At 60.2% G+C, this 57,671-nt stretch carries 36 protein-coding genes (2 of these 36 running past the window's edge); 19 read left to right on the forward strand and 17 right to left on the reverse strand.

Features of this window, described 5'->3' with window-relative positions; genetic code table 11:
* Together ACLK1G_RS09880 and ACLK1G_RS09885 are read left to right on the forward strand one after the other, a co-directional pair.
* On the forward strand, nt 1-25 hold the end of the coding sequence (locus ACLK1G_RS09880) for a sensor histidine kinase (protein ID WP_420765265.1). It extends 2,012 nt beyond the left edge of the window; 25 of the gene's 2,037 nt are visible here — the last part of the coding sequence; the start codon falls outside the window, past its left edge; its stop codon occupies nt 23-25.
* A gap of 3 nt (nt 26-28) precedes the next feature.
* Nucleotides 29-610 (forward strand): cob(I)yrinic acid a,c-diamide adenosyltransferase, encoded by a 582-nt coding sequence (locus ACLK1G_RS09885; protein ID WP_420765266.1) that lies wholly within the window; start codon nt 29-31, stop codon nt 608-610.
* 113 nt (nt 611-723) lie between these two features.
* Here ACLK1G_RS09885 and ACLK1G_RS09890 read toward each other — a convergent pair whose 3' ends face one another.
* From ACLK1G_RS09890 to secA, 3 genes are all read right to left on the reverse strand, one after another.
* Complete coding sequence (locus tag ACLK1G_RS09890; RefSeq protein WP_420765267.1) at nt 724-1,668, reverse strand: Nudix family hydrolase; 945 nt, start codon at nt 1,666-1,668, stop codon at nt 724-726.
* 120 nt (nt 1,669-1,788) lie between these two features.
* On the reverse strand, nt 1,789-3,006 hold the full coding sequence (argJ, locus tag ACLK1G_RS09895; protein ID WP_420765268.1) for a bifunctional glutamate N-acetyltransferase/amino-acid acetyltransferase ArgJ: 1,218 nt from the start codon (nt 3,004-3,006) through the stop codon (nt 1,789-1,791).
* Nucleotides 3,007-3,124: 118 nt separating this feature from the next.
* Nucleotides 3,125-5,866 carry a preprotein translocase subunit SecA gene (gene secA / locus ACLK1G_RS09900; RefSeq protein WP_420765269.1) on the reverse strand — a complete coding sequence of 914 codons (2,742 nt, stop codon included), beginning with the start codon at nt 5,864-5,866 and terminating at the stop codon, nt 3,125-3,127.
* Nucleotides 5,867-6,174: 308 nt separating this feature from the next.
* Between secA and ACLK1G_RS09905 the strand changes: the two genes are divergently transcribed.
* On the forward strand, nt 6,175-6,630 hold the full coding sequence (locus ACLK1G_RS09905; RefSeq protein WP_420765270.1) for a DUF721 domain-containing protein: 456 nt from the start codon (nt 6,175-6,177) through the stop codon (nt 6,628-6,630).
* A gap of 135 nt (nt 6,631-6,765) precedes the next feature.
* On the opposite strand, the gene ACLK1G_RS09910 is transcribed toward ACLK1G_RS09905, so the two are convergent.
* Nucleotides 6,766-8,253 carry a helicase HerA-like domain-containing protein gene (locus tag ACLK1G_RS09910; protein WP_420765271.1) on the reverse strand — a complete coding sequence of 496 codons (1,488 nt, stop codon included), beginning with the start codon at nt 8,251-8,253 and terminating at the stop codon, nt 6,766-6,768.
* A gap of 298 nt (nt 8,254-8,551) precedes the next feature.
* Here ACLK1G_RS09910 and gpgS point away from each other — a divergent pair, with 298 nt between their 5' ends.
* Genes gpgS through gpgF form a run of 3 tightly spaced genes read left to right on the forward strand, consistent with a single transcriptional unit; the run spans nt 8,552 to nt 11,440 of the window.
* On the forward strand, nt 8,552-9,664 hold the full coding sequence (gpgS, locus tag ACLK1G_RS09915) for an N-acetylglucosaminyl phosphatidylglycerol synthase (RefSeq protein ID WP_489685929.1): 1,113 nt from the start codon (nt 8,552-8,554) through the stop codon (nt 9,662-9,664).
* A 10-nt stretch (nt 9,665-9,674) separates the two neighbouring features.
* The gene (gene gpgD, locus ACLK1G_RS09920) at nt 9,675-10,448 is read left to right on the forward strand and encodes an N-acetylglucosaminyl phosphatidylglycerol deacetylase (protein WP_420765273.1); all 774 of its coding nucleotides are present in this window, start codon (nt 9,675-9,677) and stop codon (nt 10,446-10,448) included.
* Entirely contained in the window at nt 10,445-11,440 is a 996-nt protein-coding gene (gene gpgF / locus ACLK1G_RS09925; protein ID WP_420765274.1) for a glucosaminyl phosphatidylglycerol flippase, read from the forward strand. Before gpgD ends, gpgF begins: the two co-directional genes overlap by 4 nt.
* Nucleotides 11,441-11,444: 4 nt before the next feature.
* Here the strand turns inward: gpgF and ACLK1G_RS09930 are convergent, their stop codons facing one another.
* Together ACLK1G_RS09930 and purU are read right to left on the reverse strand one after the other, a co-directional pair.
* Complete coding sequence (locus ACLK1G_RS09930) at nt 11,445-11,624, reverse strand: hypothetical protein (RefSeq protein ID WP_420765275.1); 180 nt, start codon at nt 11,622-11,624, stop codon at nt 11,445-11,447.
* A gap of 66 nt (nt 11,625-11,690) precedes the next feature.
* A complete protein-coding gene (gene purU, locus ACLK1G_RS09935; RefSeq protein ID WP_420765276.1) occupies nt 11,691-12,539 on the reverse strand; it encodes a formyltetrahydrofolate deformylase in 849 nt (282 codons plus the stop codon).
* 307 nt (nt 12,540-12,846) lie between these two features.
* Here purU and mvaT point away from each other — a divergent pair, with 307 nt between their 5' ends.
* Nucleotides 12,847-13,224 carry a histone-like nucleoid-structuring protein MvaT gene (gene mvaT, locus ACLK1G_RS09940; RefSeq protein ID WP_420765277.1) on the forward strand — a complete coding sequence of 126 codons (378 nt, stop codon included), beginning with the start codon at nt 12,847-12,849 and terminating at the stop codon, nt 13,222-13,224.
* 118 nt (nt 13,225-13,342) lie between these two features.
* Here the strand turns inward: mvaT and sbcB are convergent, their stop codons facing one another.
* Nucleotides 13,343-14,770: an exodeoxyribonuclease I gene (gene sbcB, locus ACLK1G_RS09945; RefSeq protein ID WP_420765278.1), complete on the reverse strand. Its 1,428-nt coding sequence runs from the start codon at nt 14,768-14,770 to the stop codon at nt 13,343-13,345.
* A 324-nt stretch (nt 14,771-15,094) separates the two neighbouring features.
* On the opposite strand from sbcB, the gene ACLK1G_RS09950 reads away from it, so the two are divergent.
* From ACLK1G_RS09950 to ACLK1G_RS09980, 7 genes are all read left to right on the forward strand, one after another.
* Nucleotides 15,095-15,820: an RDD family protein gene (locus ACLK1G_RS09950; protein WP_420765279.1), complete on the forward strand. Its 726-nt coding sequence runs from the start codon at nt 15,095-15,097 to the stop codon at nt 15,818-15,820.
* Nucleotides 15,817-16,791 (forward strand): stage II sporulation protein M, encoded by a 975-nt coding sequence (locus tag ACLK1G_RS09955; protein WP_420765280.1) that lies wholly within the window; start codon nt 15,817-15,819, stop codon nt 16,789-16,791. Before ACLK1G_RS09950 ends, ACLK1G_RS09955 begins: the two co-directional genes overlap by 4 nt.
* On the forward strand, nt 16,778-18,313 hold the full coding sequence (locus ACLK1G_RS09960; RefSeq protein ID WP_420765281.1) for a DUF4129 domain-containing protein: 1,536 nt from the start codon (nt 16,778-16,780) through the stop codon (nt 18,311-18,313). Before ACLK1G_RS09955 ends, ACLK1G_RS09960 begins: the two co-directional genes overlap by 14 nt.
* A complete protein-coding gene (locus tag ACLK1G_RS09965; RefSeq protein WP_420765282.1) occupies nt 18,310-19,473 on the forward strand; it encodes a DUF4350 domain-containing protein in 1,164 nt (387 codons plus the stop codon). The genes ACLK1G_RS09960 and ACLK1G_RS09965 overlap by 4 nt, the downstream gene beginning before the upstream one ends.
* Before the next feature lie 156 nt (nt 19,474-19,629).
* Nucleotides 19,630-20,817, forward strand: a complete 1,188-nt coding sequence (locus tag ACLK1G_RS09970; RefSeq protein WP_420765283.1) for a Fic family protein — start codon at nt 19,630-19,632, stop codon at nt 20,815-20,817.
* A gap of 116 nt (nt 20,818-20,933) precedes the next feature.
* Nucleotides 20,934-21,941 carry an AAA family ATPase gene (locus ACLK1G_RS09975; protein ID WP_420765284.1) on the forward strand — a complete coding sequence of 336 codons (1,008 nt, stop codon included), beginning with the start codon at nt 20,934-20,936 and terminating at the stop codon, nt 21,939-21,941.
* A gap of 148 nt (nt 21,942-22,089) precedes the next feature.
* Nucleotides 22,090-23,421: a DUF58 domain-containing protein gene (locus tag ACLK1G_RS09980; protein WP_420765285.1), complete on the forward strand. Its 1,332-nt coding sequence runs from the start codon at nt 22,090-22,092 to the stop codon at nt 23,419-23,421.
* 3 nt (nt 23,422-23,424) lie between these two features.
* Here the strand turns inward: ACLK1G_RS09980 and ACLK1G_RS09985 are convergent, their stop codons facing one another.
* The 5 genes from ACLK1G_RS09985 to ACLK1G_RS10005 form a co-directional block, all read right to left on the reverse strand.
* Nucleotides 23,425-24,681: a hypothetical protein gene (locus ACLK1G_RS09985; protein WP_420765286.1), complete on the reverse strand. Its 1,257-nt coding sequence runs from the start codon at nt 24,679-24,681 to the stop codon at nt 23,425-23,427.
* 74 nt (nt 24,682-24,755) lie between these two features.
* A complete protein-coding gene (locus ACLK1G_RS09990) occupies nt 24,756-27,557 on the reverse strand; it encodes an Ig-like domain-containing protein (RefSeq protein WP_420765287.1) in 2,802 nt (933 codons plus the stop codon).
* 14 nt (nt 27,558-27,571) lie between these two features.
* A complete protein-coding gene (locus tag ACLK1G_RS09995) occupies nt 27,572-32,065 on the reverse strand; it encodes a Tc toxin subunit A-related protein (RefSeq protein WP_420765288.1) in 4,494 nt (1,497 codons plus the stop codon).
* A complete protein-coding gene (locus ACLK1G_RS10000; RefSeq protein ID WP_420765289.1) occupies nt 32,056-36,732 on the reverse strand; it encodes a Tc toxin subunit A in 4,677 nt (1,558 codons plus the stop codon). Before ACLK1G_RS10000 ends, ACLK1G_RS09995 begins: the two co-directional genes overlap by 10 nt.
* A gap of 199 nt (nt 36,733-36,931) precedes the next feature.
* On the reverse strand, nt 36,932-40,336 hold the full coding sequence (locus ACLK1G_RS10005) for an Ig-like domain-containing protein (RefSeq protein WP_420765290.1): 3,405 nt from the start codon (nt 40,334-40,336) through the stop codon (nt 36,932-36,934).
* 666 nt (nt 40,337-41,002) lie between these two features.
* Between ACLK1G_RS10005 and ACLK1G_RS10010 the strand changes: the two genes are divergently transcribed.
* Nucleotides 41,003-41,359: a DUF6124 family protein gene (locus ACLK1G_RS10010; RefSeq protein ID WP_420765291.1), complete on the forward strand. Its 357-nt coding sequence runs from the start codon at nt 41,003-41,005 to the stop codon at nt 41,357-41,359.
* A 164-nt stretch (nt 41,360-41,523) separates the two neighbouring features.
* On the opposite strand, the gene ACLK1G_RS10015 is transcribed toward ACLK1G_RS10010, so the two are convergent.
* Together ACLK1G_RS10015 and ACLK1G_RS10020 are read right to left on the reverse strand one after the other, a co-directional pair.
* The gene (locus tag ACLK1G_RS10015; RefSeq protein ID WP_420765292.1) at nt 41,524-41,883 is read right to left on the reverse strand and encodes a PilZ domain-containing protein; all 360 of its coding nucleotides are present in this window, start codon (nt 41,881-41,883) and stop codon (nt 41,524-41,526) included.
* A 271-nt stretch (nt 41,884-42,154) separates the two neighbouring features.
* Nucleotides 42,155-42,529, reverse strand: a complete 375-nt coding sequence (locus ACLK1G_RS10020; RefSeq protein ID WP_420765293.1) for a tetratricopeptide repeat protein — start codon at nt 42,527-42,529, stop codon at nt 42,155-42,157.
* A gap of 326 nt (nt 42,530-42,855) precedes the next feature.
* On the opposite strand from ACLK1G_RS10020, the gene pyk reads away from it, so the two are divergent.
* Complete coding sequence (gene pyk / locus ACLK1G_RS10025) at nt 42,856-44,307, forward strand: pyruvate kinase (protein WP_420765294.1); 1,452 nt, start codon at nt 42,856-42,858, stop codon at nt 44,305-44,307.
* Nucleotides 44,308-44,482: 175 nt separating this feature from the next.
* Here the strand turns inward: pyk and ACLK1G_RS10030 are convergent, their stop codons facing one another.
* On the reverse strand, nt 44,483-45,430 hold the full coding sequence (locus ACLK1G_RS10030) for an iron-sulfur-binding ferredoxin reductase (RefSeq protein WP_420765295.1): 948 nt from the start codon (nt 45,428-45,430) through the stop codon (nt 44,483-44,485).
* The gene (locus ACLK1G_RS10035) at nt 45,423-46,529 is read right to left on the reverse strand and encodes a GGDEF domain-containing protein (protein WP_420765296.1); all 1,107 of its coding nucleotides are present in this window, start codon (nt 46,527-46,529) and stop codon (nt 45,423-45,425) included. Before ACLK1G_RS10035 ends, ACLK1G_RS10030 begins: the two co-directional genes overlap by 8 nt.
* Nucleotides 46,530-46,870: 341 nt before the next feature.
* Between ACLK1G_RS10035 and ACLK1G_RS10040 the strand changes: the two genes are divergently transcribed.
* The 3 genes from ACLK1G_RS10040 (at nt 46,871) to ACLK1G_RS10050 (ending at nt 55,952) form a co-directional block, all read left to right on the forward strand.
* Entirely contained in the window at nt 46,871-48,394 is a 1,524-nt protein-coding gene (locus ACLK1G_RS10040; protein ID WP_039591419.1) for a fumarate hydratase, read from the forward strand.
* Nucleotides 48,395-48,696: 302 nt separating this feature from the next.
* Complete coding sequence (locus tag ACLK1G_RS10045) at nt 48,697-53,115, forward strand: SpvB/TcaC N-terminal domain-containing protein (protein WP_420765297.1); 4,419 nt, start codon at nt 48,697-48,699, stop codon at nt 53,113-53,115.
* Nucleotides 53,112-55,952, forward strand: a complete 2,841-nt coding sequence (locus ACLK1G_RS10050; RefSeq protein WP_420765298.1) for an RHS repeat-associated core domain-containing protein — start codon at nt 53,112-53,114, stop codon at nt 55,950-55,952. Before ACLK1G_RS10045 ends, ACLK1G_RS10050 begins: the two co-directional genes overlap by 4 nt.
* Here the strand turns inward: ACLK1G_RS10050 and ACLK1G_RS10055 are convergent.
* Nucleotides 55,945-57,671: the final stretch of an NEL-type E3 ubiquitin ligase domain-containing protein gene (locus tag ACLK1G_RS10055; protein WP_420765299.1), read on the reverse strand. It continues 2,695 nt past the right edge of the window; 1,727 of the gene's 4,422 nt are visible here — the last part of the coding sequence; its start codon lies off the right edge, out of view; its stop codon occupies nt 55,945-55,947. The two genes, ACLK1G_RS10050 and ACLK1G_RS10055, sit on opposite strands and share 8 nt — an antisense overlap.

Here is a 57,671-nt window from a genome sequence, read left to right on the forward strand (position 1 = left end):
GGAACACAAGCAAGTGGAGCGCTGAACAATGGGTTTTCGCCTGTCGAAGATTTACACCCGCACCGGTGACAAAGGTGAAACCGGGCTGGGGGATGGTCGCCGCGTGGCGAAGGACCACCCGCGGGTCGAGGCGATCGGCGAAGTGGATACGTTGAACAGCCAGTTGGGCCTGTTGCTGGCCGGTCTGGCCGAGGAAACGGCCCGGCATCCCGCGCTGGAAGACGTCATCACCGTGTTGGCGCCATGTCAGCACCGCTTGTTCGACCTGGGCGGCGAATTGGCGATGCCGGCTTACCAGGCTTTGGACAACGCGGAAGTCGAACGGCTGGAAGCGGCTATCGACGTATGGAATGAAGAGCTCGGGCCGCTGGAAAATTTCATCCTGCCCGGCGGCTCTTCCCTGATCGCCCAAGCCCACGTCTGCCGAAGCATGGCCCGCAGCGCCGAGCGTCGTTGCCAGCAATTGAACGCAGTGGAGCCGCTGGCCGGGCCGGGGCTGGCCTACATCAATCGGTTGTCGGATCTGTTGTTCGTGGCCGCGCGGCTCATTGCCCGGCGCCAAGGGGTGGCTGAGGTACTTTGGGAGGCGGCGACCAAGCCTGGAAGCTGATCTGTCAGTCCGCCATCGCGAGCAAGCTCGCTCCCACAGGGGTTTTGTGACCGCCAAAAATCCAATGTGGGAGCGAGCTTGCTCGCGATGGCGTCAGTTGTTGCACCACACTGTCACGCCTCAGGCCAAAACGCCCGAATCCCCGCCACGCCCTGGGCCCCGGCGTCCCATGCCTTTTGCCGCTCATCCGGCCCTACTCCGCCCAACAGGTAGACCGGCCTGTCGAAGCCCTCGATCAACCGCGCCGCTTCGTCCCATCCCAGCGGCTTGGCATCGGGATGGGTCTGGGTCGGCTGCACCGGCGAGAGCGTCACGAAATCCACGTCCATCTGCTGCGCCAGGGACAGCTCTTCTGCGTTATGGCACGAGGCTGCCAGCCAGCGATCCTTGCCGAACGGTCGACCGGCCGCCGCATGCTTGCGCAGTTGTGCGGCGGTGATGTGCCAGCCGGCCGACGGGAAATCCCCCAGCCATTCGAACGGCCCCTTGAGCATCAGCTGGGCCTTGCCGGCACACAGCCCCACCGCGTCCACCGCCAGATCACGGTATTGCGGATCGTAGCCGTTGGGCGCGCGCAGTTGGACCAGCTTGATCCCACCCCCGATCGCCTTCTGCAAGCCGCGCAGCAAGGCCGGCGTTTCGAGGCCTTCGGGCGTAATCAGGTACTCGCCCGGCAAACGTGCCGCCGCGACGATCGGCTGATTGGCCGCCGGAAATTCATAATTCGTCAACTCACGGGCCGTCACCCAGGCCAACGGCTGGCCTTCGGCACCGTGGGGCTCGCCACTGAACGCCGAGACTTCCCAGACGTCCAGCAATACTTGCTTGTCCGGGTAGTCATGACGCACCTTGATCAGCGGCCGAGCGGCGCCGACAACGATGCCCAATTCTTCATGAAGCTCCCGGGCCAGGGCGATCTCGACGGATTCATCCGCCTCGACCTTGCCGCCAGGAAACTCCCACAGGCCACCTTGGTGCTGGGTATCGGCCCGCCGGGCGATCAGGATTCTGCTGGCGGCATCGCGAATGACCGCCGCCGCTACGTGGATTCGTTTCACCGCGCTATTCCTCAGCGTTGATGGAGTCGGTTCCGGCCCATCGCGAGCAAGCTCGCTCCCACACGAACGACACTGTTGCCCTGTGGGAGCGAGCTTGCTCGCGATAGGAGCGCCTCGGTCTTAAGTCCGATACTCAGCGTTGATCTTTACGTACTCGTGGGACAGGTCAGTGGTCCAGATGGTTTCGCTGCAATCACCCCGTCCCAGCTCGATGCGGATAGTGATCTCTTCCTGCTGCATCACGGCCGCGCCCTGGGCTTCGGTGTAGGTTGCGGCGCGGGCGCCCTGGCTGGCGATGCACACTTCGCCAAGGAACACGTCGATCTTGCTCACGTCCAGCTCAGGCACGCCGGCACGGCCGACAGCGGCGAGGATACGGCCCCAGTTCGGGTCGGAGGCGAACAATGCGGTCTTGATCAGTGGCGAGTGCGCCACGGTGTAGCCGACGTCCAGACATTCCTGGTGATTGCCCCCGCCGTTGACCTGCACGGTCACGAACTTGGTCGCGCCTTCGCCGTCACGGACGATGGCCTGGGCCACTTCCATGCACACTTCGAACACCGCCTGCTTGAGGGCCATGAACAGCGGGCCGCTGGCCTCGGTGATCTGCGGCAGGTTGGCCTTGCCAGTGGCGATCAGCATGCAGCAGTCATTGGTAGACGTGTCGCCGTCGATGGTGATGCGGTTGAACGACTTGTTGGCGCCGTCGAGCATCAGGTCTTGCAGCACCTGGCGCGAAACCTTGGCGTCGGTGGCGATGTAGCCGAGCATGGTCGCCATGTTCGGGCGGATCATGCCGGCGCCTTTGCTGATGCCGGTGACCGTGACGGTGACGCCGTCGTGCTGGAACTGGCGGCTCGCGCCCTTGGGCAGGGTGTCAGTGGTCATGATGCCGGTGGCGGCGGCGGCCCAGTTGTTTTCCGAGAGGTCATCAAGGGCGGCTTGCAACGCGCCTTCGATTTTCTCGACCGGCAGTGGTTCGCCGATTACACCGGTGGAGTAAGGCAGTACCTGGTTGGCGTCGACGCCCGTCAGTTCAGCCAGCTTGGCGCAGGTGCGCTCGGCGGCGGCCAGGCCTGGCGCGCCGGTGCCGGCATTGGCGTTACCGGTGTTGGTCAGCAGGTAACGCACCGGTCCCTGCACGCGTTGCTTGGCCAGGATCACCGGCGCGGCGCAGAACGCATTGAGGGTAAACACGCCCGCGACCGTCGAACCCTCGGCGCAACGCATCACCACCACATCCTTGCGCCCGGGACGCTTGATGCCCGCCGAGGCGATACCGAGTTCAAAACCGGCAACCGGGTGCAACGTTGGCAACGGACCAAGACCAACAGCCATGAATGCGCTCCTTAATAGATAAATCGACGCCGTTTTCATCGAAACGGCGAATCAAATGGCAAAACGCCGCGACAGGGGTTACCTGTCGCGGCGCGGGTCGTTCAGCGTTGAAACGGGATTATTGAATCTGCCCGTGGCAATGCTTGTATTTCTTGCCCGAGCCGCAATAGCACAGCTCGTTACGGCCTAGCTTCTGCTCGTTGCGCACCGGCGCGGTGGCCAGTGCAACATCCACGTCGACACCTTCTTCCATCGCCTGGGCCACTTCCAGCCCTGGCGCTTCGGCGTGTTCGAACTGCATGCGGGCAGCCAAGGCTTCGGCTTCCTGGCGCAGGCGAGCTTCTTCTTCAACCGGGTCTTCGCGGCGAACCTGAACGTGGGACAGCACACGAATCGAGTCGCGCTTGATGGAATCCAGCAGCTCGGAGAACAGCGTGAAGGACTCGCGCTTGTATTCCTGCTTCGGGTTCTTCTGGGCGTAGCCGCGCAAGTGAATCCCGTGGCGCAGGTGATCCATGGTCGACAAGTGGTCTTTCCACAGGTCGTCCAGCACGCGCAGCACGATCTGTTTCTCGAAGGAACGCAGCGCCTCGGCGCCGGCCTGGTCTTCTTTTTCGTTGTACGCGGCGATCAGTTCGGCCAGCAGCTTCTCGCGCAGGGTTTCCTCGTACAGGTGATCGTCTTCGTCGAGCCACTGCTGGATCGGCAACGACACGCCAAAATCGCTGCGCAGGGAGGCTTCCAACCCAGCGACGTCCCACTGTTCCGGCAACGATTGCGGCGGGATGTGGGCGCTGATGGTCGCGTCGAGCACTTCACGACGGAAATCGGCGATGGTTTCGCCAATGTCGTCGGCGGCCAACAAGCTGTTGCGCATGTGATAGATCACTTTACGCTGCTCGTTGTTGACGTCGTCGAACTCCAGCAGTTGCTTGCGGATATCGAAGTTGCGGCCTTCGACCTTGCGCTGGGCCTTTTCGATGGCGTTGGTCACCATGCGGTGCTCGATCGCCTCGCCTGGCTGCATGCCCAGAGCCTTCATGAAGTTCTTCACCCGGTCAGAGGCGAAGATGCGCATCAGGCTGTCTTCCAACGACAGGTAGAAGCGGCTGGAGCCTGCGTCACCCTGGCGACCGGCACGGCCACGCAGCTGGTTGTCGATACGGCGGGATTCGTGACGCTCGGAAGCGATCACCTGCAAGCCGCCGGATTCGAGCACTTGCTGGTGACGCTTCTGCCAGTCGGCCTTGATCTGCGCGATCTGCTCGGGGGTCGGGTTTTCCAGGGAAGCGACTTCCACTTCCCAGTTGCCGCCCAGCAGGATGTCGGTACCACGGCCGGCCATGTTGGTGGCGATGGTCAACGCACCCGGGCGACCGGCCTGGGCGATGATCTCGGCTTCCTTCTCGTGGAACTTGGCGTTCAGGACCTTGTGCTCGATGCCTTCCTTGGTGAGCAGGTTGGACATGTGCTCGGAGGTCTCGATGGTGGCGGTGCCCACCAGGATAGGACGGCCCTGGGCCATGCCTTCCTTAATGTCATTGATGATCGCCGCGTATTTCTCTTCGGCGGTCAGGAACACCAGGTCGTTGTAGTCTTTGCGCGCCAGCGGCTTGTTCGGCGGAATCACCACCACTTGCAGGCCGTAGATCTGGTGGAATTCGAACGCTTCGGTGTCAGCGGTACCGGTCATGCCGGACAGCTTGTTGTACAGGCGGAAGTAGTTCTGGAAGGTGGTGGAGGCCAGGGTCTGGCTCTCGGCCTGGATGTTCAGACCTTCCTTGGCCTCGATGGCCTGGTGCAGGCCTTCGGACAGGCGACGGCCCGGCATGGTGCGGCCGGTGTGCTCGTCCACCAGCACGACCTGGCCGTCCTGCACGATATATTCGACATTGCGGTGGAAAAGCTTGTGGGCACGCAAGCCGGCATAGACGTGGGTCAGCAGGCCCAGGTTATGGGCCGAGTACAGGCTTTCGCCTTCTGCCAGCAGGCCGACGCGGGTCAGCATCTCTTCGATGAATTGGTGGCCGGATTCGTTGAGCTCGACCTGGCGGGTCTTCTCGTCGACGGTGTAGTGACCGGCCTGGGTGACTTCGCCCTCGACTTCTTCCACGTGCAGCTTGAGCTGCGGGATCAACTTATTGATCTCGATGTACAGCTTGGAGCTGTCCTCGGCCTGACCGGAAATGATCAGCGGGGTACGGGCTTCGTCGATGAGGATGGAGTCGACTTCGTCGATGACGGCAAAGTTGAGTTCACGCTGGAATTTTTCTTCCATGCTGAACGCCATGTTGTCGCGCAGGTAATCGAAGCCGAATTCGTTGTTGGTGCCGTAGGTGATGTCCGAGGCGTAGGCGGCGCGTTTCTCTTCCGGCGGCTGGAACGGCGTGACGACGCCGACGGTCAGGCCGAGGAACTCGTAGAGCGGGCGCATCCAGTTGGCGTCGCGGCGGGCCAGGTAATCGTTGACCGTGACCACGTGTACGCCCTTGCCGGACAATGCATTGAGATACACCGCCAGGGTCGCCACGAGGGTCTTGCCCTCACCGGTACGCATTTCGGCGATCTTGCCTTCGTGCAAGGTCATGCCGCCGATCAACTGGACGTCGAAGTGACGCATGCCCATGACCCGCTTGCCGGCTTCGCGGCAGACCGCAAAGGCTTCGGGCAGGATCTGGTCAAGGGTCTCACCCTTGGCGATGCGGTCCTTGAATTCGGCGGTCTTGGCGCGTAACTGATCGTCCGAAAGGGCCACCATTTGCTCTTCGAAGGCATTGACGATCTGTACCGTCTTGAGCATGCGCTTGACTTCACGCTCATTCTTGCTTCCAAAAAGTTTCTTTAACAAAGGCGCAAACATATCGGCAGGATCTTCCACACTAAAGGGATGGAGGGCGGCCCCGTGAGTCGCCCGTGCAGCCCTCATGGCCGCATGCGAACGAGCATTCTACCCGGAAACGATGGTGAGGAAAGTGGCGTTATTCCACGATGCTGGCACAGCGCTGTGACGGGGCCTCCCTAAAATAAGGGCTTTTGCGCGAACTTCAACCCACAAAGCGCATAAGTTACTTATTGATTGTGTGGGATAAAAGCCGCTGGGCGACAGGGCGGCGGGGCGACCGGTGCTTCTGCTACCATGGCGCCTCTGTCATTTTGCGGTATTCAACCATGGCCTTCCGCCCTCTTCCAGCCAAGGCGCCCGCCGTTCTGCTGCGCGAAGCCAAGCCGCTGAAAGCCATTTTCGGCCACGCCAGGCGCCTCGGTCATCTGCAACGGCTGGTGGACAGCCAGTTGCAGCCCGCCGCGCGTGAGCATTGCCACGTAGCCTCCTGGCGCGAAGGCAGCTTGTTGCTGATCGTCACTGACGGCCATTGGGCCACGCGCCTGCGCTACCAACAGAAGCGCCTGCTGCGTCAATTGCAGGCATTCGATGAATTCGCCAACCTGACGCGAATCCTGTTCAAGGTCCAGCCGCCGACCGTACAGGCCGGCGCCAAGGGACATACCCTGGACCTGTCCACCGACGCGGCCGCGACCATCCAGGCCACCGCCGAGGGCATCAGCGACCCTAACCTGAAGGCGGCGCTGGAGCGGTTGGCGGCGCATGCGCGGCCCAAGGATTGAGATTTCCGGCGCCTGTTAGATAGCTATCGCGAGCAAGCTCGCTCCCACAGGGGATCTAGGCGAACACAAATTTTGTGTCTGGCAGAAACCTACTGTGGGAGCGAGCCTGCTCGCGATGGGGCGACTCGGTCTCGACTACCGCCGCTTGCTGCCCCCAAGCAGCGACCCCATCAACCCCCGCACCAACTGCCGGCCCAGCTGATTGGCCGCCTGGCGCATCGCTGATTTCAAGGCCTGGCCCGCCGCGGTGCCAAGGAACTCCCCGGCCTTTTCGGTAAAGCTTGGCTCTTCAGCGGTGGGCTTGCCCGGTGTCGCTTCGGCTTGTGGTTCCAGCCCCTTGCGGCCCATCAGCACTTCATAGGCCGACTCGCGATCAATAGGCTTGTCGTAACGTCCCTGCAACGGTGAACTGGCAATCAACCCGGCCCGCTCGGCCTCGCTCAGCGGCCCGATACGCGACTGCGGCGGCGCCACCAGCACGCGCTGGACGATTTCCGGCGTGCCTTTTTCTTGCAGGGTGCCGACCAGGGCTTCACCGATGCCCAGTTCGGTGAGTACCGCCAAGGCATCGAATTGCGGGTTCGGTCGGAAACCCTCCGCCACCGCCCGCAAGGACTTCTGTTCCTTGGCGGTAAAAGCCCTCAGGCCGTGCTGGATGCGCAATCCCAACTGTGCCAGCACATCGTCCGGCAGATCCCCCGGCGACTGGGTCACGAAATACACCCCGACGCCCTTGGAGCGGATCAGTCGCACCACTTGTTCCAGGCGATCCTGCAGCGCCTTGGGCGTGCCGGCAAACAACAGGTGCGCCTCGTCGAAGAACAGCGCGAGCAAGGGTTTGTCCGCGTCGCCGCGCTCGGGCAGTTGCTCGAAAAGCTCGGCCAGCAGCCACAGCAGGAATGTCGCGTAGACCTTCGGGGCTTCATGGACCAGTCGGCTGGCGTCCAGCAGATGAATACGCCCGCGACCATCGCTGGCCGGTTGCAGAATGTCCTCCAACTGCAACGCCGGCTCACCGAACAAGGCGTCGGCCCCTTGTTGTTCCAGCGTGGACAAGCGTCGCATCAGCGCCTGGCTGGAACCCGTGGTCATCAGGGCGGCATCGTCCCCTAGCAATTCGGGGTTGTCCTTGAGGTGGTTGAGCAGCGCCTTCAAGTCCTTGAGGTCCAGCAGCAACAGCCCTTCCCGATCAGCGACCTTGAACGCCGCGTACAACGCCGATTGCTGGCTGTCCGTCAGTTCCAAAAGGCTGCCGAGCAACAACGGGCCCATTTCACTCAAGGTAGTGCGCAGCGGATGGCCCGATTGGCCGTGAATGTCCCACAGCGTCACCGGATAAGCCTGGGGCTTGTGGCCAAGCCAAGGCATGCCGGCGATACGCTCGGCGATCTTGCCCTGGGGAGCGCCGGCAGCACCGAGGCCGCACAAGTCGCCCTTGATGTCTGCCGCGAAGACGGCCACGCCGGCATCGCTGAACATCTCGGCCAGGCGCTGCAGAGTAACGGTCTTGCCCGTGCCGGTGGCACCCGCCACCAGTCCGTGGCGGTTCGCCAGGCGCATGGCCTGGGCGACAGGTTGGCCGGCAAGGTCGGCCCCGATGATCAGTTGCGATGAGTCAGGCATTTCGTCACCCGTGGTGTTTGCGATATGACGCCATTTTGCGCGCTTATATAAAAGCATGCCTGGGCATTAAGGCGTTGGCAGCAGGAATAATAGCTGCGAATCAGGGCGGGCCCTATCGCGAGCAAGCTCGCACAGGGTTGTGGTACGCACAGGTCCCATGTGGCAGCGAGCTTGCTCGCGATGAGGCCCTGTCAAACCCAGCAATACTCCACTGACAACCCGCCCTCACAACCCCAACCGAACATCTATTCTTACTAAAGGTCAACACAGGAGAACACAGACCGGAGGGACGTTCATCGTGCATATAGCGGACATAACCATGTTCTACGCCCCCGCCAGCGGTGGCGTGCGCACTTATCTGGATGCCAAGCACCGGCGCCTGGGCAATCGGCCCGGTATCCGCCATAGCCTCTTGATTCCTGGCGCTCACCTGAGTGAGCAGGACGGAATCTATAAAGTTCCAGCCCCTCCGCTCCCCTTTGGCAAGGGTTATCGCTTCCCGCTTCGCCTGGCGCCCTGGCGTAATGTCCTGCGCGACTTGCAGCCCGATCTCATTGAAGTAGGCGATCCCTATCTCACCGCCTGGGCGGCCCTCGATGCCCGGCGCCAGCTCGATGTGCCTGTCATCGGTTTTTATCATTCAGACTTGCCGCTGCTGGTCAGCAACCGCATGGGAAGCTGGTTCACGCCCAACATCGAGGCCTACGTCAGCAAGTTGTACGGCAACTTCGACCGAGTCCTGGCCCCCAGCCAGGTCATGGCCGACAAACTGACCGGGCTGGGCGTCAAGAACGTCTATGTACAGCCCTTGGGCGTAGACCTCCAGACCTTCAACCCCGCCGCCCGCGACCCCGAATTGCGGGCGGAGCTGGGCATCGCCGAAGACGCGCGATTGCTGATCTTCGCCGGTCGCGGCTCCAAGGAAAAAAACCTGCCGGTGCTGCTCAAGTGCATGAAACGCCTGGGCGAGCGCTACCACTTGTTGTTGGTCGGTTCTTCGATGCCCGCCCTGGTGCCGGACAATGTCACCGTCATCGACGAATTCTGCCCGGCGCCCCAGGTTGCCCGGCTGATGGCCAGCGCCGACGCGCTGCTGCATGCCGGCGACCAGGAAACCTTTGGCCTGGTGATCCTCGAAGCGATGGCCAGCGGCATCCCGGTGGTAGCGGTCGCGGCCGGCGCGTTCAGCGAAATCGTCCAGGAGGACTGCGGTCTGCTGTGCACACCTGACAATCCGCAGGCCATGGCCAATGCCGTTCGACAGCTGTTCGCCGAAGGTTGCGAGCAACGTGGCGCCAGGGCTCGGCGACACGTAGAGCGTCATTACGCCTGGGATACGGTGGTCAATAGCCTGTTGGGCCATTACTACAGTGTGCTCGGCGCAGAGATGCCGCTGCTGGCCAATGGTTGAGGCGACGTCGATGGCAATGAATCCCACCCCCAGCCTGCTGTTGGTGCTCCATGACGTCGCGCCCCAGACCTGGCCCGACTACCAGCCCTTCGTTGAAGCCGTCGACGCCCTTGGCCAGGTGCCGATGACCTGGCTGGTGGTGCCGGATTTCCATCATGCCAATGCGCTGGACGATCACCCCGGCTTCAGGCGCTTGCTGGACGACCGGGTCGAGCGCGGCGATGAATTGGTCTTGCACGGTTACTACCATTGCGACGACGGCCCGCCCGCCCTTCATCCCAAGGACTTTTTCATGCGGCGGGTCTATACCCACGAAGGCGAGTTCTATGGATTGTCCGAAGAGGCCGCCCTCGCTCGCCTACGAGCCGGTATCGAAATCTTCCAGCGGTACCAATGGCCGCTCCAAGGTTTCGTCGCGCCCGCCTGGCTGATGAGCGAAGGCACCCGGCAAGCCTTGCGCCAGCTGCCTCTGAGCTACACCAGCGATACCCAACACCTTTACCGTTTGCCCGAGTTCACCCAGATCGATGCGCCGGGCCTGGTCTGGAGCGCGCGCAGCGCCTGGCGCCGGGGCCTGTCGAAAATCATCAGCGACCAGCGCGAACAGCGCTGGCGCCAGGCACCTGTGATTCGCCTGGGGCTGCACCCGGTGGACATGCGCCACGGTTTTTCCCGGGATTATTGGCTACGCACCCTGCAGCGCCTGCTTGAGGACGGACGTGTGCCGATGACCAAGGCCGGCTGGCTGGCAACCCAGGGCCTGCGGGTCAGTAACGCCGCATGAAGCGATTGATCTGGCTGGTCGCCGCCCTGCTCATCGCGCTTGTGGTGCCGATGCTGGTGGGCGGTGGGGAAATGTGGTCGCGGGTGCAGCGCTTTCCGTTGTCGCTGCTGTTGGTCATGCTCGGCATGATTGTGCTGTGCTGGGCGCTGAACTCGATGCGCCTGCGTTTGCTGCTGGGCGAGCACCGTGGGCGCATCGGCGCGGTCAAAAGCATGGGCGTGGTGATGTCCACCGAGTTCGCCATGTGCGCGACGCCCGGCGGCAGCGGCGGCCCCTTGACGCTGATGGCCCTGCTGGCGCGCAACGGCGTGCGCCCGGCCCATGGCAGCGCCGTATTCGCGATGGATCAGTTGAGCGATCTGCTGTTTTTCCTGTGTGCGTTGCTGGGCATCCTGTTTTACGCGCTGTTCCAGAACCTCAGCCAGCGCATGGAATGGATGCTAGCGTTGAGCGCGATTTCGATGTTCGGCGGCCTGGCCTGCTGCGCCCTGGTCGCGCGCTACCATCGCCGGCTGATTCTGCTGGGTGCCCGAGTGCTGCGCCACCTACGGGTGAAAACCAGCACTCGCCGGCGTTGGGGACGCAAGATCCTCAATTTCCTGGCGGCGTTCACCGATACGTTGAAGTTGCCCCGAATGACACTTTTCCAAGTGTTCGGCCTGACCTGCCTGCACTGGGCGCTGCGCTACAGCGTGCTTTATCTGGCATTGAAAGGGCTGGGGGCGGATTTGCAATGGGCGTGGAGTTTCCTGATCCAGATGCTCTCTCTGAGCGCGGGGCAGTTCAGCCTGCTGCCGGGCGGCGCCGGAGCGGCGGAGTTGACCTCGGCGGCGCTACTGGCGCCCATGGTAGGAAAATCCACCGCGGCGGCGGCGATTCTGATCTGGCGAGCGGTGACCTATTACTTCTATCTGCTGGCCGGAGGACCAGTGTTTTTCCTGATGGTCGGGCGACCATTGATCAAGAAGCTGATCAGGCTCAGGCAGGCCTGACCCGTTATTGATTGGGTTCGGAGTCGCCCTGAGGCTTGTCGTTCAGCTCGTCCCAGAGCTTCGCGGCGTCGGGAAACTCAGTGCCGTCCTCGGGGCTCAACGCGTCGGGATCGTAGCGGCTCAGGCAGCCCTCGCCCACGGTTGGCGGAGCTTTGGCGGTGGCTTTGTCTAAGGGATCGGTCATGGTCCACGCCCTCTCAAGGCTAATCGTGGCGAGGGAGCTTGCTCCCTCACCGGGTTCTGCGTTGGATCAGAATACGACGGTCTTGTTGCCGTGTACCAACACGCGGTCTTCCAGGTGATAACGCAAGCCGCGCGCGAGCACCATCTTCTCCACGTCGCGACCGAATCGCACCATGTCTTCAATGCTGTCGCTGTGGCTGACACGCACCACGTCCTGCTCGATGATCGGGCCGGCGTCCAGCTCTTCGGTCACGTAGTGGCACGTTGCGCCGATCAGTTTCACGCCGCGCATCGATGCCTGGTGGTACGGCTTCGCGCCGACGAAAGACGGCAGGAAGCTGTGGTGGATATTGATGACTTTGTGCGCGTATTCGCTGCACAGCGATGGCGGCAGGATTTGCATGTAGCGGGCCAGCACCACCACTTCAGCGTCATGCTGCTTGACCAGCCGCGAGACTTCAGCGAACGCCGGCTGCTTGTCCTGCGGATTGACGGGGACGTGGTAATAAGGAATGCCGTGCCACTCCACCATGCTGCGCAAGTCGTCATGGTTGGAAATGACGCACGCGATGTCGCAATCCAGCTCATCGCTGTGCCAGCGGTGCAGCAAGTCAGCCAGGCAATGAGACTCACGGCTGGCCATCAGCACCACGCGCTTTTTCTGCGCGGTATCGGTGATACGCCAATCCATCGAGAACTCTTCAGCAATCGGGGCGAATGCCTCGCGAAAGGCTTCGAGGCCAAAGGGCAGCGAGTCGGCGCGGATCTCGTGGCGCATGAAGAACCAGCCACTTTGGTTATCCGAGTGATGGCTCGCTTCAGTGATCCAGCCATTATGGGACGCCAGAAAGTTACTGACTTTAGCAACGATACCGACGCGGTCCGGGCAAGCGATCACCAGCCGAAAAGTGCGCATGAGGGGAACTCCAGAACTTCGCAAAAAGGCGGCCATTCTAGCCATTGCGTAGCAAAACTGCAGTATCGATCGCACACCCTGCCCGCCCGGGACCACCGAGGCGGCGCGCGACGTGGCCTGTGGCTGCGCCGCAATTGTGTGAACGGATATGAAGACAGCATCGAGTATTTATTTGCGATGCCCATTTCCATGGCACCCGCACTATTTAACTAAATAAACACGGCTTAAATGTTTACTTGATGAAACTGTCTGATTACTATTGCTTCACTGTCTCCTTGTCACCAGCGTCCTACATAAGGTAGTCCCCATGTCTCTGATCACCGAATACAACGCCACAAAACAAGCTATTGAAGAATTGCAACAACGTCTGGCCGACCTCTCCAAAGACGACAAACTGCAAAAAGAATTGGAATTCGAAGGCAAACTGCGCACGCTGATGGGCGAATACTCCAAGTCCCTGCGCGATATCATTGCCCTGCTGGATCCAGAAGCCAAATCGGGTAAAGCACCCCGCGGCGCGGTAAAAACGACCGGCACCAAACGTGCTCGTAAAGTTAAGCAATACAAAAACCCGCACAATGGCGAAGTCATCGAAACAAAAGGTGGCAACCACAAGACGTTGAAAGAGTGGAAAGCCAAGTGGGGCGGTGACGTGGTAGAAGGCTGGGCAACCCTGCTGGGCTAAGCCTCGCCAGCGGCGCCGCGCGTTAAGAGGTGAAGCCTGCAAGCAGAAACGCCAGCGATTTGCTGGCGTTTTTTTATGCCTGGGTTTTTACCCTGGCTTTCAATAGCTGCGTGGCAGTTTAGAGGCTAAAACGTTTGCGCAATTGTTGGCTGTAGCCCTGCCATTGCATCAGCACATCGCGCTGCAACGGCGAAGATTGGGCCATCCATTCTGTCATCGCCTCATCAAAATTGCTCAGCGTATTCGGCGCGCCCCATTCAGGCAAAGACAGGCGTTGCTGGCAAAAAAGTGTCCAACGCTGTTGTTCCGCTGGATCCAAGGTCTCCGGAAAGTTGCGCGCACGATATCGAAACAATAATTCCGGCAGGCGTTCATCATCGAATGGCCACTGCTGTTGGGCCAAATCAGACGGATCCGCCATGCGAACTTGTTCACATAAACGGCGATCACGATCACCGAGAAACCCTGCATATAATTGCTGCTCGGGATCTTCGCTGGCAGTGAAGTCTTCTTGCCCGTAAATAGCCTGGAGTTTGTCTTGCCAGACGTGTTGTGCGTCACTTAGCCGCAGCGCCCGCTGATGCACGCCCTCCATGTCCAGCTGCAGCCGTAGTTGGTCCTCGGCGCGCAAGACAGCCAGCGGCGCAACCACCGGGCATTTGTTGATGTGGATGAGTTTAAGGGGGACCGGCAGCTCACCGTCGAGCAAGTCTTCGCGGCGGGTATACAACCGCTGGCGCAAAAGCTGCGCGTCATGGTCAAGCAAGCCCTGGGGGTCCAGGTGTAAGTCACAGACGATCAAGGCGTTGCGGTTCTTCGGGTGCCAGGCCAGCGGCAGCACCACGCCAATGTAGTTTCGCGCCGCCGAGAAGCGCCCGGATATATGCACCATCGGCTGCAACAGGCGGATCTGGTCCATCACCTTCTGCTTGCCGCGCAACTGGAACAACCAGTCGTAGAGCCGGGGTTGTTTTTCGCGGATCAACCGGGCCAGGGCGATGGTCGCGCGCACGTCCGACAGCGCGTCATGGGCCTGGCCATGGTCGATGCCGTTGGCGGCCGTCAGGCGTTCGAGCTTGAGGGTGACGCGGCCATCCTCCTGCGGCCAGACGATGCCCTCGGGGCGCAGCGCATAGGCGGCGCGCACCACGTCGATGAGGTCCCAGCGGCTATTGCCGCCCTGCCATTCCCGAGCGTACGGATCGAAGAAATTGCGATACAGGCTGTAGCGAGTCATTTCGTCGTCGAAGCGCAAGGTGTTGTAGCCGGCACCACAGGTCCCAGGCGCAGCCAATTGCGCATGGACGCGTGTCATGAAGTCGGCTTCGCTCAAGCCCTTTTCCGCCAGGCACGCGGGCGTAATGCCGGTGATGGCGCAGGCCGCCGGGTGGGGCAGGATGTCATCGCTGGGCCGGCAATACAGGTTCACCGGCTCGGCGATTTCGTTGAGATCGAAATCGGTACGTATTCCCGCCACCTGCAAGGGGCGGTCGCACCGTGGGTTGATGCCGGTGGTTTCGTAGTCGTACCAGAAGATGGAAGTCACGGGGTGTTCCTGGGCTGAGGACTGGCGAAGTCTAGGCGTTCGTACCCTGCGCCCGCCAGCCTTCGCGCCTTTAATCCTGTTGCAGGCCATGAAATGACATACACGGCCATATCGTGCGCCCGCCCGAAGACTGATAGGCTCTGTACGAAATGTATCCGCACTCGCCCATACTGCGTTGAAACGGGGCTCGGAATGCTCATGTACTCCAGTACATTCCACTTCCTCGCCCCGTTTCGCCTTGTCTGGCCTTCGCGCGAACACATTCATACAGACCCTAGCATCTGCGCCGAGATCGAACGTTCGAACGGCCATCACAGGTTGCCCATGCTCGAGACACCAGCACTGCAAAGGAACGCGCCGCTGCCGCCGCCACTGGACACGCGTTACCAGGTCGAAACGCCCGAAGGCATCGACCTGCCACTGCGCCCGGCGGGGCTGATGCCTCGTGCGCTGGCCTTCGCCATCGACCTGGTGATACGTGGGCTGGTGCTCGGCCTGTTCTTTGTCGTCCTGGCGTTCTTCGGCGAACTGGGGATCGGCCTGGGCTCGATCCTGCTGTTCATCGTCAGCTGGTGGTACATGGTGTTGTTCGAGGTGCTGAACCAGGGCCGCTCCCCCGGCAAGCAGATCATGGGGTTGCGCGTGGTGCAGGATGATGGTCGGCCGATCGGCTGGTCTGCCTCGTTGATCCGCAACCTGCTGCGCTTCGTCGACATGCTGCCGTTCGGCTACACCTTTGGAGCGCTCTGCTGCCTGCAACATCCGACCTTCAAGCGCTTGGGCGACCTGGCCGCTGGCACGCTGGTGGTTTATCGCGAGCAACCGGTCAAGCGTCCCGAATTGCCAATGGCCCGGCCGCTACGCCCGCCCTTTGCCCTGGCCCTGGTGGAACAACGCGCCGTGCTGGGTTTCGCCGAGCGCCAGGCACAATTGTCCGACGCCAGGGTCACCGAACTGGCGGCAATCCTGGCCGCGCCATTGAAGGTGCACCCCACCGGGGCCGTGGCTGAACTCAATGGCATCGCCCGCGGCCTGTTGGGGCCGACATGAAGCAAAGCCTGTTCGAAAGCCGCCACCAAGGGGAATGGGAACACCTGTCCCGCCTGCTCGACCAACTGGAGCGCCGCCGCAATGTCCCCCAGAGCAGCGACTTTCCCCACGCCTATCGACAGCTCTGCCAACACCTGGCGCTGGCCCAGGCCCGGGGCTACAGCAGCTTGCTGGTGGACGCCTTGCAGCAACTGGCGCTGCGCGGACACCAGCAACTCTACCGGGACCGCAGCCACCCCTCGACCGGCCTGTCGACTTTTATCCTGGCCGGCTTCCCACGCCTGGTGCGCGAACAATGGCGATTCGTCCTGGCGGCGGGCCTGATGTTCATCGGCAGCCTCGTCGGCGTCGGCTTGCTGGTGTACCTGTTCCCCGAGCTGGTCTACAGCCTGCTGAGCGTCGAGGAAGTCAGCCAGATCCGCGGCATGTACGACCCGGCGGCGGGGCACCTGGGGCGCTCTATCGAGCGGGCCGCCAGCGAGGATTGGGTGATGTTCGGCTACTACATCATGCACAACATCGGGATTGCCTTTCAGACATTCGCCAGTGGTTTGCTGTTCGGCCTGGGCAGCGCGTTCTTCCTGTTCTTCAATGGCCTGACCATTGGCGCGGTGGCCGGGCACCTGACCCAGATCGGCTCGGGCGGGACGTTCTGGTCGTTCGTCATTGGCCATGGCGCTTTCGAGTTGACTGCCATCACCCTGGCCGGTGCCGCGGGCCTGCAACTGGGCTGGGCGCTGATTGCGCCGGGACGCCTCACGCGGGGCGAAGCCTTGCGACTGGCCGCCGGCAAAAGCGTGCTGATCATCGCCGGGGTAATCCTCTTCCTGCTCATTGCAGCGTTCGTCGAGGCCTATTGGTCCTCCAGCGCCGCGACACCCTCCACCAAATACACCATCGGCGCGCTACTGTGGCTGCTGGTGATCGGTTACCTGCTGTTCGCCGGGCGAGGCCAGCATGCGCCTGAGTGACGTCACGGTAGCGATCCGCCCACGCACCACCTGGGAAGCCATGGACCTCGGCGTACTGATGACCCAGCAGCACCGGCGGCTGCTGATGGCCAGCTGGGCCATCGTCACACTGCCGGTGTATGCGCTACTGACCTTGTTGCTGTGGGACTCGCCCTCCTTGGTGGTGTTTATATTCTGGTGGCTGAAACCGGCCTTCGAACGCCTGCCTCTGTACATCTTGTCCAAGGCGCTGTTTGGCGAGACGCCGACCTTGAAACAGGCCTTGCGCCAATGGCCGACGCTGCTCAAGCCACAATTGCTGGCCAGCCTGACCTGGCGCCGGCTGAGCCTGAGCCGCAGCTTCCTGATGCCCGTCGTGCAACTCGAAGGGCTCGCCGGCGAGGCACGAGAGCAGCGCTTGCGCGTGCTGCTGCAACGCAACGGCGGCGCCGCGCAATGGTTGACCATCCTCGGCGTGCACCTGGAGACCGTCTTGTGGTTCGGCCTGATGGCCCTGTTCTATCTATTCGTGCCGCAACAAGTCGAACTGGAATGGGACTGGCAAACCCTGATCGCCGTCGCCGAACACGATTGGCTGTGGCTCGAACACCTGCTCAATGTCCTCTATCCGCTGCTATTGATTGTCTGGGAGCCGATCTACGTCGCCTGCGGCTTCAGCCTCTACCTGAATCGACGCACCCTGCTGGAAGCCTGGGACATCGAGCTGGTGTTCCGCCGCCTGCGCCAACGCCTGGGCACCGTAGCGCCTGCCCTGGCGCTGCTCGCCCTGACCCTCCTGCCGCTGGCGCCACCCGCATGGGCCGATGACAACAGCAACACACCCCAGAGCCCTCGCCTGCTCAACCAACCCGTCACCAGCCAAGCCTCTCGCGAGAGCATCAAGGCGATCCTCGACGCACCCCCTTTCAAGAATCCGGAAACCGTGACGCGCTATCGATTCGGCAAAGAAGCCACCGAATCGGCCGAAACCGATGAAGCCCCCGGCTGGCTGAAATCGATGCTCAACTGGAGCGCCAAACGCTTCGAAACGATCGCTGCGCTGATCCAGGCGCTGCTCTGGGCCACGCTGGTGGGCGCGATCGTCTGGCTGGCCTGGCACTATCGTGAACGGCTCAAGGCGCTCGCCAACTACCGGCCAACGAAACGCCTGCCGGCGGAGCGCCCCGCGCCGGCACGCATGTTTGGCCTGGATATCCGCGAAGAGAGCTTGCCAAACGATGTCGCGGCCAGCGCCGAGCAGTTGTGGTCCGACGCGCCACGCGAGGCGTTGGGCCTGTTGTACCGAGCGCTGCTCAGCCGTTTGCACCATGAGTTCAACATGCCCCTCAAGCCGGCCGACACCGAAGGCCAGGTGTTGCAACGGGTTGAACAGCTCCAGCACGAACCGCTGATGGCCTTCAGCAAGCACCTGACCCTGCATTGGCAGAACATTGCCTATGGACACCGCCCTCCGCCCGCCAATCTGCAACAGCAGTTGTGCAATGGCTGGCGCGAATTGTTCGGCCCCGGAGCGTCCCGATGAGCCAGCGCACGGGGTGGGTGATCGGCGCAGTCGGTGCCGCGTTGACCTGTGCGTTGGCGGTGTACCTGTACCTCAAGGCCGTGCCCTATCAGGAAACCATCGAGCACGGCCCCTCCCCCGAAGCCCAGGCCAACCCGTACCTGGCCGCCGAACGATTCTTACGCCAGCAAGGCATCAATGTTGAACACGCCAACAGCCTGGACGTGCTGCCCACGCTCGAACCGCACCAACGCAGCCTGTTGCTGTTGGGCGAACGCAGCAACATGACGCCACGGGACGTCGACCAGTTGATGAACTGGACCCGCGCCGGCGGGCGCCTGCTGTTCGTCGCCGAGGCCTTGTGGGACGACAGCACGAACAGCAGCGGCGACCTGCTGCTGGACCGCGTGCGCCTGCGCCAACTTTTGAGCAAGGACCTCAAGGCACCGGAGCCGGAGCTGATCAAGGATCCCTACCCCGAATTGACCAAACTGTACCTGGAAGACGAAGAGGCGCCGGCCTACATCGGCTTCGACACCGACTTTCACCTCGAAGACCCGCTGAACCTCGCCCAAGCCTGGGCCAACAGCGCGGCGGCGACTCACCTGATGCAACTGAGTCACGGTCTGGGCACGATCACCGTGCTGACCGACGCCGAGCTGTGGAAGAACGACCAGATCGACCAGTACGACAACGCCTGGCTGCTCTGGTACCTGAGCGCCGATACCGACGTCACGCTGCTGTTCAATACCGACCACGACAACCTGCTGACCCTGCTGCTGCGCTACTTCCCTCAGGCCATCGTGGCGCTGCTGGCCTTGATCGCCCTTTGGCTGTGGCGGTCGGCGGTGCGCCATGGCCCGCTGCAACAACCGGCGCCCAAGGCGCGACGCCAACTGCAAGAACACCTGCAAGCCAGCGCCGCCTTCCAGTTGCGCCACAACGGCCAGCAACACCTGTTGCACAGCCTGCAACAGGACGTGCTGCGCCGGGCGCGCCAGCTTCATCCGGGTTTCGAACAACTGGTGGTCGCCGAACAATGGCAAGTGCTAGCACGTCTGACGCGCCAACCCACGCGAACCATCAGCCAGGCCCTCAGCCCCCGGCCGAAACAACGCCTGTCCAGCGCCGACTTCTGCCGTCAGGTCGGCCTTTTGCAAACCCTTAGGAATGCCTTATAAATTTATTCGCAAAAAAATCCGCAGAAATATTCAATAGCGCCTAACGTTTAGCGCGACAAAGCTAATGATAGCTGGCACTTCAATGCTGTTTTTTTTCGCAGGAATTTTCGCAGATAATGCCGAACGCAAGGCCATGTTCGTAGCTGGAAGCAAACGATGATCACCTCAAAGACATACTTGGACCCAGTACTGCCAGAAAATCTGCCCGAGTCGATCATTCAGGCGGCGGATCGGTTGCCGCGCAAAGCGGAGTTTCTCGCCGGGCGGCTGGCCGATGAGACATCGAGGCAACTGGCGAGCCTATTGCGCATCACCAACACTTATTACTCGAATCTGATCGAGGGGCATCGAACCGAGATCGCTGACCTTCAGGCTGCCCGCACGACACCGAAAAGAGAAAGAAAGGAGCTCAAAGAGCTTGCCGTGCAACACATGACGCAGCAGGAAGTGATGGAGCGGCTGCTTCGCATGCGGCCAACGAACAGCTTCTCCACCCTGTTCGATCCCAAGTTGATCGCGGCCATCCATCGTCGGCTATTCAAAAACGCCGCCACCGAGGAACTGACCCTAAGCGATGGTCGCTCGATGAAACCGGGCAAGCTGCGATCCGAAGAGAATGAACAGGTACAGGTCGGCGCACATGTCGCTCCCGCGGCTGCCGCTGTATTGCCCATGCTTGAGCATCTGCAGTTGCACTACGGACGAATCAAGGATCCGCGGCGCCAATTGATCGCGGCCTTGGCGGGCCATCACCGGGTGGCGCTTGTTCACCCATTCCTTGACGGTAATGGTCGAGTGATTCGAATGCTCACCCACCTGCAACTTGTTCACCTCGGGCTGAGACCTTTCCTCTGGTCACTGTCTCGTGGCCTGGCCCGCCGGCAGGATGAGTACTATCGCTTACTGGCCTTGGCTGATCGCGCTCGCGAAGGTGATTATGACGGGCGTGGCCAACTCTCACAGCGTCACTACTTCAACTTCATCGAATTCATGCTCGATGTCTGCCATGACCAGATCGAGTACATGACCTCCTCGCTAGACCCGGCCAAGCTGCGCGAGCAGGTTGTTCATGTGTTCTCAACGGATCCTGACCTTCGCCGTGCTGGCATCCGGCCCACCAGTGCAGCGGCCGTGTTGGCGCTTCTCACCCAAGGCGCAATGCCGCGTGCGGAGTTCAAAGTGTTTACAGGTTTGAAGGATCGGCTCGCAACCGAAGAGCTGAGCCGCTTGATCGATGCGGGGATCGTCGTCAGCAGTACCCCCCGGTCGCGAACGGTGGAAGTAGGTTTGCCCGCACGCTTTGCCGGATTGATCTTTCCAAACCTGCATTTTCAGATGGGCTAAGGTGTGCCAGCGACTCAGTTGTCAGCGCCCGGCACTGCAAAGCGCGCAAGCATCAAATCATGTCGCTGCATCAATGCCATGAGTCATAGGATCTAACCGTTAGGAGAACGCCAGAATTGACGACTGAACAGAACGAGCCCTCAGACAACCAGGCCCACGCCGCCCAGCAACGCCAGCGCGCCAGTCAACTGGCCCAGGCGATCCGCACCGAGCTGCGCAAGGCCGTGGTCGGCCAGGCAGCCGTGATCGATGATGTGCTCACGGCGCTGATCGCCGGCGGTCATGTCCTGCTCGAAGGCGTTCCCGGGCTGGGCAAGACGTTGCTGGTGCGCGCCCTGGCCCGCTGTTTTGGCGGGGAGTTCGCGCGTATCCAGTTCACCCCGGACTTGATGCCCAGCGACGTCACCGGCCATGCGGTGTACGACCTGCAGAGCGAGCAGTTCAAGTTGCGCAAGGGGCCGGTGTTCACCCACCTGCTGCTCGCCGACGAGATCAACCGCGCGCCGGCCAAGACCCAGGCGGCGTTGCTCGAAGCCATGCAGGAGCGCCAGGTCACCCTCGAAGGCCGCGCGCTGCCGATCGCCCAGCCATTCATGGTGCTCGCGACCCAGAACCCGATCGAACAGGAAGGCACCTACCCGTTGCCGGAGGCCGAGCTCGACCGTTTCATGCTCAAGGTGCGCATGGACTACCCCGACGCCGATCAGGAATTGAACATGGTGCGCCAGGTCAGCCGCTCGACCCGCGCCGACATGCTCGACGTTCAGCCGTTGCGCACGGTGTTGCAAGCCAAGGACGTGCAAGCGTTGCAACGCATCGCCAGCGAGCTGCCGATGGACGACCAGGTGCTCGACTACGCCGTGCGCCTGGCCCGCGCCACCCGCACCTGGCCGGGCCTGACCCTGGGGGCCGGGCCTCGGGCTTCGATTGCCCTGGTGCGTTGCGCCCGCGCGCGCGCGATGTTGCGCGGCGGCGAATTCGCGGTGCCGGACGACATCAAGGGCTGCGCCCTGGCCGTGCTGCGCCACCGCGTACGGCTGGCGCCGGAGCTGGACATCGAAGGGCTTTCGGTGGACCAGGTGCTGGGGCAGTTGCTCGATCAAGTGTCGGCGCCAAGGTTGTGAATTTCTCTCGGACCGAAGTGCTCTGCGTGGCGAGGGAGCTTGCTCCCGCTGGAGGCGCAGCCTCCCCTTGCGGTGTGTCAGTCAAATCCAGGAGGCCGCTTCGCAGCCCAGCGGGAGCAAGCTCCCTCGCTACGGGAAATTCGCGACCATGAAACCCTCCCGCCTGCTGCTCGCCTGGCTCGCGATCCTGCTGACCGTCGGCATTGTGCTGGGGGCATTGCGCGCGCTGGGCATCGCGGTGCCCTCGACTTTGCTGTCGATCCACTGGGGCTTGCTGTTGGCGCTGCTGGCCCTGTCGATACTCGACGCGGTGCGCGTCCGGCGCCTGCCCTCGCCCGGAGTCCAACGCCATTTGCCCGGCAGCCTGGCCCTGGGCCGATGGAGCGAAGTGCGCCTGGGCATCCGCCACGACCTGCCCCAGCCATTGGAAATCGAGATTTTCGATCACGTGCCCAATGGCCTGGACTTCGAACTACTGCCTGTTTCAGCACAACTACAACCCGGCCAGCTCACCCAGCTCGGCTACCGCGTCCGCCCGCTCAAGCGCGGGCACTTCACCTTCGAACATTGCGAAATCAACCTGCCCAGCCCAATGGGCCTGTGGAGCGACAAACGCCTGATCGACGCGCTCGACAGCACCCGCGTCTACCCGGACTTCGCCCGTCTGTACGACGGCGAACTGCTGGCGGTGGACAACTGGCTCAGCCAGCTCGGCATCCGCCAGCGGCAACGCCGCGGCCAAGGCCAGGAATTCCATCAATTGCGCGAATTCCGCGAAGGCGACAGCCTGCGCCAGATCGACTGGAAAGCCACCGCCCGCCACCGCACGCCCATCGCCCGGGAATACGAAGACGAACGCGACCAGCAAATCATCTTCATGCTCGACTGCGGCCGGCGCATGCGCAGCCAGGACGGCGAGTTGTCGCATTTCGACCACGCCCTCAACGCCTGCCTGCTGCTCAGCTACACCGCCCTGCGCCAGGGCGATGCGGTGGGTCTGAGCACTTTTGCCAGCGAACAGCCGCGCTACCTCGCCCCGGTCAAGGGCACCGATCAACTCAACGTGTTGCTCAACAGCGTCTACGACCTGGACAGCACCCAACACCCCGCCGACTACCAGGCCGCCGTCACCCAACTGCTCGCCCGGCAGAAACGCCGGGCTCTGGTAGTGCTGGTGACCAACCTGCGGGACGAGGACGACGAAGAACTGCTGGCCGCCGTCAAACGCCTGGGCCAACGCCATCGCGTGCTGGTGGCAAGCCTGCGCGAAGAAGCCCTCGACCGCCTGCGCCAAGCGCCGGTGCACACCGTGTCTGACGCGCTGGCTTATTGCGGGACGGTGGAATATTTGAGTGCGCGGGCGACGTTGCATGAACGGTTGAGTGCCCATGGGATGGCGGTGTTGCAAGCTCGGCCCGGAGAGTTGGGGGCCGAGCTGGTGACGTTGTATCTGGGGTGGAAGAAGGCGGGGAATTTGTAATGGTTAGACGACGCTTCCGTCGTATCGGTTGGTGATTGAAAGGTGCTGTCGGTCTGTAGAAACCTTGACCCTATACAAGCCTGAACTATCAGTACTACCACTACTACCGAAGGCGTTATTAACCAGGACGCCGGCTACGGGTGTACGTAAATGTGCGGACGTGGCAACAATAGACTCCATCCAGAAGGAGCCTCCAACCGGTGCGGGAAATGGACCTTCCCGCTCATGTACTGTCGTCACCAGGTTGTGGGCTAGAGCCATCGTTATCGGGGCTGTGATGATGCCCGTCTCCATCACTTGGACTTGCAAGGAAAAATCGCTGTTCAAAGTCGTGTTGGCGAAGTCCAGTTCCCAGGTGACCCCTTCCGGCCTCAACAATTGGGTACTCTCCAATGAAGGCCTGATCTCCACACCGAGACTCTCAGCGGTCGCGCCTTCCCACATCAGCCGGACATGCTCATCCATGGGTGAACCGGAGGCTGCCGGGCGTACGGTAATGGTGTGCGTTGCGCCATGACAGGGGTAGACATGGCTTGGCCCCGACGGCAACGCGAACTGGTCGAACTTCACCTCCAGCTCGGTCGTCCCCCCCGCCGCCAATGACATCACGTTCATCGGCGAGTGCTTGAGGATCCTCGGAGACGCCAATTTCAACCCAAAGGCGCCGCCCTTCTGGCCGGTAAAATTGAAGCTCCATTCCAACTCTCCGTTGGCGGGAAGGGGTCGATAGATGCCCAGTTCCGGCGTTACCGTCACCCCCAACTCCGTTACGGAAGAATAGCCGGTCAAACCGAGGCAAAATTCACGGCCCTTCAAAGGCCCCTCTGGGTCGGCCTTGAACTTGACGGTGTGGCTTTGAGATATCCGCGGGAAGCCCGCTGTTTTACCCCATTCTTCGGCCTCCCCACCATCGAATTGAAACATCGCACCGCCCCAGAATCCCGCTGCCAGCACGTTGAGGTGGAATGTATGGGTCGGCCCGTCCTCAAGCCCGTCCAAACTTGCAACAACTTCCTTATCGCCCTCGTCGTTGGCGGTGTAAGTGTAGTTTGCCCAACCTTCACCATTGGTCTTGATCGATATGGGCTCCTGCCCAGCCGGCGCGAAGAGGACGGCGACCTCCGCAGCTGCCACGCGATCCGGAGACCTGACGACCTTGAGTGCCAAGGGAACGCTTTCCCCCGAGACTGGATCGAACGTGGCCTCGCGCACTTCCTCGATCAGCAGGGTGTCCAAGGTTGAATCCTTATCGTTGAGCATGAGAAAACTCCTTCGCACCAGCAGGGTTGAACATCATTTGGGGTCGCCAAGGGTATTCGCATTTGCAATCTGCGTTACCGGCCATACACATCGATGACAAAGACATGGGATGGATAATCGCCTGGAGCGTAGTAAGGACTTGGGACCTCAGCGATGATGCGCGCCTCGCCAATGTCTGTGGCCGTAAATGTAAACGTCGCCTTGCCCGTTCCATCCGTGTGTCGCTTTTCTGAATCGCCGAATGTCACTTCGATATTGCCCAACGGCGTCCGGGTGTAGTGGGACCAGACTTGGATTGTCAAAGTGGTCGACTCCCCCACCCACAAATCAACGTCGGGGTCCGTCCCTTCAATCCTAAAATGGTGATGTCCCAGGTTCACGCCCACTGAAGGGTACGTCAGTTCTATTTGCGGAAAGTCCAGCGATAGCCCGGATTCTCCAGTCGATGCCGTCTGAGGAACGGTCAGCGTCCACGCGACCCCATCGGCCTCCAGTTCCATCGGCTCTCCGGGCGCAGGGACCAATCCGACGCCAAGATCGTCAGACGCCCATAGCGCCGCCACGTCGAGCAAGGTCAAGGGGCTGCTGGCGTTAGGGAGAAAGCTCAATGTATGCGTACCGCCGATGCTGGGATACAGTTTGTCGTTTTCTCGTATGACCTTGTCATCAAGCTTCAACTCTCCCTCGCCTTCCAACGTCGTTGAAAGCAATAACCCGTTGAACTCAAAAGGGCCCATTTCTTCGTGGCAAATATTCAAGCCAAACCTGGTACTGGCAGTAGCGGTCGGAAGGATGCTCCACGACAACCCCTCTTCAGTCATTTTGCGCACGGTCCCAAAATCAGGGATTGCTTCAATAGGGGGGTCTGCGTCGCCCCCCACCTCCAGCCATATTTCTTCGTCTATAAAAGGATCGCCCTGCGGCATGACGCGTAGTTCTGCTGCCTCGCTGTCCAGGAAGAAAACCAGCCGGCCTGATGAAGGCGCCTTATCGTTCAACGTGACACTGACCAGCGATTGCCATGGGCTCTCTTTGTAGACTTCAACATCAAACGTATGCTGAATGCGTTTGTCTGCATCCTCGTAGGGGCTTGCGGCACTGGCGGTAATTTGGAAAGTTCGTGGTTCATCAAAATCAAACCGATAGGCAGACCACCCTTCGTTACCCGTTGGCCGTTGAGTTGGATCTCCTTCGTCGACTTGCCATTGGACTTCGATATCCCGTACCGTCCCTACGCCTGGAACCTTTGACGAGACCTGAACCCTCAGGTCAAGATCAGCTCCACCTATATAGGGGAATTTCGGTGCCTGCTGGTTATCTACGATATCCAGCCAGTTATGCGCCAACTGCATCGTCTGCGCCGGCGACGCCTCCAGCAGCTTGGAGCAACTCACAGTGAGTTTGAATTCGGCGTCTATTCCTTTATCTTCGTACGCCATGCGCCACGTCAGGCTATCGCCATCAATGGCGGTCGGCACGTCCAAATCAGGGCTGAACGTCGCACCCAGCCCTATTGGATTCACGGGCTGGTCGGACGAAAAAATCAATGTCAGATCGGTCCCCGCGAGGGCATGGCCGGTCGGGAAGGTGATGGTTGCCTGGTGGCTGCCGCCGCGGCAGGGGTAGGCCGGCTGGGTGCCCCAAGTAATGGGAGTGGTGGTATTTTCCAGTGCAAACGTCGCTGTTTCCCAAGGGTCATCCGCCAGGGCACGTACCTCGAACACATGCTTGGCGTCATCCTCATAGTAGTAACTGTCTACCGAAGCCGTGACTTGATAAACACCCGCAGCCGTGGGTGTGTAGGTAAAACTGGACTCACCGTTCTCATCGGAGCGCTGGGTGAACAGCTCGAGCGGAGCCATGGCGTTTTGGGACGTTACAGCCCAGGTCACTTCCCTATCAGCCACGGGGTCTGGAGTATAGTGAGATTGCACCTTGACCCTCATCGTCACGCTCTGCTCAAGCGGGACCACCGGGTAATAAGCGACGTCTTGCATCACCGCCAGTTCGAGCCGGAAATGGCCCGAAATCGCCGGCAAAGGATAGGGAGCAGCCGTGTACTGACTTTGTATCTGCACGCATTGCGGGTATTCCCGACTGTCATCGGCAGGAACACGGCAGCCAATTTGCCATTCACTGTCGATAGCTAATTCCTGCTTCCAGGGCGGCGAAAGCTCAAGAAGGTCGGCCGGATCGTCTTCCAGCCAAATCCCTACATTGGTGTCCTTCCAAACACTGTCATCCTCCGGCTCCAATGTGAGCGGATGAGCTTTGTCCGCTTGCGCACCAAAGCACAGACGCAATGGTTCATTGGCTGGCTGGGTCTTACCTTCGATGGTCAGGCTGTTCAGGCGCAAGTCTTCCAGCTTTAATTCCCCTCGTACCAGGGTGACCCGCACTCCCCTATCACGCGATGCAGTATCCGGCGCACTGATGAACGTTACCGTGACGCTTTCATCCGTCGGAGCGACAAGGTCACTGAAGGAAAAGTACCGATCCTGAAAGTCGATAGCCTTCAGGCTTTCGGATTCAACTGGCCGTTCATCGTCGGCTTCACGCGATGCCACAAGCTCGTACGTTTCCTCTGCCCCCCCTGGCGCAGTCTTAACCTTTAGTGTAGCGGGGGCGTTGCCATAGGCGTCGTAGTAGAAAAGCAACTGGTAATCCGCTTTCCCCGCCTGAGGTCTTGGAAGCAACGCCAGTTGAAAGGTTTGTTCGCCGGTCCCTCCATCGTAAACGTGCATGCTCGTCTGCAAGTTTCCATTCCATAAATCCGTGGCATGGATCGCATTACGAGGAGTCCAGCCCGTCAAATCCACGGCGAAGTCCCCGTTGCTGATGAAGTTGTCTTTGTAGCGTGGATCTTTACTGTTCATGGCCGCGTCATCCTTCAGCGAATCGCGAGCGGTGCCTTATCGGGCGTCGCAGTCGTTGCAAGATCGGATTCAAGCTCCTGCTCGACATCTGCGGCGAACGTAGACCCGCCGTCCTTGGCTTGATACGTCAGCGTCAGGATGATATCCGTCAGGGAATCCAAGAGTTGTTGTTGCGAGTCCGTCGAATACCGGGGAAATGACAACTCGTAATCGGCATGCGCCCCGGTGCCTTCGAAACGCTGGTAGCGATCGTCATTCGCAAAGCCAACCGCACCGCTGTCGTCCAACCCGGTGGAGAATGCCGCCTGCTGGTATGGCCGCAGGTTTCGTACCAGCGTCCCTCCTGGGGGAGCGGGATTGGTATCGTCGTGCAGGTATTGGACAGCGGCAATATTTGGCTCGAGGATCGTCGCGCTGCTCAGTTGCACCAGCACCGCCCGGACATTTTCGTAAGGCCCCAGTATGCCGGGGAAGGTCAACGATAGCCGCTTGACCTGACGGCAATAATGGCCAGGGTAATCCTCATTGAAGAGCCGTTCATTCAGAGCGAACCTCAGCTTTCCTTCTTCAATCGAGGACTTCCAGCCATCACCCAAAAGCGAGCGCAAGGAAATCGTCTTGACCAACTCAAGCCGATGCTCATCGCGCTTGATACGGGCCGCGGCCATCCTCAGCAAATCCAGCTTCAAGGAGTAACCGGTGGTGAACCCATGATAGGTGTCCATCCAGACATCCGGACGAATGAACCGCGAATTGAAATCAGCCATTTCATATCGCCAGCAGGTTTCGGCACACAGGCATAGACCGGCGACTACGTCGTATACCTGATAGATCAAAGTCTTCATCTGCCCGACCACCCAGTTACTCAGCTCGCGCCCGGTCGTGCGGTTCTTGTAGAACGCGTACACGGCCATGGCCTGGGTATTGGCTGCCTCCGTTTGCAACAGGCTGGCCCGAGCGGCCTCGATCGCGTGCTCTTGCGCCAGGATCTGCTCACGCAGAACCCGGATATCGGCATTCGATTGATCGAGCATGAACACCCATTCCTGCCCGCGACGCCGATATTGTTCGTTGAGGCTGGTCTCGTCGGCTTCGCGCATCATGAAATCGGCGGCCATCTGGATGATTTCGGCGGCAGCTTGCGGAACGGCGCCCAAACGCATCCCACCATTGGCCAGCCCGTAAATGTTGGGGAACGTATCAAGGGCCGCGCCCACTGCCCTCAATGCACCGGACCCCAGCCCGAGAGCCCTGGCATCCCGACTGGTCTGCAGTACCCGATACTCGGCCTGGCTGACGCCCTCATCGATCAGCCCTTGATAATATTGCACCCGTCCCATAAGCATGTTTTCGCTCTGCCGCAAGGACGTCGCCGTCGCCTCCAACTGGGCAATCGACGCCTCATGGACGGTCCTGGCATAGTCGACCATCTCGATCAAATGACTTTGTTGCAGCTCTTCCAGCTCACCCCGGTCACGTTGCTCCAGCCATAACCGCACCTGGTCTTCCTGTTGAATCAGGAACTCGGTGCCTTGCAGGGCAAGGTTGTGCACGGTCTGCCATTTATACGGCACCACTTGTATCTGCCCACCCGGATTGCGACTCTCTCCCAATTCGGAGTTGCCTTGGGCGCGCAACAGCTCCATGGGGTCCATGGGCGGGCTGAAGAGCGGGATCGACAGTGGTTGGCCATCGATCGAGCGGTTGTTACGCAGGTTGTCCATCCGCGTCCTGAGCAACCTGCGCAACGCATCGGGCCGCTCATTGAGCCCCGGCCGGAACGGATCCGCACCCAGCAGCTCGAAGCGAGGCGTAGCCGTCATGCCGCCGGGCATGTCAGCCGGATCAATGGCGAAATCCGCTTCGAACGCTTTTAGCGCATCGCGTCCACTGACGGTCTTGAGCAGCTCCTTCAGCGTCGTCGGCTCCCATGTCGAGATGGTCTCGATGCTGGGCGTCTGGCCCATCAGCGACAACGCCCTGCTGTAATTGAGCTTGGCGGCAATCATGCTGTCGTAGTCCAGGCGTCGATACTGGCTGTCGCCCCAGGCGATCAGGTTTTCCACGTAACGCAGGAACAAGGCGATGCGCATATGGATGGGGGCGGAATATCCAATCGCGTCCGGGTCGGTCGGCGCCTCGATTTCATACGAAGGATCGATTTCGTTACCCAGTGGACGACAACGCCAGTAGGCCGGGGCGGGGGTCACCTCGGGATCGTCGGCATCGGTGTCGGACGTAATTTCCCGCGCCAGCGGATGGAAGATGTACTCGAACCAGCCCTGGGCTTCGCGATAACGCCCTTCCGCAGTCAGCCGCGTCCCTACCAAGTCGGGGGTGTGAAAGTACATCTCCCAGAAATACAAGCCGTTGCAGCCGTCGAATGGCCCGTTTACCTCGACGGTGCCATCCGGTCTGGAGGGCTCTTCAATGTGCTGGGTGTCCCAATCCAACAAGGCGTCCACCGAAATGGCCGCGCGACTGGTCAGCACCGGGCCGAAAGTCGAGTTGACCCGCACGTACTTGAGCAACTGCCCAGTGTTATCGAACGTTAGGAACTGAGCGCCTTCAGTGTTGCCTTTATCGATGGACACCGTTGGGTACAGCTTCGACACCTCGTTCAGTTTTACACTGAACAGGTTACGTCCGTATTCCCCGTTGTCTTTTTCACCAAACTTGAAACCGAGGCCATCGATTGGAAATTCTTTTGCGTCTCTGGGGTTCCCAATGTACCGACGATACGTCAGCCAGGGAGTCGCGTATTGACCGTCCAGCAAACCGTCCGCCTCGAAGTCCGGCGGGTCGCCGCCCTGCCAGGTGAGGTATTGAAGAATAAAGGTTGCCGTTTCATAGGCCACTCTGGGAACCACTCGATTCTGCTCGTTCGGTACGGCATCACCGACCCCGCTCAGGGTAAAACCTGCACCGGCTTTCACCTCGTCCAACGTTTTTCCCAGAAGGCTGGCCAACACTTCTTCACTGAGTTCGCTGGTCACCGCCTCTGTCACGAACGGCTCGCCTTCTGTACCTTGCTTGAAGTCGTCACGCTTGAACGAGTGGACCCAATGTTTTTTGCTGTCACCGGTTGAAGCTTCCTTCAGCTCCAGCGTGTAGTCCAACTGTGGCTCACTGTCCGTAGTGATGGTGATGTGCAGCTTTCGCGCGCCCGCATCGACTACTTTTATCTGATGCGTCCCGGTTTCCCAACTGAGCGAAACTTGCCCTATCGTCTTGCTCTTTTCCACCACCGCATCGCAACGTCCACGCACCCTGAGCACGGCATAAACATCGCCGTCCTTAGTCTCGCGGGTATGGATGGCGTCGAGGAAAAGATGACCGTTGAGGGAGCCTGCGTGGTCTTCGCTAGAGTCAATCACCACCTTCGAATAATCCGCCGGCACCACTTTCTGTTGCAGGCTGCTGGCCGCCTGGAAACGAGCGAAGGCCATTTTCAACAGGGTGGCCGTGTCGTCGGCCACCTTGCGAAATAGCGCATCGCGGGTTTCATGGATCTCGATTTCCTGGAACGGCGCCGGCTCATCCAGCGATTGCCGGTTGGTGTAGCAAACGGCTAACAAGTCGTCCCGCGGGTCACCGTCCCCCAGCGACACCGCCGTCAGGCGACCATTGGAAACGTCTTCCTCGCAATACTGTTGGTGCAGGGACAAGGGGGCCGACCATTGGCCGTTCAGGAAACTGTAGGCCACCTTGATTTCCAGCGACCAAGGTATCTGCACCACGTCGTCGCTATCGAGCTGGCGCTCATGCCATTCACACCAGACCAGCGCCAGGCGTCCACCCCAGTACACAGGGCGGATATCCACGACTTTATCCACAGTGGCGATGTCGATCTGACTCCACTCTCCCCAGGCGGCGGGGTTGATTCTCTTACTGGTGTTGTCTATGTCCACCCTGACCTGACGCCAGTGGTAAGCGTAGGGTGGCGTGCGCTCCTGCCCGATCAGGCAATAACGCGCTTTCTGGTGATCGGCGCCGTCGATATAGCCAGCGACCACGTCCAAGTCGCAAATGCGCTGGAAGGCTTGGGTGTATTCCATCAACGCCCGCTGCACCGAGTCGGTGCTCAAGCGCATTTGGTTCAAGCTGTTTTCCAAGGCCCGGAACAACGCGGTCTTTTTCAGGCGAAGGGACGGGACAATGTAATTTTCCGCCTGGTCTTTAAGGATGACGTTGGCCGACCAGGTGCTGTAGTGGCTCAAGATCTGATACCAGTAATGGGTATCCTCCGGCTCGAAATGAATCTCCTCGTATCCTGGCTCCATCCCGCTGTAGACCGACTGAACAAGCTGCTGCAAGCTACGCACGGTCGCCGACACCCACGTGGCTTCCAGCTGTGCGCTGTCCTGGGTATCGAGCATCAGGTACTCACTCAAGTCGTCGGGACTTTCCAGCGTGACGGCGCCCTCCCAGATGTTCTGGCCCAACACGGCCTCCAGCATCGCCGCGGTGTAGCGCTCTGTCAGCTCGTTGATCTGGATCAGTTCCATTGGATCGGCTCCTCGTCGCTGGATGATGGCCGTCTGCTCAACGTGCCGTTGAGTACCAATGCTTCAGTCAAGCGGTCACAGACCAGGCTCAATTGGAAACGGCCGTTGCGCACGTCGCCGGTTTTGATTTCAACCGTTAAAGGTTCGTCTGGCTCGAAGGGAATGCTCGTCGCCAGGCGCGGCGTGAATTCCATCGCCAGTGCCTGGCTGGTGTAATCGGAACTCCATCCTATTGCCCCGTTGCTACCGACCAACTTCTGCACATCGACAGCCAGGATTTCAAGTCGGTAATGGCTGTTTCTGAACAGCGTCAATTCGCCTAACGGGAGCTCGATTTCCTCACGCTCCTCGTCGTCTCCTAACAGCGTGATCAAATGGACGGTCCATTCAAACGCCTCGAGCACGGTCCATTTGAACTCTTGAACCTGTTGCTGATGGAGGCTCAACCTGGCGGTCAGTGTGAAATCACCTTCCGTATCCGGATGGAACTCATACGGCGACCGACCCTGCGCGTCGGTCGAAATGGAACGGGTTTGCAACACCGTACCTTCCGACGAGTCAGCCACTAAGGTCCATTCCACCGGGTAATTGGCCAACGGCCTGGCCAAATCATCGGTCTCCTCTTTTACGTCAACCCACAACAACCTTGGCTTACCGCCGACAATGGAGTGTTGGGTGTCCCGGGAATGGCCATAGATCACCGCGTCACTGGCCACCCACACCGCAAGCTCAACCTCAAGAGCGCCGGCCATTTGAGCAAAGACCGTCAGCTCGCCCGCTGGCGCGTCAGGCAGGGTGTATACAGACACCCCCTTTTCATCGCTTGGTTGCACTGTTTTGTCGGCCGGATCCAGGCTGGTCCACCACGTCACCTCTTGCCCATCGGCCGGCTCATCGCCGAGCGTCACGACCAGGCAACCCACAGTCAGCGGTTGCCCAATCAGCGCCGCACTGATGACGTATGGGTTGTCCAAAATGCGCGGTCTATCGACAAACTCAGGTTTGTATTCAAAAGTGAACCCCGAGCCGTTTTCTCTGAACACCGAAACCCTTGCTTCGCCGGCATCCATGCTGGACAGCCACACGCGGCTCCAACCATCTTTATCCGTGTACGTTTCGTTGGGGCGGATCTGGCCCAACGACGTGAACCACTCCACTTTGCGAAACGCTCCAGGATTCCTGTAAGAGTCGTACATCCGAACCCTGAATTCTTGCTCCCCCCTGAGCCCCGCAAGTATTGGAGATACCGGGGTGCCCGGTTGCGGCCATTGGGTTCTCGGATTGACACCCAATGTATCTTCGTCACAATCAATCACCACGGAAGGCCCATAGATCGGATCATGCAATGGAATATTGAACGAAACATGAGCCGTCCCCATTCGCCCCCCCGATTGCAGCTCCGCCTTTGCCCTGCCCTGCTCATCGGTGCGGGTTTCAGGGGTGAGGATGGCGCCCAGGTCGGTGTGCCAGTAAACGATGACCCCTTTGAGCGGCTCGCCGTAGAAATCGAGCAGCGTGCATTCGAACTCCGCCACTTCTTGAGGTAGGTTCGCGATCAGCTTCGGATTGTCCACCAGGCACCGGGTTGTGATGCTCTGACCGACTTCAGCGGAATCCGGTGCGCCTGCCCCAGAGTTGAACTGGGTCAGGCTCTCCAGCGCATTACGCGCGGCGGCAGCAAACGCCGCATCGCTGTCCAAGGGGTCGAGCGAGCCCATGGAAAACGCAGCGGTGGCGTCCATGCCAGTCTTGGCCAGTTCCAACGTGCGCAGCAGCAGATCCAGCTGCGCCAGGTTGCTCAAGATCGGCTTGATGGCCATGTCGTTCTCACCGAGTTGCGCCTGGATGTGCTGCACGCATTCCAATACATGCTTGATCCCGCAACCCAGATACGTGGCCAGCTTGTCGGCGGCCGCGTCACGAACCAGACGCAACCCGTCCTCGCTCATGTCATCGGGCAGCTCGTTGACCTGGCGCAGGTAGTCCAACATTTTCTCTTCAGGTTCAGGGACACGGCTGATGATCCGGTTGTAGAGCGCCAGGTAGTACACCGTTTGGAGCGTAATCTCGTAACGGCCCTCCAGGCTGAACCATTGGTACTGCTCGCCCGTCAGCAGGGTATCGAGCATCTGCGGGCTGAGGCCCAACTTGACGGCGATCTGACTGCGGCGCTCCAGTTCCGCCAGCATCTTCAGAAACGGCTCAGGACTCTGTTGTCGCACTGCCAACGGTGATTGGAGTTTGGACAGCTCCATTGCCTTGGCCAGGAAGTCATATACGTGCCCTTCAGCCCAACGCATGATCTGGGCCGCCAGCAACGAATCGAGCTTCAGGAAGACCGAAACGCCCTCCTCCACGACTGACCGCTGCTCGTCCCGGCAGCGCAGCAGGATATTCACGATGAGGTCTTGTAGAACTTCTTTCTCCACCTCAGGCATAGAGCTGAAAGCCTCGTCTATCATCTCCCGTACTGCCTCACGAGTGCGCGCCAGGTATTGCGCCTCGGTCTCGTCATGACGGCCGATCACCAAGCCCTCGTCATCCACCAATGCTTTGGTTTTAAGTCGAGGCAACCATTCAATGATTTGCTGATTGGTATCGCGTAGCGGAGCGCCTTCTTCCAGCAAGGTGGCCTCCTGAACCCGAACCGCCAGCACCTGGTTGCGCAATTGCCGCAAAAATTGCTCCTGGCCTTCGGTCCAGACGGCAGGCACATGCACCGGGTTGACATAGCGCACCAGCCACAGCACCGGCAGCTCGTATTCCTTGGCCCAGAGAGCGCACTCCATCAATCCTTGGATGGCGCTCAACACATCCGCGCCGTCCTCAACCCCATGAAGCGTGACGACCGGCTCCCCCGCCAGCAGCGCTACCAGGCCTTCGCCGTCGCTCATGGTTTGCAGCAGGGCTGTTGCCTCGATGGGCGTCAGGCCGACGAGCCGAGCCAAATGGGTCAGTCGCCAGAAACTGGACAGCGTTTTCAAATCTCGCCGCAGCTGCGTCCTCAACCCATACGCCCCGGCGATCACCAGGGCCAGGAAACGATAGGTCTCGAAATTAATGTCCAACGCCCGGCAGATCTGGTGAACGGTTTGTTCATCAGACTCGCTTCGTGGCGCAATCGAAAATTCGCCATCGTCGATCAGCAACGGATCGTCGTACATGACATGGCGGTTATAGACTCGATCGAACTGCGACAACTGCCCATCCTGGCCGTGTACCGACAACACATCGATGAAGGCTGCGAACTCCTCGGCCTGGCAGCCGTAACGGATACTCAACTCCTTGAACAAGCCCAGGCAACGCAGGGTGTTGGGACGGATCCAGATTTCAGCATTGGCCGTGCCCCGGTACTCGGCCCGCATCGCGGCGACGAGCAGACGATCGACCTGATGGCTCGGCAGCCCCAGCATGCGGTCCAGCCGGCATTTGCGGTTGATCCGGTCCATGCGATGGGCCAGCACCAGTTGTTCACTGTCCGTCTCGCCAACGTGATGCAATTGAAATGTTCCCTGGGGATTACCGTCTGGGAGCACTTCAATCGCGGGAGGCTCTCCCCCATGGACATAAACGGCACCCGCGTCGGCACCGGTGAGCGGTATGTCCGGGTCGTCAACCATGGCCGGCGCGTTCGCGGAAAGTTGGGGAGTAAATGCATGATTGCCTAATAAGGCGTCGACTCCGCGTTGATCGAGCCGCGTTGACTGGCTGAAGATCCTCAGCTGGCGCAAGCTGACCAGGAGCACCGCTAAATCACCGAAGTTCTCCTTGTAGAAATCTGCAGCAGAACGCTCGGGGCTTGAATCGATCAACCGGGTCCGCGGGTCGACCCTCATGGGCCTGCCGGTCAGATCGGGATCAGGGTGAAGCTTGAAATAGGGAGATTCGAGTAACAACGATAACTGCAGGGGACCGATCCCAATGCTCAGTTGTTGAGCCGCATCGGCTCGCTGCCCCTTGGCTCCCGGATTCTTGAAATAGGGATAGTCCAGGTCGACAAAACGGATGACATCGCCCAGCGATCCGTCCTTCAGCGCGGTGCTCACCACGTGGGTGATGCTTTCCCAGTCGTGATCGTAGGGCAGGCTGTTGTGAAAACGGCAGGTGCGCAGATAGGCCCGGACGTCGGTGATGTTCAGTTTGGACCTGATCTGGGCTTCAAGCACCGTGTTGGCGATCTCTAGCCGCGACAAGCGCCGGTCGACCGCCATCTCGTTGATCAACAACTCGTCCACGTCCGGCCGGCGCAACGCTAGAGGCAAAGGTGGGTTCTCTGGGCCGTTACGTTCGATCTGTGCCACCCATTCGCGCAACGCCACCATGTACGCCGTGGTCGAGGCGCGGTTTTCAATCGCGCCTGCCGGGGCGCTGCCTTTTATGTCCGGGTTGAACAGGTTCATGTAGGTGGGCAAAGGCACCAGCGACTTTTCGTCGCTACGGGGCTGAATGCCAGAGGCGGCCCGCTCACGAAAATACCTCGCCACGTACACCGCCAGCGCCTTGCCACGGGCCAACAGAACCTGAGCTTCTTCCCCGCTCAAGCCCAACGCCTGCAATTGGGCGGGCCGCAGTTGGATCAGGTCGAACACACTGGGGCTTTGCTCGATGAATTGCGCGAGGCCGGTGAGAGTCGCCACGCGATCGTTCCCCAGCACGGCCTTGGCCAATTGGTGGACCGGACGATTGTCGGATGCATTCATTGCCGTTATTCCTTTGACCGTTGCTCATGCCTGGGGAATATTGAGCGCTCGGAACGGTTTTGGGGCTACTGTCAGATCTGACAGTTAGAAAGACCATTGGTCGGAGGGCTGGAGGACAAATAAAACGGCCCTGCTTGGAGGGCCGATGGCTAGGCGGGTGCGGATCTTAGTCGGTGTCTATTACAGTCACATCCAACTGCGCCCAATTATTGGTGGGAAGCAATGGCGCCAATACAGCTCTAACCGATATTTGGAACAACCCGAACGGCCAAGGAGGAATGACCATTGTCCAATTCCCCTCGTTATCGACAAAACTACTCGCTAACAGGACCGTCCCGTGTCCCCGTTGATACAGCTGAACCTGCGACAGAGGCAGCGCCGTACCACGAAGCACGGCTCGGGGTGGAACCTCTGCATCATTGGCTGGGCTCAGGATGACCGGCGGGGCGATTCTAGCGTCGACGGTGAACTGCACATCTCGGCTCCGAGCCGACTGAACCTCTTCACCATCTTTATCAACAAACTGAAACGCATGGACGGTGACGCTACCCACTGCGATATCTCGATCGCTACGTCCCGTCCATCGCCCATGTGCGTCCACCCTCGCCGTGACATGCCGGGCTTCGCCTAAGCCGTTGATCCAGACGCGCACCTCGGCCCCCGGCATGCCAGTGCCCGCAAACACGGGGCGCGGTTCAAGGTTCGGCGAGCTGTTTTCCGGGGTGTCGATGACCGGCGCATCGAAGCCTTCCTGTACCTCGATCACATCCATGGCGCGGATGGGCAACGCCCAGTCCGAGGTGATTCCATCGCGCCTTTGATTCGCCGAATACTCATAGTTATCTCCCACCGGCAATTCAAGCACGGAGCGTGCGGCCCATCCTCCGTTGCGATCGACCCGGCAGTTTTCTACCAATTTGGTACTCGAAGACCCCCTTTTGACCACAGTAATTGTCGCGCCAGGAACCCCCCAGCCTTGGAACATGGGATAGCGTCCAACCTTCTGGCCCCGGGAAGGCAAATCGACAACAGGGGGGCCAAGCGTTTCTTTATCCGGTATTTTCTCCACCAGGAACCGCCCGCTCTCGACCCATTGCGAATGAACGCCGCCCACGGTCTGGCGCACCGCCACCCGTGTCGCGCCTTCGGGCAGGTCCTTGTCGCCCACCACCTGCCATCGCCCAAACTCATCCGCCTCGGTGGACGGCGCCAGCAGGTGCTCGGTGTTGAACCACGACGCCACTTGGATGGTCGCGCCCGGCGTGGCGAGCCCGGCGTACAAAGGCCGAAGCCCAACTTGGTCATGGGGCAGCGGTTCGGTGAATTGGGGTAGTTCTTTTAATAGTGGGGTGGTCGCTAACTGGGGTGAATATTGTGAACCCAGATCCGGACCCGCCATTGCCAACGTGACGATGTTTTTTTCGGTATCGTCCAGAATGTTTTTGACACTGGCCGTCCAAGTGCCGGCGTCCGTGACCTTGCTCCACCCCATCAGTTTCTGATTCGGACGCGTATTGATCCGTATATCGTCTCCAGGGAAGCCAAAGCCACTGATATGCAATACATCGCCCAGCGCTTCGCCTGGCAGGGGCGTATCGACAATAGGACGGTCAGGTACCACCGTGATGGGATGCAGCTGCTTCGGACTGCGTCCTCCAGAATGTCGCAGGGCTACCTCGAGCCTGGGGCTTCCCGCAGGCAGTAGGAGTGTCGTCTCCCAGTGGCCTTCCTCAACAGGAATCCCCTCGACAAACGGATCATCTGCCCCGTCAAGGTAAAACTCAACGGTACCGCCAGTCGCCCCAGTCCCTGAGAAAATCGACGTGCGCGTCGTCCTGGTTCCCGGATCCGAAATCACCGGGGCCCTCACGCCTACGGTCAAATTCACCCGCGCAGTTTCCTCGGAAACATTCGTGCGGTCGTTCTCCATGGCTTGCGTGGCGTAAATGACAAGCAGCCCCTCCGATTGCTGACTTAATTGCACACGGAATCTTCTGCTTTGATTGTCGACGGGCCCTGCGCCCAACACTTGGTTGTCACCCTTATGGATAGTCACCCATCCACCCGCCCAACCGGTGCCTTCGATGATGGGAGCCATGTCCACTTCGCCGGACGTGGTGATTGTGGGCCTAGGTGTTTGAACCAGGAACTCGCGCTCGCCCTCGATGGAAGACTGGCCGCCAAACTCAGCCACCGCGCTGATCTTATACGTACCGGGGTTCCAGTCTTCCGTGGCATTAAGGACAAACTCACCTGTTCCTGATGCCGTTAGGGGAATAGGAGGCTTGCCAGGAATCGTCAATGTAACGGCAGACTCCGGCCAGGCGTTACCCATGATTTGCGGACGCTGACCGTTTTTTCCTGGAAGCTCCAGAGGTTTGGTAAATACTGGCTGGGGGGAAGGAATCGTGAATTCACCAAAATTCACGAACGAGGATTGACGAGAATTGACGTGCTGCCGCGCAATCAGCCCCGAATAAGTGCCGGGGGCAAAATCCTTAGTGGCCGTCGTATCCCATTCCAGATTAGTTTTGACCAGTGCATCTTCTACCCCGTCGATAGGAAACTCGCCAGATATCCTAATAACGGTTTCAAAACCGACCCATCGCCGTCCTTTCCCCGAAAACGTCGGCTTTTGCCCTTGTAAAGAGACTGTTAACTGAGTGGGCTCCGGGACTGGCACTTGAACCGGCAGATTTCTACTGTAAGCAGAGTAAATTCGATCGCTCTCATCTGGAACGCTTTGCTTCACCGCATATGAGTAACTGTCCGGCACCAGTTCCGAAGGAAGATACTTTTCCCAAGTACCACCAGTGCCAACATCAGTAAAAAACTCCCGATCAGGGTTACCAGTACGATGAATATCCAACAGAGCGTCGGCCAACCCGGTCCCATACAAGCGAACGCCCTGGCTATTAGTCTCAACCTCAATCGTCGGTGCGTTCGGTGGAATGACGAAAGTATGGCGTGTACTCCTCCCGGATTTCTTGGAGTTCTTTTCCTGCTCTGCCACCAGGTATACCCGACCGATAGGTAATGGCTTGTCTACTTTGGCAGTCCAGTTACCGTTGGCACCCACCGATCCCGAGCCCATCAGCTCTTCTGAACTATCATCAGATTTGTAAATTTTGATAGCAGCGCCGTTCAATCCATTGTCGCCCAGAACGGTGAAACCTTGCTGTTGGTTCCCCGAAGGGCCGGTGATGCGTGGGATGCCGAGTATTTCGTAAGTAACTCGCCGTGAATGAAACTCCGTTTCTTTATGAAACACTCCTCGAAATCCAATTTGCCCACTGGGCAGATTAATTCCACTTTTAACGATTACCGAAAAATTTTCCGACGTTGATATTGTAACCTTCGAGGTAAGCTCCACACCAAGTTGCCCCTCCCTCGCCACATAAACGACACTACCTGGCGCTCCTCTTCCCTGTATGGTATCGCCTTCTTTTAAAATACTTCCAAATTCGGGCGAGGTAATCGTCGCAACGTAAAGCTCTTTTTCTGAGCTGACAAACAACTGCGGCTGACTAATATAAACGGTAACCTTATTGGCAGTAATAGGCACGGTCACATACCACCTTCCTTCCGTAAGTACTACTCCGTCTACAATTCTACTAGGAAGCGGCTTAATCTGGCTTCCGGTTAACTTGACACCGAACGTCCCTCCCGTCCCGGTAACGTATGCGTCATCGGGATTGACATTATGAATCCGATCAATAGAGAAGGACTTGATACTCGCTTCCTCTTCTGCCCCCCCTCCTTCAAAATCGTCCTCGGCAGCCATGACTTTGCCCTCTTCATTTATGCAGTGGTTGGTTAAACCGCTAATCAGACCGTTGCGCGAAGTTAATAACGCCCCCCTCCCTTCCGGCACCTGACAGTTCTGACAGTCCCGACCAACGGCTCCCACCCGATCCTTCACCATCCGACTACACCACCTTGCGCAACGGACTACACATCCGCCAGAATCCGCCGGCTTGTGCGCCTTGGCCTCGCCCCGTAACGTGATCCGCGTCGCTGACCTCCCAGCGATCGGGTTTAGTCGCTCGGCTATGAAAAACGGTGTGCACAAGCGTCATCCAGTCGGGCCAAAGTCCCGCACTTGATGGTGGCTGTTCGCAGGGCGCCCTCGGGCGCGCCGGGCTTCGTTTTTCCACCGGTCGACTAACCTGCGTCCAGCCGCCACCCCTCGTTTAGTCGCGAAACGGGTGGCAGCCCCAACTACGGAAAAACGTTCATGATCAAACCAACCCCCAATCCCCCAAAACCCGCTCCCCGCAAAACCGTCGACGAGCGAAAGCTCGACAAAGCCGCGAAAAAAGCCCTCGATCACTACCTGAAACCCAACCCCACCCAACCAGCCAAAAACCAACGACAACTGGACTGTTTCATCGTCGCCCCCGACGCCGACCCGGAAGGCTTGCTGGTACACAGCTACGAAACCTTCTGCTCGGTGAGCACGCTGATTCTGGATTTATCGGAAGAACTGGAAGGCGCCCCGCGCAACCTGGCGTTGGCGATTCATCAGATGGGCGAGATGGGGGTGTTGTTGCTGGAGAAGTTGTTGGATGGCGAGGCGAAGGTGCTGCGCTGATAGCAACGCGATACATCGGGCGATGAAGTCCCCGTGGCGAGGGAGCTTGCTCCCGCTGGACGCGAAGCGTCCCATGCGGTGTGTCAGTTGATAACCAGGGGGCTGCTACGCCCCCCAGCGGGAGCAAACTCCCTCGCCACGGGGTTATCGCAACGCGGTAGGGCTCACGCCGATTCTGGTAGCTGATAGAAGCTGAAGTACTGCCGCAATGCGCTCACCAGTTGTCCGTATTCAGGCGGTGCCCACTGCAGGCTGAAGCCCGCGTCGAAATGTTGCGGTGTCACGTCCTCGCGGCACCACAGGCAATGGGCTTTCAAACGGATCTGTTGCTGCGGTCCTTCCTCGGCGGGCAGTTTCAGGCGCAGGTCGAAATCCGCACCGATCATCAAGGGCAAATGGCTGATGAGCATCAGGCCGTTTTCCGAAACGTTGCCCAAAAAACCAATGGGTTTGCCGTTTATGCCGTTGAACACCTCAAGGAAATACGCCAGCTGATGTCGTGCAATCTGCCGCTCTTTGTACATGTCTTGTATCACTTTTTGAGTAGCCGATAACCCGGCCAATCCAGTGCTTCGGAACGGGCTCATCCCTGCCCGCTCTCCCCGACCCCGATGCCAGACACCCTCATACTGGCTGGCCAAATGCTACCGGTGACAGGTGACGCTTCGAAATTAGAGTTCTGGCTCTAGCCACGTTTTGTACAACTATAGTCCAAGCGCGAGCATCGGCCAGCCGGATTCGATACCAGTCATCGGTCGACAACTGGCTCGCGGAAGGGTTTCGAATAAATCAAATTCAGAACGACGTGGGACGGATCGCCGAGGCGCTGCGGGTGGGGTAATGACCGAGGCTCTGTAGGGTTTCGAGCCGTGCGCGGGCGCGGTAGGCGTACTCGCTGTTGGGGTACTGGGTGAGGATGAACTGGTAGGTTTGCGCCGCGTCGACGTAGAGCTTCTGCCGCTCCAGGCACTGGCCGCGCATCATCGAGACTTCCGGCTGCATGTAGCGACGGGCACGGCTGGCGCGGTCGACTTTGGACAGCTCGAGCATCACCTGCTCGCAGTTGCCCCGCTCATAGGCCTTATAGGCCAGGTTCATGTGGTGGTTCATCGACCAACGGGTGCAGCCCGTGATACTCAGGGCCAGGGCAATAAAAAGCACGAATCGCATGGGGAGGTTCTCCTGTCTTGAGCTCTGTATCGACCTGGCGGGGAAAATCTTCAGCACGAAAAACCTCCACGGTGAACACGTGTGTGGCGAGGGAGCTTGCTCCCGCTGGGCTGCAGGGCAGCCCCGGATTTTTGCGGTCGCTACGCAACCGAGCGGGAGCAAGCTCCCTCGCCACAAGAGCGATGTTCGGCTTAAGCAGTTAAAGGCGCAAAAATTTTCAGGAATGTTCATTTCGAAAAAGAAACGAATAAGTAGTGCATATGAACAATGACTACACCCAAAGACCATAGTAGCCTTCGCTGGCGCTTGAACTTGAGGAGTCTTGCATGTCCGTCCGTCGCACCAAAATCGTCGCTACCCTTGGCCCGGCCAGTAACTCGCCGGAAGTTCTCGAACAGCTGATTCTGGCTGGCCTGGACGTTGCCCGTCTGAACTTCTCCCACGGCACCCCCGACGAGCACAAGGCTCGCGCCAAGCTGGTGCGTGACCTGGCCGCCAAGCACGGCCGTTTCGTTGCCCTGCTGGGCGACTTGCAAGGCCCGAAGATCCGTATCGCCAAATTCGCCAACAAGCGCATCGAGCTGAAGATAGGTGACAGATTCACCTTCTCCACCAGCCACCCGCTGACCGAAGGCAACCAGCAGGTGGTCGGCATCGACTACCCGGACCTGGTCAAGGATTGCGGCGTAGGCGACGAACTGCTGCTCGACGACGGTCGCGTGGTGATGCGCGTCGAAACCGCCACCGCAACCGAGCTGAACTGCGTCGTGACCATCGGTGGCCCGCTGTCGGACCACAAAGGCATCAACCGTCGCGGCGGCGGCCTGACGGCACCGGCCCTGACCGATAAAGACAAGGCCGACATCAAGCTGGCCGCGGAAATGGAAGTTGACTACCTCGCTGTGTCATTCCCCCGTGACGCAGCAGACATGGAATACGCCCGTCAACTGCGCGACGAAGCCGGCGGCACCGCCTGGCTGGTGGCCAAGATCGAACGCGCCGAAGCCGTGGCCGACGACGAGACGCTGGACGGCCTGATCAAGGCGTCCGACGCCGTGATGGTGGCCCGTGGCGACCTGGGCGTGGAGATCGGCGACGCCGAGCTGGTGGGCATCCAGAAAAAGATCATCCTGCACGCACGCCGCCACAACAAAGCGGTGATCGTCGCGACCCAGATGATGGAGTCGATGATCCAGAACCCGATGCCGACCCGCGCCGAAGTGTCCGACGTAGCCAACGCCGTGCTGGACTACACCGACGCGGTGATGCTGTCGGCCGAAAGCGCCGCCGGCCTCTACCCGCTCGAAGCGGTGCAGGCCATGGCCCGTATCTGCATCGGCGCAGAGAAGCACCCGACCGGCAAGACCTCCAGCCACCGCATCGGCAAGGAATTCACCCGCTGCGACGAAAGCATCGCCCTGGCGACCATGTACACGGCCAACCACTTCCCGGGCGTCAAGGCGATCATCGCCCTCACCGAGAGTGGCTACACGCCGCTGATCATGTCGCGTATCCGCTCCTCGGTGCCGATCTACGCCTTCACCCCGCACCGCGAAGCCCAGGCGCGCGCCGCGATGTTCCGTGGTGTATACACCATTCCGTTCGACCCGGCTTCGCTGGAGCCGCACGAAGTCAGCCAGAAAGCCATCGACGAACTGACCAAACGCGGCGTCGTGGAAAAAGGCGACTGGGTCATCCTGACCAAGGGCGACAGCTACCACACCACCGGCGGCACCAACGGGATGAAGATCCTGCACGTTGGCGACCCGATGGTTTGATGATCGGTTGCTGAACACAAAAAGCCCCGCCATGTGAATGGCGGGGCTTTTTGGTTTCTGCTTATGGAAATTTGGTGTCTGGACGGGCGCCATCGCGAGCAAGCTCGCTCCCACAAGGGTTTTGTATACGCCGTAAGTCCAGTGTGGGAGCGAGCTTGCTCGCGATGGCGCTCGGTCAGACGCCGCCACCGTCACGGGTAAGAAACACATCCGCCAACAACTGATTCCTCGGCAAACCCGCCAGGTACAAGCGCTTGGCAAACGCCTCGACCCAGCCCGGATGGCCGCAAACCAGCGCCTGGGTCTGGCGCGACGCCAGGCGCATCTGCGCGAGCGCCGCTGGCGCCTCGGCTGCGGTCAACAGTTCAATGCTCAGGTTTGAGTGCTTGGCCGCCAATGCCGCCAGGGGTTTGTCCAGATAATGCCCGGCGGCGTCACGGGCCACATGAATAAGCCGAATCGCACCTTGATGCTGCTGGCGCAACGCTTCGCGCAAGATGCCGAACAGCGGCCCCAGACCGGTGCCGGACGCCAGCAGCCACAGCGGTTTTTCATGCCAGTCGGGATCGTAATGCAACGCGCCGCCACGCAGTTCACCGAGGCGGATCGGGTCGCCGCTGGTCAGGCGTCGAGCGGCGCCGATGAATTGACCGGGGACGTGGCAATCGAGGTGAAATTCCAGGAAGCGATCCTCTTCGGGCAGGCTCGCCAATGAGTATGGCCGGGCGATGTCGCCAGCCCACAGCACCAGGTGTTGTCCGGCGCGATAGCGCAGCGGTCGCTCCGGGGTAATGCGCAGGCGCAGCACGTCGGAGCCCAGCCAATCCACCGCCGCCACTTTGGCGGCTTGGCCGTCGCGTTGTGGGTCGAAGGTGTGGATTTGCACGTCCTCCACCACCTGGCATTGGCACGCCAGTCGCCAGCCTTGATCACGCTGCGCCGGGGCCAGGGCATCGGGGCGACTGTCGCGCACGTCGCCGCTCAGGCATTGCACCAGGCACGCATGGCAACTGCCGGCGCGGCAACTGTAGGGCACGGCCACGCCTGCCTGGTTCAACGCATCCAGCAGGTTACTGCCCGCCGCCACCGACCATTGCCGGCCGGCGACTTTCAACTCAGGCATCGACGTTCTCCCAGGCGGCGGCACAACGGTTGCGGCCGTCTCGCTTGGCACGGTACAAGGCCTGGTCGGCGCGCTGCAAGGCGCTGTCCAGGTCATCGCCCATTTCCAGCATCGTCATGCCCACAGACAGGCTGAGAGTGCCCACCCGCAGGTCGGTCAATTCCACTTGGGTGAACGCCAGCCGCAAGCGCTCGCAACAGGCCGTCAGGCGCGCGGGGTCGCAGGCGGGCAGCAACATTACGAATTCTTCGCCACCGTAGCGGGCCAATACGTCGCCTTCACGCAGGCACGCCGTGGCGACACCGGCAAACGCCTGGAGCACCTGGTCGCCCGCCGCATGGCCGTGCAAATCGTTGATGCGCTTGAAATGGTCCAGGTCGATCAAGGCCAGGCCATGGGCGACGCCGGGCCTGAGGGTATTGAGTTCGCGACTCGCCAGGCGCAGGAAATGCCGGCGATTGAACAGGCCGGTCAGTTCGTCGGTGGCCACCAGGTCTTCGAGCTGGCGCATCATGCCGCGCAGGGTGTCCTGGTGCGCCTGCAAGGCAAACCGGCGCTGGCGCATGCGTTGGCGCGAGGTCTGGACATAGCGGGCATACAACACCAGCCACACCAGCACGATGAACAGCACGGACACTTGCAGACCGGCCAGCGTCGGATCGGGCAGCCGAAAGAAGTAACCGTCCCACAGCGTGATGCCGGTAAAACTGATGAACACCAGCGTGGCGCAGCGCACAAAGGCCCGCCGCGTCAGGTGGAACAGACCGAACAAGAGGATCAGCACATAGAACACCAGGAACACGCCGCGGGCCTGGTCCAGGTGCGCCATCATCCAGGTCTGCCAGCCCAGGCCGATCCAGACCTGTATTTCCGTCAGGCTGGGGTCGGCGAAGCGCAGGTTGCGATCGGTGATGAACAGCGCGAACAAACCCGCCTGGCACAGCACCACCAACAGCGTGCCGATGATGGCGCCACGCAACGAGTCGAGGTAATGGCCACTGAAAAACGCCAACCACAGCAACACCAGTGCCAGCGCATAAGTCGTGGCGGCCAGGGCGAAGCGTTTGAGCAAAAGACGTTGAATGGCGTTATGGGTCAATCGGTGACTCACCATGGAAAAGAGGAACTGATAGAGCTGTCCTACGCTACAGGCCAGACGCCACTTTAGTGGCGTGTTCGACAAATGACCATTCAATTCTGGCTCAGAAAAATGGCGTCAAAGCAATGGCCCAGATTGACGCATCTGCCGGCTCCGCCGATATCCCCTCGCCACAAAGGCAGCTCGCCCCCACAGGCCTCCCTGCCTGCGATATACTGCCGCGCCTTTTTAGCGTCGCGCCAGCATGCCCGGCGTGCCTTAAGAGGTGCCGTCCGTCGACCGATGCACCCAAGCGGACGGCACCTTATTGAATGTTCCCGTCTTAGAGAGGAGCGCGACTCATGACCGTGATCAAGCAAGACGACCTGATTCAGAGCGTTGCCGACGCCCTGCAGTTCATTTCCTATTACCACCCCGTGGATTTCATCCAGGCGATGCACGAGGCCTACCTGCGCGAAGAATCGCCGGCGGCCCGTGACTCCATGGCGCAGATCCTGATCAACTCGCGCATGTGCGCCACCGGCCATCGGCCGATCTGCCAGGACACCGGCATCGTGACCGTGTTCGTGCGCGTGGGCATGGACGTGCGTTGGGATGGCGCGACCATGAGCCTGGACGACATGATCAACGAGGGCGTGCGTCGCGCCTACAACCTGCCGGAAAACGTCCTGCGCGCATCGATCCTCGCCGACCCGGCAGGCGCGCGCAAAAACACCAAGGACAACACCCCGGCGGTCATTCACTACTCCATCGTCCCGGGCAACACCGTGGAAGTGGACGTGGCGGCCAAGGGCGGCGGTTCCGAGAACAAGTCGAAGATGGCCATGCTCAACCCGTCCGACTCCATCGTCGACTGGGTCCTGAAGACCGTTCCGACCATGGGCGCCGGCTGGTGCCCACCGGGCATGCTCGGCATCGGCATCGGCGGCACCGCCGAGAAAGCCGCGGTGATGGCCAAGGAAGTATTGATGGAATCCATCGACATCCACGAGCTCAAGGCCCGCGGCCCGCAAAACCGCATCGAAGAGATGCGCCTGGAGCTGTTCGAGAAGGTCAACCAGTTGGGCATCGGCGCCCAGGGCCTCGGCGGCCTGACCACCGTGCTCGACGTGAAGATCATGGACTACCCGACCCACGCCGCCTCCCTGCCGGTGTGCATGATCCCCAACTGCGCCGCCACCCGCCACGCCCACTTCGTGCTGGACGGCACTGGCCCGGCCTCGCTGGAAGCGCCACCGTTGGACGCCTACCCGGAAATCGTCTGGGAAGCCGGCCCGTCGGCACGTCGCGTGAACCTCGACACCCTGACCCCGGAAGACGTGCAAAGCTGGAAACCGGGCGAAACCGTGCTGCTCAACGGCAAGATGCTCACCGGTCGCGACGCGGCGCACAAGCGCATGGTCGAGATGCTGAACAAGGGTGAAACCCTGCCGGTGGACCTCAAGGGTCGCTTCATCTACTACGTCGGCCCGGTCGATCCGGTGGGCGACGAAGTGGTTGGCCCGGCCGGCCCGACCACGGCCACGCGGATGGACAAGTTCACCCGCCAGATCCTCGAACAAACCGGCCTGCTGGGCATGATCGGCAAATCCGAGCGCGGCCCGACCGCCATCGAAGCGATCAAGGACAACAAGGCCGTCTACCTGATGGCCGTTGGCGGTGCCGCTTACCTGGTGGCCCAGGCGATCAAGAAATCCAAAGTCCTGGCCTTCGCCGAACTGGGGATGGAAGCGATCTACGAGTTCGAGGTTAAAGACATGCCGGTGACTGTCGCCGTGGACAGCAAAGGCGAGTCGGTACACATCACAGGCCCGGCGATCTGGCAGCAGAAGATCAGCGAAAGCCTGGCGGTGGAAGTGCAGTAACACGCATTTTCTCGCGCTGAAGAAGGCCGGTGAGCGACACGCTCATCGGCCTTTTTTATAGGCACACAACAACCCCCTGTGGGAGCGAGGCTGCTCGCGATGGCGGTGGGTCAGTTGGTGATGATGTTCGCTGTGCCGCCGCTTTCGCGAGCAGGCTTGCTCCCACAAAGTCATTGAGCACACCATTCATCGGGTAAACCCACCGACCTGTCAGATCTGACAGGTTACACCCCTGCTCTCCCTTGGCATCCTCACCCTGGCCGGGAATCAACCCCGGCCAGGGTCCAAGGGAATAACGACAAATGGCCGAACAAGCCCCCCTTCAAATCATCACGCCCACGATCGCCGGCAGTGCGTCAATCGCCACCTTCGGCAACAGCCTCGGCCCGGTCGGCACGCGGGGCGCCGCCTCCTTCGAGTTGCGCCTGCCGATATCGAGCGCCCGTCACCTGACGCCGACGTTGGCCCTGCAGTACAACAGCCAGGGCGGCAACGGTGTATTCGGCATCGGCATGCAGCTGTCGATCCCCAGCATCTGGCGCAAGACCAGCAAAGGCGTCCCCCGTTACGGTGACGAGGATGTCATGGTCGGCCCCGATGGCGTGGATCGTTGGCCTGATCTCGAAAGTCAGACCAGCCGCAGAATCGGCGACGAGACCTTCGCGGTGACGCGGTATTTTCCGAGGATCGAGGGCACGTTCGATATCTACGAACTCTGGACATCCATCGAAAGCCAGCCGTTCTGGCGGGTGCAAGGCAGCAACGGCCACGTGTATTGCTATGGGAAAAGCCCGAACTCGCGCATTGCCGACCCGCAAGTCCCCTCGCGTATCGCCGAGTGGCTGCTGCTGGAAGAGGTCAGCCCCCTGGGCGAACACATCTATTACGAGTACCAGGCCGACCCCTGCCCCTCGCAAGGCCCTCGCGACTACCGTGCCCAGCGTTACCTGCGGCGGGTGTGCTACGGCAACGCCACGGCCAGCGAAACCTTGTATTGCTTCGAAGATGAAGACCCGGCGAACCTCCCCTGGCACTTCCACTTGCTGTTCGATTATGGCCAACGAGCCCTCGGTCTGGATGAAAAACCCGCTTGGTCGGCCCTGGACGAAAACGCCTGGCAACTGCGCAGCGACCCGTTGCACGTGTATCGATATGGTTTCGAGGTGGGCACGCGGCGCCTCTGCCAGCAGGTGTTGATGTTCCATCAGTTCCCCGCCGAAACCCACAACGAACCCGCGCTGGTGCGCCGGCTGCTGTTGGAATACACCAGCACCCCCTTGTGCTACAGCCTGTTGACCGCCGCTCATTACCAGCACTGGGACGCCAGGGATCGGGTGGAATACACGCCCCCCGTAGAACTCCAATACAACGCGTTCGAGCCGAACCTGATACCCAAGGTTTTTTTTGCCCTGGAGAACATGCCCGCCCTGGAGGACAGCCGACGCTACCAGTGCGTCGATCTCTACGGCGAAGGCATTCCCGGCTTTTTATGCCGCTACAGCAATGGTTGGTACTACCGCGAGCCCGAGCGCGCCCCGGGTGAGGATCCAGACGAAGTCGGTTACACCCCGTGGACACTTCTGCCAAACATTCCAATCGCCGCCGACAACACGCCGGTGATGCAACTGCTGACCGATCTATGCGGCGATGGCCGCCTCAATTGGGTCATCGCCCAACCCGGCATGAATGGTTTCTACACGCTCAACCCGGACCGCAGTTGGTCGACGTTCAACGACTTCAAGCGCTTCCCCACGGAGTTCCTGCACCCCGCCGCGCAACTGGGCGATCTGACGGGCGACGGCCTGCGCTCCCTGGCGATGGTCGGCCCCAAAAGCGTGCGGCTGTACGCCAACCTCCGTCACCTCGGGTTCGCCTCCGGCGTGGACGTTCCCCACGAACCGGACAGCACCCTGCCATTGTTCAGCGATGATCGCAGCGAACTGGTGCTGTTCGCCAATATGCTGGGGAGCGACAGCACCGAGCTGTGCCGTATCCGCTGCAACGAAATCAAGTGCTGGCCAAACCTGGGCCATGGGCGTTTCGGCAAGGGCTTTGTGATGAGCGCGCTGCCCTTCACCTACACCGAGTTCAACGCCGAACGGGTGCGGATCGCCGACCTGGACGGTTCCGGCGCGCCGGCGCTGATCTACCTGCGCAGCGACTGTTTCGAAATCTACTTGAACCATGGCGGCAATTGCCTTGAACAGACACCCGTGCGGGTGCCCTGGCCGGAAGGCATGCGCTACGACAACCTCTGCCAGGTCACCCTGGCCGATCTGCAAGGTTTGGGCTGCGCCAGCCTGCTCCTGAGTATTCCCCATCACAGCGCGGACATGAAACCGCACCATTGGCGCTACGATTTCGTCGCGGCACGGCCCTACTTGCTCAACGCCACGAACAACAACATGGGCATGAGCAGCACCGTCGCCCACCGCAGCAGCGCGCAGTTCTGGCTGGACGAAAAAGCCCAGCGCGCGACGCGGGGCGAAGCGCTGGACTGCTATTTGCCCATGGCCTTGCCGCTGGTGGCCCGGCAACAACAGCTGGATGAAATAACCGGAAACTGCCTGACCCAGGGATTTACTTACTACGAAGGCGACTACGACAGCTATCACCGCGAATTCAGAGGGTTCGGCCGGTTGTATCAGCTCGACAGCGAGGTGCCTTCGGGAAATCGGGAAAGGGATTTCACCGCACCGGTACTGGTCAAGACCTGGTTCCACACCGGGCGTACCGTCGACCAGCCCCTCAGGGATTGTTTCGATGCCGACACCGACGCGCCGCCCCTGGGCCCAACGCTGCTGACCCGGCTTCATGAACAGGACAAAGCCGACGAAATCATCGTCCCCGACCCGGACACCGCTAGGGAAATGGCCTACGCCCTGGGCGGTCATGTACTGCGCAGCGAGACCCACCACGGCGAGTCGTCCGATTCCACCAAGCCCTATACCGTGTCCCAGCACCGCTATTTGTTGCGCCACTCCCATGACCACCATAAAAGTCTGCTGGTACTGGCGCTGGAAACGGTCCTCCATCATTACGACGGTTTCATCAACGACCCCCAAGCCCTGCATACCGTCAACCTCGGATGGGACCTCTACGGCCAACTGGAACACGGTTTCGTTGTCCATTACGCCCGGCGCCTGAGCGCAGCGGACGAGCCGCCCTTCGAAGACGAGGCCGAGAACAATTGGTGGCGTGACGCCCACGACGATCAGCAGCAGGTGTATCACCTGACCGAAAGCCTGGCCGCCTATAAACACCTTTTCGATGAAAATGGACCCCGGCAACGGCTGGGCCTACCCTGGCGCGCACGAACCAACGGGCTTCAGCTACCAAAAGGCCCGCTTCCAAACGGACTGAACCCGCAGCAGGTCAGCTACGAATGCTTGCTTGAACATTGCGATTCCGACGAATGGAAAAGCGCCCGCGTGCTGATCGCCCTGGAAGAACAAAGCTACCTGAGTGACGCACCGTTCCAAGCCTTGCGCGGTCCGTTGGAAGTGGCCGAATTCGACAAGCAGGCGCTGGAGGCCTACGACGTCGTGCCCGAACCGTTCGATATCCGCCAGCAACTGGAACTGGTCGGCTACGAGCCGATGAAACTGTTCATGCCTGAAGACCCGGAGGAGGACGCAGCGCGGAACCTGTGGTCGAGGAAAGTCGGTTTCGCCACCTACCTGCCACTCGAAGGCTTTTTCCATATCAGCGCGTTACAGGAAACCCTGAGCCACGGCATCACGACGAGCGAATACGACGCCTATCAGTTGATGCCCATCGCCGTCACCCTCCCGGACGGCTGCGCGACCCATATCGGGTACGACTACCACTCGCTGTTGCCCTGCCGGATCATCGACGCCAACGACAACGTTCACGAGGCGCTTTACGGTCCCGCCGGCCTGCCCTTGGGCGTCAGTTTCCATGGGACCGAGAACGGCATTCCCGCGGGTTTTTATCCCATCGATGACTATGAGCCACCCGATGATTTGTCGCCCGGCCACGCCATCGAGGACCCCGAAGCCACCCTGGGTGATATCGCCAGCGCAGCGCGCATCGACAACCTGAGCTGGATGGGCCAGCTCGATTTTTCGCTGGTCCTGCCGGCGCAGCGCGACGAATGGATCAATGCCCGATATGTGCTGCCCAGCGGCCATATCCGCGCTTCGGCGCGGGTGCGCCTGGCCCGGTTGAAAACCCGCACCGCCGGCGAAGCGCTGCTATGGGCGCTCATGCAGGCCACCGCCCGGGAGCCGGCCCACCGTGTCGTACTGAGTGCCGATCGCTACCCGGACGACCCCTTGCAGCAGATCCGCATCGCCCTGGGCGCCGTCGATGGATTCGGACGCGCTTTGCAAACCAAGCAACTGGTGGAGCCCGGCGTCGCCTACGCCGTCGACGAGAACGGCTCGCTGCTGTTGGGCCCCGATGACAAACCGATACAGCACGAGGCCGACCCGCGCTGGCGCGTCAGCGAACGGGTCGAGTACAACAACAAGGGGCTGGTGACCCGTGTCTATCGCCCCTATTTCGCCGATGCCTGGCGCTACATCAACGACGCCTCGCTGCGCGAGCATGGCTATCATGACCAGCAGTTCTATGACCCACCCGGACGCCTGGTCAAGGTCATCAATGCCAAGGGGCATGAGGCCTGGCACATCTACCATCCGTGGTACCAGTGCGATCACGATTACAACGATACCGATCCGGGGCCTGCCCAATGAGCGCACACACTCATGCCAAGACCCCCGTCATTGCTGTGTTCGATGGGCGAACCGGACCTGTCCGGCGGGTGGATTACCTGCGCGGTTCGACCCGCGACGACACCCAGAGGCTGGTCACGGCCCAGGCGTATGACGTTGCCGGGCGCATCGTCGATCAATGGGACCCGCGTCTTCACGACTCAGAACACGTCAACCTGCACAGCATCTACAGCCTGTCGGGCACACCGCTACGCACTGAAAGCATCGACGCGGGGCTGCGTTGCGAATTGCTTGGCCTGGCCGGGCAGCGCCTGCACAGCTGGGATGCCCGCGACAGCGAGCAACAGAGCGAATACGACTCGCAGTTACGCCCCACGCTGATTCGCGAGCGCGGCAAAGACCTGGAATGGATCACAGTCGGCCGCCTGCGCTACGGCCTCCCCTCTTCCGAAGACGCCTTGCACAATCGCTGCGGCCAGTTGGTGGAACAATACGACACGGCTGGTCTGGTCACTGTTGATGATTATTCAATGGCGGGGTTGCCCCTGGCCCAGGGGCAACGGTTCCTCGACACGCTGCAAATGCCCGACTGGCCGGATGATGAAGCTGGGCGCGAGTATCTGCTGGAGCCCGCCCGCTACGACACGCAGTGGCATTACGACGCCTTGGGTGATGCCTTGGGCCAGACGGATGCCAAAGGGCATCGCCAACGTCTTGAATTCGATGTCGCCGGGCAGCCCAAGAGCATGCATTTGCAATGGGCGGGCAGCACGACCGACGAGCTGATCGCTCATGCATTTCAATACAGTGCCGAGGGACAGCGTCAAGCGTACACAGCGGGTAACGGCATCCAGACGACCTTCATCTACGACCCGGCCAATGGACGCCTGACTGAACTCAAAGCCATGAAAGGCAGTGAAGTCCACCAGCACTTGAGCTACGTCTACGACCCCGTGGGCAATGTCACCTCGATTGCCGATCACACCCATGTCGTGCGTTACCATGCCAACCAGCGCAGCGAAGGCGTTCGTACCTTTGCCTATGACAGCCTGTATCGCCTGGAAAGCGCCACGGGGTTGGAGATCCCCGGCGCGGGTACGCAACCGGCGTTGCCGGGGGTGGTCCCGCCCTCCGACCTGTCCTTGCGAAGCCCCTACACTCAACATTACGAGTATGACCACGGCGGTAATCTGGAAAAACTAGTTCACAACAGCGCCACCCCAGGCCAAGGGCATACGCTACGCCTGACACTGGACTCGTCGAGCAATCGCTGCCTGCACTGGCACAAGGGCGAAGCCGCCCCTGGCGACGACCTGGACTTCGATGCCGGCGGCAACCAACTGAACCTGCCCGCCTCCGGCCAGCACCTGACCTGGAATTGGCGCAATCAACTGCACAAGGTCACCCAAGTCCGACGTCACGACGGCGAAGACGATGCCGAGCGCTACAGCTACAACGCCCAGGGCATCCGCCTGCGCAAGCGGCAAATCGCCCAGGCCGCTTCCGTCAGCCACGTGCGCGACGTGCGTTACTTGCCGGGCCTGGAAATTCGCACCCTGGACGACAGCGAAGAGTTGCACGTCTGCACACTCCAGGGGCCTGCGTCCAACGTGCGCGGCCTCTACTGGGCCAAGGGCCGGCCGGCTGAAATCGAGCAAGGCCAACTGCGCTACAGCCTTGAAGATCACCTGGGTTCATTGGTCATGGAATTGGACCAAGACGCCCGGCTCATCAGCCACGAAGGCTACTACCCCTTCGGCGGCACAGCGTGGTGGGCGGCGGATTCCCAGGTGCAGGCCAGCTACAAGACCGTTCGTTACTCCGGCAAGGAGCGCGATGGGAGTGGACTTTATTATTACGGGTTTCGTTACTACGCACCGTGGATGATGCGCTGGATCAACCCGGACCCGGCGGGGCCGGTGGATGGGTTGAATTTGTATGCGATGGTGGGGAATAACCCTATTCGCTATAGCGACAACCTGGGGCTGATAAAAGGAGAGCAGCTCATGAACAAGGTGAGCACCCGCACTCAGCACATAATAAGAGGAGGAGATGCCCCGTTTGATGAGAACCAGATCAAGGGTTCAAATGCCAAAAAGCTCAAGGCGCGGGAACAGCATTACCAAAAACATCCAGAGGCAGAGTTATTCGCTAAAACCAGTAGAGACATACTGAGTGCCCATGCTGGCTTTGAAATTCCTGGCAATAACCCTGACGAAACCCGTTACTTGACTGACCTCTACAACATTCCACTACCCGACTCATTGGAACTTATGTCCGAGGGCGTTCGGGTGTCCCGTGATCCCGTTCAGAACACCGAGGAAGATTTCCTGACCTCGGGGGGCATATTCCAGTTTGGAGATATCACCCGTTACGAAGCTTTCCTGGAAAACAAGCTCATTGAAACGTTCAGGGACTCCAAACGCCCCATGAAACTCTACACGGGATCAAACCCAACGCCGACGAACTTGACGGGGATTGAACACGAAGCCCCGGTGTTGCATCCATTGGTCAAACAGCGGCTCGAAAATCACATCAGTGCGGGCAACAACTACCTTCCTAAGGTCGCAGGACTTCCCGGCCTGCATGCTGAAAGCATCGGCGCGAACGTCGCGCTGAATATCCAGCAGAACATCACCGGGGCGACGGATCCATCGCAGATAATTGTCGTCACCCAAAAGATTGCCGGCAGCAAGCGAGAACTGGGTCGAGGCTTTCCCGCCTGCTTCAACTGCACCAATATCCTTAGAGGCCCCTCGGACGCCGCAGACGATCTGCCGAAATTTGACATCGTGACCGAATGGGTGCAGACAACTCATTCACAGTGGAATGACCTGGCCAGGCCGTACATCAACTAGGCCCTGCCATTGCATCTAATGTCAGTTGCCGTAACAAGGCCTTCCGTTCATGGGCCAGTTCACTCATGCCTCGTTCGTAGTCGGCTTGCGAAAGCGAGCCCGCGACTTGCTGATCCAACAGGGCCTCGGCTTTCTGCTGATACACCGAGGCATTGCGCTCAAAGGCGTGTGGGTGCCGACCTTTAAGATAGGTCCGCCAAAACCGCTGCCCAATGATTTGGTCCACCAATCCGTCGCCGGTTTCCAGTTCCAGGACCGATTGATAAGCCAGGTCCATGGCAGCGTCATCCACGCCGGAAACACCTCTGAACAACATCCCTTGCGATTGCCATGGCAAACCCAGACGCTCCGCTAATCCGGTCTGGAACGCCAGGTAGACCTCCACCTCATCGATGCTTCCCGAGAACTCCCCGTCCTCGTCCAGGGTGATAAACGTCTCACCCGCCTGCAATCGATTCTGAATCGTCGCGCGGGCAATTTCATTGACCTGATCCAACCGCGACTTGCCCTTGGCCAGCGCCAGCAGCTTGGCCTCGACCTGAGTAGCATCGCTCGCCCGATACGCTTCATGGACCAAAACCTTGATGCCCATTTCGTTGAACAACTGCGCCCCGGCGTCGGCACAGGAATCCGGGTTGATCGCCATGCGGAACAGCTCCTCGCGCAATGTCGCGTCTTCAGACACGGCGTCGAGCATTCTCCAGACTCGCCCTATCAATTGAGGACGATAGTCCTCTTCGACGTAATCGGCGGCCTCTGTCAGTTGCTCCAACATCTCAAAAAAACCCTGGGCGCCAGGTTCGCGCTCAAGCTCGTCCCAGGTACGCTGACGGGAAACTCGCGCGTCATCGGCAAGGCTCTCAAGCCAGTATTGGCTGGTTTCCTCGCCCTTGGGTGGATAGCTGCGCGCCGGGTCATAACCCACCGAACGCATATAGCCTTGGAATTGGCGCAAACTGTCTTCTGGAAGCTGGTCGCGACTCAAGCGAGTCCGGGCGATCAACCGGGCCTGTTCGGAGCCGGGCGTGACCTCTGGAATACGGTCTATGGAATTACCCTCCAGATTCAGCTCGAAGGAGCGGGGTCGTGTGACAGTCAGTAAACCTGGCGGCCACTCAGTAACACCAGTCTGTTGCAAGTCAAGCATGGCGAGCTCCGACATGCGAGTGATGTCGGGCAGCAGGTTCAAGGCGGGGTTGTTGCCCAACTTCAACACCTCAAGGCGACTCAAGCCTCCCAGGTCAGCGACGTTTTGAGCGGTGAGACTCAATTGATTATGTGCGAGGTCCAACACCCGCAAATCCGCAAGATGGGGCTCTAGCCGTGGTAACACCGTCAGATCGTTATGACTCAGGTCCAGCGTCTTGAGATTGGGGAAATAACCGAGAAACGCTGTCAGATCAGTATCCAGCGCACCATGGCGCCACTTCAGTTCGCTCACATGGGGGAACGCCGTTTCCAGGGTTGGAAAGCAATCGAAAGTGTTACTTGACCAGAAGTAATTCAGATTCAGAATATACCCCTGAGGCGGCGTATCCACTCCAGCCCGCCAACACTGCTTGAGCGCCGAAGCGAGTTTTCCCTTGTGGTAGAGCTGATCAATGGCAACCACATCGCCCCTCTTGATCGCCACCCAGTTTTCCAGCGAGTTGCTCAGCCCCTCAAACTCCAATTCGCGAGCCACGAGGTTTTGTATTGCCAACTGTTCAGAGTGGAATG

It is taken from the genome of Pseudomonas algeriensis, assembly GCF_048847255.1.
Taxonomy (GTDB): domain Bacteria; phylum Pseudomonadota; class Gammaproteobacteria; order Pseudomonadales; family Pseudomonadaceae; genus Aquipseudomonas.

Coding starts and splice junctions, on each gene's coding strand:
- argJ (WP_420765268.1), bottom strand. CDS start 3,006: ATGGCTGTTGGTCTTGGTCCGTTGCCAACGTTGCACCCGGTTGCCGGT.
- ACLK1G_RS09995 (WP_420765288.1), bottom strand. CDS start 32,065: ATGGAACTGATCCAGATCAACGAGCTGACAGAGCGCTACACCGCGGCG.
- ACLK1G_RS10010 (WP_420765291.1), top strand. CDS start 41,003: ATGATCAAACCAACCCCCAATCCCCCAAAACCCGCTCCCCGCAAAACC.
- gpgD (WP_420765273.1), top strand. CDS start 9,675: ATGGCAATGAATCCCACCCCCAGCCTGCTGTTGGTGCTCCATGACGTC.
- ACLK1G_RS09990 (WP_420765287.1), bottom strand. CDS start 27,557: ATGAACAGTAAAGATCCACGCTACAAAGACAACTTCATCAGCAACGGG.
- ACLK1G_RS10020 (WP_420765293.1), bottom strand. CDS start 42,529: ATGCGATTCGTGCTTTTTATTGCCCTGGCCCTGAGTATCACGGGCTGC.
- ACLK1G_RS10015 (WP_420765292.1), bottom strand. CDS start 41,883: ATGTACAAAGAGCGGCAGATTGCACGACATCAGCTGGCGTATTTCCTT.
- ACLK1G_RS10040 (WP_039591419.1), top strand. CDS start 46,871: ATGACCGTGATCAAGCAAGACGACCTGATTCAGAGCGTTGCCGACGCC.
- ACLK1G_RS09970 (WP_420765283.1), top strand. CDS start 19,630: ATGATCACCTCAAAGACATACTTGGACCCAGTACTGCCAGAAAATCTG.
- ACLK1G_RS10045 (WP_420765297.1), top strand. CDS start 48,697: ATGGCCGAACAAGCCCCCCTTCAAATCATCACGCCCACGATCGCCGGC.
- ACLK1G_RS09960 (WP_420765281.1), top strand. CDS start 16,778: ATGCGCCTGAGTGACGTCACGGTAGCGATCCGCCCACGCACCACCTGG.
- ACLK1G_RS09910 (WP_420765271.1), bottom strand. CDS start 8,253: ATGCCTGACTCATCGCAACTGATCATCGGGGCCGACCTTGCCGGCCAA.
- ACLK1G_RS09930 (WP_420765275.1), bottom strand. CDS start 11,624: ATGACCGATCCCTTAGACAAAGCCACCGCCAAAGCTCCGCCAACCGTG.
- ACLK1G_RS09980 (WP_420765285.1), top strand. CDS start 22,090: ATGAAACCCTCCCGCCTGCTGCTCGCCTGGCTCGCGATCCTGCTGACC.
- ACLK1G_RS09985 (WP_420765286.1), bottom strand. CDS start 24,681: ATGCTCAACGATAAGGATTCAACCTTGGACACCCTGCTGATCGAGGAA.
- ACLK1G_RS09965 (WP_420765282.1), top strand. CDS start 18,310: ATGAGCCAGCGCACGGGGTGGGTGATCGGCGCAGTCGGTGCCGCGTTG.
- ACLK1G_RS09955 (WP_420765280.1), top strand. CDS start 15,817: ATGAAGCAAAGCCTGTTCGAAAGCCGCCACCAAGGGGAATGGGAACAC.
- ACLK1G_RS10050 (WP_420765298.1), top strand. CDS start 53,112: ATGAGCGCACACACTCATGCCAAGACCCCCGTCATTGCTGTGTTCGAT.
- mvaT (WP_420765277.1), top strand. CDS start 12,847: ATGTCTCTGATCACCGAATACAACGCCACAAAACAAGCTATTGAAGAA.
- ACLK1G_RS09950 (WP_420765279.1), top strand. CDS start 15,095: ATGCTCGAGACACCAGCACTGCAAAGGAACGCGCCGCTGCCGCCGCCA.
- purU (WP_420765276.1), bottom strand. CDS start 12,539: ATGCGCACTTTTCGGCTGGTGATCGCTTGCCCGGACCGCGTCGGTATC.
- pyk (WP_420765294.1), top strand. CDS start 42,856: ATGTCCGTCCGTCGCACCAAAATCGTCGCTACCCTTGGCCCGGCCAGT.
- ACLK1G_RS09885 (WP_420765266.1), top strand. CDS start 29: ATGGGTTTTCGCCTGTCGAAGATTTACACCCGCACCGGTGACAAAGGT.
- ACLK1G_RS09905 (WP_420765270.1), top strand. CDS start 6,175: ATGGCCTTCCGCCCTCTTCCAGCCAAGGCGCCCGCCGTTCTGCTGCGC.
- ACLK1G_RS10030 (WP_420765295.1), bottom strand. CDS start 45,430: ATGCCTGAGTTGAAAGTCGCCGGCCGGCAATGGTCGGTGGCGGCGGGC.
- secA (WP_420765269.1), bottom strand. CDS start 5,866: ATGTTTGCGCCTTTGTTAAAGAAACTTTTTGGAAGCAAGAATGAGCGT.
- gpgF (WP_420765274.1), top strand. CDS start 10,445: ATGAAGCGATTGATCTGGCTGGTCGCCGCCCTGCTCATCGCGCTTGTG.